A 54,711-nucleotide genomic window follows, 5' to 3' on the forward strand; every position below is an offset into this window, starting at 1 on the left:
ATGTCGCTTTTCACATCCACCGCCAGTTCGCACCAAGTTTGATGAACGCGTGGATCGGTGAAACGCGATCCACCCTACGGATCGAGGCCAAACCGCAGCCCGTTGGGTGGATGTTGCTTCCACATCCACCGCCAAGTTGCACCAAGTTTGATAAACGCGTGGATCGGTGAAGCGCGATCCACCCTCCGGCTCGGAGCAAGACCGCGGCTCGTAGGGTGGATGTCGCTTTTTACATCCACCACCGGTTCGCACGGAGCTCAATGAACGCGTAGATCGGTGAAGCGCGATCCGCCTTACGGCTTCAGCGCGGCCATCAACGTATCGAGGTTGTGCTCGAACATGCCGAGGTAGGTGCTGGCCGGGCCCTCGCTGGCCAGGGCATCCGAATACAGGGTGCCGCCTACGGTGGCGCCGGCTTCGTCAGCGATCTGCTCGATCAGCCGCGGATCACGGATATTCTCCACGAACACGGCCCGCACGCCTTCGCTGCGTATCTGCCGGATCAGGCTGGCGACGTCAGCCGCCGAAGGCTCGTCATGGGTGGACAGTCCCTGCGGCGCGATGAATTCCAGCTGCCAAGCCTGCCCCAGGTAGCCGAACGCATCATGGCTGGTCACCACCTTGCGCTGACTTGGCGTCAAGCTCGCAATCTGAGCATCGGCTTTCTTGAGCAATGCGTGCAGACGGGTCAGGTACGCATCGCGGCGCTCGGCGTAAGCTTCGCGATTGGCGGGGTCCAGTTCACCGAGTGCGTTGGCGATGTTGCGCACGTAGATCTCGGCATTGGCCGGGCTCTGCCAGGCATGCGGATCCGGCACTCGCTCACCGTCCTCATCCAGCATCAACGGAACGACACCGGCACTGGCATTGATGCGTTTGCCGGTGGGCTCGCTGCTGGCAAGGACGCGCTCCAGCCAAGGTTCGAAGCCCAGGCCGTTGGCGATGATCAGGTCTGCGCGCAACAGAGCCTTGGCATCGTCCGGGCTGGGCTCGTAGAGATGAGCATCGGCATCAGCATCCACGAGATTGATCAGGTCGATGTGGTCGCCGCCGACTTCGCGGGTCAGATCAGCCAGGATGCTGAAGCTCGTCACCACATTCAGTTTTTCCACTGCTTGCAACGACAAAGGCAGCCACAAGGCCAGGGCAAAAAGCAGGTAACGCATGATGAGCACCTCAAACAGTCATGGGAAATGGAGACGAGCGCAGCAGACCGTGAACCGGGCCGGCTACCACCGAGAACAAATAGAAAACGCCGGCCAACAGCACGATGCACGGCCCGCTGGGCAGGCTGGCGTAGAAGGAAAGCAGCAGCCCCAGCCATACGCACACCGCACCGATCAGCGCAGCAAGCGGTAGCAGGACCAGCAATCTGCGGCTCCAGAAGCGCGCCGCGGCGGCAGGCAGCATCATCAGTCCCACCACCATCAGCGCGCCGATGGCCTGGAAGGCGATCACCAGATTGAGCACCACCAGCGTCAGGAAGGCGGCATGCGCCAATGGACCGAAGCGACTGATACTGCGCAGGAACAGCGGATCGAGGCTGTCCAGCGCCAGGGCGCGATAGCTCAGCGCGAGCACCACCAGACTGAACACCGCGGTGCCGAGCATGCCGTACAGCGTGGTCGTATCGACCGCCAGCGCCGAGCCGAATAGCAGGTGCAACAGATCCAGCTTGCGCCCGGCCAGCCCAAGCAGGAGCACGCCGCTGGCCAGTGAAATCGGATAAAGCGCAGCAAGGCTGGCATCCTCACGCAGCCCGGTGCGCCGCGTGACCCAGGCTGCTGCGCCCGCCATACCGAGGCCCGCCACCAGCCCGCCCGCGGTCAATGCTGGCAGGCTCAAGCCGAACAGCCAGAACGCCAATGCTGCACCGGGCAGGATGCCGTGGGCGATGGCATCACCGATCAGGCTCATTCGACGCAGGATCAGAAACACGCCCAGCGGCGCGGCACTGCAGGCCAGCGCCACGCCGCCGAAAAGCGCCCGGCGCATGAAGGCGAACTCATTGAAAGGCGCCCAGAGGATATCCGGCGTCACGCGACCTGACCGAGCCGTTGCCGCTCGGCCATGAACTGGCGGATCGGCGCCTTGATGCAACCGCTGCGCGCGATCAACAACCCCTCGCAGTTGTTTCGCTCCAGCCCGGCAAGGTTATGGCTGACCAGTAGCAGCGTCCTACCCTCCTGCTGCCAGCGCTCGACGTGCTGCCACAGCAGTTGCAGCCCCACGTCGTCCAATGCCGCCTCGGGCTCGTCGAGCAACAACACTTGGGCGTCGGTCAGGCTCAGACGCGCCAGCAAGGCACGCTGCAATTCGCCGCCGGACAGCGCATGCAAGCCCTGGGCTTGAAGGTCGAGCAGCCCCCAATCCATTAATGTTTGACGCAGCCGCGCCTGACGCTCGCTGCGCCCCAGTCGGCTACGCCAGAAACCGGCACTGACCAGTTCGGCAAGGCGGATGGGGAATTGCCGATCCACGTGCTGTTGTTGCGGCAGATAGGCCACGCCGCCCATGAGCGGAACACCGACATGGACTCGCCCCGCCAGTGGACGATCCAACCCAGCCAATACCTTGAGCAGGCTGCTCTTGCCCGAACCGTTGCTACCAATGACGGCAGTCAGGCTCCCCGCCATCAACCGCAGATCCAGCGGTGGCGTCAGCGCGCGTCTACCGGCGCCCCACTGCAGGCCATGGCATTCGATCATTGTTACCTCGGAAGTGAGTAGTTTAGGGCCGAACGATGTGCGCCCTCGCCAGCACCGATAGGTCTGTCCGAAAGGCGTACGAGGGGGCCAGCAAGATATATTAAAATCGTTATAACATAACATTATGCGTGTCGACCCCGGTTGGCGCAACCGAGTTGCATGATCTGGGGACGAAGAAGATGCGAGCGAGGGGTCGAGACCTGAAATTGTCAGAGCCGACCCGTCGAAGCGTCGGATCGAGCTGCGGCAGCGGTTCAGCAGCACCGCAAGGAAGGGAGAGTTCGCGAAGTGATACTTAAAGCCAGCAGCATGACGTGGTCATGGCTCGCAGCGGACACTGCTTGGCCGCTGACGCATTGCGCGCCAGCGCGAGCGGACTGAAGCCTAGCGAACCGGGCGAGGCTTTTTCTTCGCCAGGGCGAGATGCGAAAAGACGGCGTGCAGATCGTCCGATGCACTGTCTTCATCGAGGTTGAGCTTGCTGTCGATGTGATCCATGTGATGCATCATCAGGCTCACGGCCTTGTCACTGTCGCGCGCAGAGATGGCGTCGATCAGCTGGTTGTGCTCGTCATAAGAGCAATGCGAGCGATTGCCGCTTTCATACTGGGCAATGATCAGCGATGTCTGCGACACCAGGCTGCGCTGGAAACTCACCAGCGGCGCGTTCTTCGCTGCCTCGGCCAGCTTCAGGTGAAACTCGCCCGAAAGACGAATACCGGCACCGCGATCGCCGCGGGCGAAGCAATCCTGCTCGTCTTTCACCATCTGCCGTAGCTCGGCCAGCTGGTCGGCACCTGCATGCTGCACCGCCAGTTCGGTAATGGCCCGCTCGACCAGTCGCCGCGCAAAGAAAATTTGCCGGGCTTCGTCGACGCTGGGGCTGGCGACCACGGCGCCGCGGTTAGGGCGCAGCAATACAACTCCTTCATGCCCAAGCCGCGACAGCGCGCGACGGATGATGGTCCGGCTCACCCCGAATATTTCGCCCAGGGCTTCTTCACTGAGCTTGGTGCCTGGTGCCAGGCGCTGTTCGAGGATTGCATCGAAGATGTGTGCGTAAACGATGTCGTCCTGGGTCCCGGTACGGACCTTGCCGCTTTTCGTCGGCTTTTTCAGAGGCTGCAACTGTTCGTTCATGGTGACTCGCGTCGGAAGTGTCGGCAGAGCGAACTTTACTGCCTTTCAACGTCTGGCTGGCAGTGGCTGTGGAACAAACATCGAAATAAATCGGCTTTTATTGTGCACAATCAACATTCTGCCAATCTCGACACCTGAAGTCTCAGGTCCGGCATTCACAAGCAAAGAGCGTCTGCAACGCCGGAATCTATAGCCAACGAGACAAACTCAACAAATCGAGTTGCAATTTTTGTATACAAAAGCATAATCGCGACAAGCCTTCCTGACCTTTCGGTCAAAAAAATCGAACAGGATGAGCCCTCACCATCACCTGCCCTCGAGAGCACTGCTCTGGGTGATAGACAACAAGAACGATGAGGAACACCCTTGTGGAAAGCACCAAGCAGGAACAGGCGGCCCTAGGGCTGCAGCCGAAAAACCCCGGCTTGCTCGACCGATTCTTCAAACTCAGCGCCCACCGAACCACTATCAAGACCGAGCTGCTTGCTGGCCTGACGACCTTCGTCACCATGGCCTATATCATCTTCGTCAATCCCAACATCATGGCTGACGCCGGCATCGATCACGGTGCAGCCTTCGTTGCGACCTGCATCGGGGCAGCGCTCGGTTGCCTGCTGATGGGCCTGTACGCCAATTGGCCGGTAGGGCTGGCGCCGGGCATGGGCCTCAACGCATTCTTCACCTACACGGTCGTCGGCGAGATCGGCTACAGCTGGCAGATCGCGCTAGGCGCAGTGTTCATCTCCGGCATCCTGTTCATGATCATGAGCCTGTCTCGCCTGCGCGAATGGCTGCTCAACAGCATCCCGATGAGCCTGCGCTTCGCCATGGGCGCTGGTGTGGGGTTGTTTCTCGGATTGATCGGCCTTAAGACCGCCGGCATCGTCGTTGACAGCCCCGCCACACTGATAACCATGGGTTCGTTCGGCGAACCTACTGCCCTGCTCGCCGCCATCTGCTTTCTGATGATCGCCGTACTCAGCCACCGCAACGTCTTCGGCGCAATTTTGGTGAGCATGCTGGTGGTGACGGGCATCGGCTGGGCGATGGGGCTGGTCGAGTACAACGGCCTGGTTTCAATGCCGCCTAGCCTGGCGCCGACCTGGTTGGCCATGGATATCGCCGGCGCGTTGAATGTGGCGATGGTGAGCGTGATCCTGGCGTTCCTCTTCGTGAACATGTTCGACACGGCCGGCACGCTCATGGGCGTCGCTCACCGCGCCAACCTCGTCGACGACGACGGCAAGATCCAGAATCTCTCGCGGGCCCTTAAAGCCGACAGTACGTCTAGCGTCGCAGGGGCCTTCGTCGGTTGTCCGCCAGTCACCAGCTACGTCGAAAGCGCTGCGGGCGTGGCAGCGGGCGGTCGCACCGGGCTGACTGCAGTCACCGTCGGGGCGCTGTTCCTCGTCGCGATGTTTTTCGCTCCCCTGGCCGGCATGATCCCTGCGTATGCCACAGCCGGAGCGCTGATCTATGTCGCCATGCTGATGATGAGCGGCCTGGCTAACATCGACTGGAAGGACCATACCGATACCATTCCGGCTATTGTCACGGTTGTGATGATGCCCCTGACGTTCTCCATCGCCAACGGCATTGCGCTGGGCTTTCTGACGTACGCGACGCTGAAGCTGCTGACCGGGCAACGGGAAAAGGTCTCGATCAGCCTGTATGTGTTGTGTGTGATCTTTATTGCCAAGTTCGCCTTTCTGTAAGCCGGGCTGACCGATCGGCCTCACTGCTTCGGCGGTGGGGCTTTTTGACGTTTGGGATGGGTGCGGGGTGCGCTTGATGGGTATCGCTTCGCTCAACACCATCCGACGGTCGAGGCGTAGCGTAGCTTCAGGGCCACCGCAGCGCCGGGTCAGATAGCCGAACATACTTTTATCGAGGAGCATCGAAATGAGTCTGGAAACCTGGTTGTTGTTCGCGAGCGCGGCGCTGGTGGTCATCTTGATCCCCGGCCCGTTGTCGCTGCTGATGATCAGCAACAGCCTCAATTATGGGCTGAGGCGCTCCTGGCCGGCCTTCGTCGGGGGCGTCAGTGCGTCGATCTGCCTGCTCAGCGCCTCGGCATTGGGATTGGGCGCGTTGCTGCTGGCGTCGGAGCAGGTATTCAGCCTGTTGAAGATTGTCGGTGCGCTCTATCTGTTCTACCTCGCCTGGCAGAGCTGGCAGGAATCCCGTCACCCGGCCAGCGGGCCCAGCGTGGCGACTGCTGAGGTCAGCCCGCGCTTTCGTCAGCTGTTCTGGCGCGCCTTTGGACTGGGCGCAAGCAACCCCAAGGACATTCTCTTTTTTGCAGCCTTCCTGCCGCAGTTTCTCAGCGCTGATCGCCCGTTCATGCCGCAACTGCTGGTGATGATCCTGACCTGGGCGGTTCTGGATCTCTGCTGCAAGTTGGCCTACGGGCTTGGTGCGCATGGGGCGGCGCGCTACCTGCGCACTGGCAAGGGGCAGGTCTGGTTCAACCGGATCAGTGCTGCGCTGTTTGGGGGCGCGGGGGCGGTTTCGTTGGTGAGTCGCTGAGGATGGTCGCATCGTCGTAGGAGCGAGCTTGCTCGAGTAATTTGTGACCGTCCGCGGTATGGCCGATTGGCGGAATAGGCTGGAACATTGGTCCACCCAGCAGGGCGAAACCAATGCTTCGTCCAGCGCCGCAAAATACGGAGCACCCCACGAAGCGAAACGCGATACCCATCAGCGGCACCGATGGGTATCGCAGGCTCAACCCATCCTGCGGACGCAACGCCTTGCCACCGACACCACCCGTAGTATGGCGTTGAGCGAAGCGATACCCATCAAAACCGAGCCCTATCTCAAAAAAAACCCGCCTTCAAAGGCGGGTCGGGACTCAGGGGAGTCAAGGTCTCACGCATGGGAACGGTCACTGCCGCGTCGCTGCAAACGCGGCAGGCGCCATCAGCTACCCCGATAAGTCGAGTAGCTGTACGGCGAAATCAGAAGCGGCACATGGTAATGATCCTGCTCAGCGCTGATGCCGAAACGCAGCACCACCACATCAAGAAAGGCCGGCTCGGGAAGCGTCACGCCACGTGCGCGGTAGTAGTCGCCAGCCGCGAACTGCAGCTGATAGACACCGGAACGGTAGTTGTCGCCTTCCAGCAAGGGCGAATCGCAACGGCCTTCGGCGTTAGTCTGGCGAGAAGTGACCAGCTCGAGGCGTTCGCCTTCGACCCGATAGAGCTCTATTCGGATATTGCTGCCCGGGCAACCGTGGGCGGCATCCAGTACGTGAGTAGTCAAACGTCCCATAGATTCCAGCATCGCGGATCGCCCGCCGATGCTCGCCTCCTCTAGTGATCAATGGTGGAGTTGGGTCGAGCATAGCAGCTCGGATAAATAATTAAAGACAGTTTTTAAAGAAATTGTACACAGTTTAAATTCCCAGGATTTGGCCCGTTTTCTGCTCATGCATTCATGCGCAGGCTTCTAGCGCACATGAACTCAGGTATCCAAATGCGAAATGCCTGTATCCCCTATGGCGGGCCAACGAACAGTCATGAGATTTTTGATTTACAAAGTGCAAAACGTTTTGTATACAATTGAGCCATGAAGGTCGCCCAGTACCTCGCAGCGGCGACCCGCGGATCAGACAAGGAATAACAACAGTGAGCGCCGACTACCCTCGCGACCTCATCGGCTATGCCGAGAACCCACCCCATCCGCAGTGGCCGGGTGCTGCCCGTATCGCCCTGTCCTTCGTACTCAACTATGAAGAAGGTGGCGAGCGCTGTGTGCTGCATGGCGACAAGGAGTCCGAAGCCTTCCTGTCCGAAATGGTTTCAGCTCAGCCGTTGCAGGGCGTGCGCAACATGAGCATGGAGTCGCTCTACGAATACGGTAGCCGTGCCGGCGTCTGGCGTCTGCTCAAGTTGTTCCGCAAGCACGACATCCCGCTGACCATCTTTGCCGTAGCGATGGCCGCGCAGCGCCACCCGGATGTGATCAAGGCCATGGTCGCCGACGGTCACGAGATCTGCAGCCACGGCTATCGCTGGATCGACTATCAGTACATGGACGAGGCGCAAGAGCGTGAGCACATGCTCGAAGCCATCCGCATCCTCACCGACATCGCCGGCGAGCGTCCGCTGGGTTGGTACACCGGCCGTACCGGCCCCAACACCCGGCGTCTGGTCCGCGAAGAAGGCGGCTTTCTCTACGACTCCGACACCTACGACGACGACCTGCCCTACTGGGACCCGGAGTCGACGCCGGACAAGCCGCATCTGGTAATCCCCTACACGCTGGACACCAACGACATGCGCTTCACCCAGGTGCAGGGCTTCAACAAGGGTGACGACTTCTACGAATACCTGAAGGATGCGTTCGACGTGCTGTACGCCGAAGGCTGCGAGGGTGCGCCAAAGATGTTGTCCATTGGCATGCACTGCCGCCTGCTGGGCCGGCCTGCCCGCATGGCCGCGCTGCAGCGCTTCATCGAGTACGCCAAGGGTCACGAACAGGTGTGGTTTGCCCGCCGTGTCGACATCGCCCGCCACTGGCACTCGACTCATCCGCTTACTCAGGAACGCAGCCAATGACCCCATTCAAGACCATCAAGCCGTCCAAACTCGACCGCGACACCTTTATCTCGACTTTCGCTGATGTCTACGAGCATTCGCCGTGGGTGGCGGACACCGTATTCCAGTCCGGCGTGGACGAGACGCTCGATTACGTCGAGGTAATGCACACCCGCATGTCTGAGGCGATGCTGGCCGCCCACCACGACACCCAATTGGCGCTGATCAACTCTCACCCGGACCTTGCCGGCAAAGCTGCCGTTCGCGGCGAGCTGACCGCCTCAAGCACCGCAGAACAGGCCGGCGCCGGCATTCATGAATGCACCCCGGAAGAGTTCGCCCGCTTTACCGAACTGAACGATGCCTATAAAGCGAAGTTCGGCTTCATCTTCGTCATGGCCGTCAAAGGCAGTAACCGGCACCAGATCCTGGCGGCGTTCGAAGAGCGCATGCACAACTCGCAGGATCAGGAATTTGCACGCGCCCTGGCTGAGATCAACAAAATCGCACTGTTCCGTCTGCAGGCGATGTAAGCAAGAGACCCATCAGACGACACGAAGAGAAGAACAACGTATGAAGAGCTACGCCGTACCTTTCGAAAAATACGTCAACCTGGCTGACGCCCGTCTGGGCACCAAGGCCATTTCCGTCACGGACGATTGGTTTGCCGACGTCAACCGGCTGTTCCAGCCGACGCCGGCCGTATGGAAGGAGGGCGTGTTCGATGATAACGGCAAGTGGATGGATGGCTGGGAGTCGCGCCGTAAGCGCTTCGAAGGCTTCGACCAAGCGGTCATTCGCCTCGGCGTGCCCGGCTCGATCAAGGGCGTCGACATCGACACCAGCTTCTTCACCGGCAATTTCCCGCCGTCGGCCTCGCTGGAAGCCTGCTTCCTCGCTGAGGGTGATCCGGACGAAAACACTGTATGGACTGAAATCCTTCCCGCGGTAGAGCTACAAGGCAACAGCCACCACTACCACGAGATCGCGTTCGACAAGCCGTTTAGCCACCTGCGCTTCAACATCTATCCGGACGGTGGTGTAGCCCGCCTGCGCGTGCATGGCATACCGTTCCGCGACTGGAGCCGCGTGGGCGAAAACGAGCAGCTCGATCTCGCGTCAGCGCTCAATGGTGGTCGCGCACTGGCCTGCTCGGACGAGCATTTCGGTCGTATGAGCAACATCCTCAACCCGGGTCGCGGCATCAACATGGGCGACGGCTGGGAAACCGCCCGCCGCCGCACGCCGGGCAATGATTGGGTCATCGTCGCGCTGGGTCATCCGGGCGAGATTGAACGCATCGTCGTCGACACCCTGCACTTCAAGGGCAACTACCCGGACAGCTGCAGCATCCAGGCGGCCTACGTCAAAGGTGGCACCGACAGCCAGATCGAAACCCAGAGCCTGTTCTGGCGTGAACTGCTGCCGAGCCAGAAGCTGGAAATGCACGCCGAACACGAATTCAGCGAGCAGATCGCCAGACTCGGTCCGATCACCCACGTGCGCCTGAACATCTTCCCGGACGGCGGTGTGAGCCGGCTACGGTTGTTTGGCAAGGCAGCGCGCTAAGGTCGCAACTTGTAGGGTGGGCTTGCTACCTGACCGTCGGTGACTACACCGAGGTGGGCTGAAGCGGAGCGCCGCCCTACAGACGGCATCAGCGGCATCGACCAGATTCCGCCGCCGACATAGACACATAACCCTGTAGGAGCGAGCTTGCTCGCGGATGACGCAACCGAGGATCGCGAGCAAGCTCGCTCCTACATTTTTTTAGATAACGAGCACAGCATGCGCACACTCAAGATCGAACCGTTGACCAAGGAAGCCTTCGCCCCGTTCGGTGATGTGATCGAAACCGAAGGCAGCGAATACTTCATGATCAATAACGGTTCCACCCGCCGCTACCACAAGCTGGCGACGGTCGAGACCGCGCAGCCGGATGATCAGGCCATCATCAGCATTTTCACCGCCGACGCGCTGGATATGCCGCTGGTGATTCGCATGCTCGAAAGACACCCGCAGGGCAGCCAGGCTTTCATTCCGCTGCTCGGCAACCCTTTTCTGGTCGTGGTCGCGCCACTTGGCGATGCACCTGTACCGGGTAACGTCCGCGCCTTCTGCAGCAATGGAAGGCAGGGCGTCAACTACCACCGCGGCGTCTGGCACCACCCGGTGCTGACGATCGAAAAGCGGGATGAATTCCTGGTGGTCGATCGCAGCGGTTCTGGCAACAACTGCGACGAGCATTTTTTCACCGAGGACGAGCTGGTTCTCCTCGACCCCCACCGGGACTCCGAACAGGCCGCCGACTGATCAGCGAAGGGCATGACTGGCGACGCTGCCGTGCACAGCGACACCGGAACATGCGTGCTTCAGAAAAGCCGGAAACGTGCGACGAGTCGAATAAGAAGAAACAGCGGTTGGTACGCCGGCCGTGCAGGAGGTAATTATCGTGGAAGCACATCTGACCGAATGGCTGAACCTGAGTATTCGCTGGATTCACATGATCGTTGGCGTCGCGTGGATCGGCGCCTCGTTCTATTTTGTCTGGCTGGAAAACAACCTCAACCGCGCCAACCCTCGCGATGGCCTCTCCGGCGATCTCTGGGCGATCCATGGCGGCGGTATCTATCACCTGGAAAAGTACAAGCTGGCACCGCCGCAGATGCCAGAGAACCTGCACTGGTTCAAGTGGGAGGCCTACACCACCTGGCTCTCGGGCGTCGCACTGATGATGGTGGTCTACTACCTCAACCCGTCGCTTTACCTGATCGCACCCGGCAGCGAAATGGCGCCGGCCATGGCAATCGCCATTGGTTTCGGTTCGCTGATCGTTGGCTGGTTCGTCTATGACCTGCTGTGCGACTCGCCACTGGGCAAGAAGCCAGCGCTGCTCGGCCTGGTGCTGTTCGTACTGGTGATCTTTGCCGCATGGGCCTATTCGCAGGTCTTCAGCGGTCGCGCGGCGTACATCCACACCGGTGCACTGATAGGCACCATCATGGTGGGTAACGTGTTCCGCATCATCATGCCGGCCCAGCGGGCGCTGGTCGCTGCCATCGAGCAGAACCGCACGCCAGACCCGGTACTGCCAGCCAAAGGCCTGCTGCGCTCGCGGCACAACAACTACTTCACCCTGCCCGTGCTGTTCATCATGATCAGCAACCACTTCCCGAGCACCTACGGCAGCAAATACAACTGGCTGATCCTGGCGGGCATATCGGTACTGGCCGTGCTGGTACGTCACTACTTCAACACCCGCCACGACAGCAATCGCTTTGCCTGGGCGTTGCCAGCTGCCGCGGTAGGGATGATCTGCCTGGCATTCGTCACTGCGCCTAACCGCCAGCCTTCTGCGCCGAATCTGGCACCGACGTCGCCCGAGCAGGCCAGCATGAGCGAACAGCAGACCGGTACCTCGAATGCAACTGAAGCTGATGCTGATGCTGGGGAAGCTGATGCTGGCAATAGCGAGTTCGCCAAGGTCCGTAGCGTCATCGATGAGCGCTGCACCGTTTGCCACGCCGCACAGCCGAGCAGCCCGCTGTTCAGCGCGGCGCCTGCAGGCGTGATGTTCGATACGCCCGAGCAGATCCGCCAGCAAGCGGCGAAGATCCATGCGCAATCTGTGGCCAGCCAGATCATGCCACTGGGCAACATGACCAACATGACCCAGGACGAGCGCGACCTGCTCGGTGCCTGGATCGACAAAGGCGCCCCGATCGACTGATCTCCGCTGCATCTGCCGCGCCTCCGGGCGCGGCTTTTTTTCACCCTGACCTTACTCAGTCACACGCGAAAAGCGAGGACTCTGCACGCCCAAATTCAGCCCCAGCGGGTACGACCAAGCCAGAACCCGAGCACCCAAAAAACCTGGCTCCGCATGTTCAGCGGGGCCGCCGCGACCCTCCAATAACAAAAGCGTCCGAGGTGTTTTGCATGAACGATGTGACCGAGCGGGAAACCGCCCCAGCTACTGAAAAGCGTCTGCCCTTGCTGCAGATGCTGCTGGTGAGCTTTCAGCACGTACTGCTGATGTACGGCGGCGCAGTTGCCGTCCCGCTGATCGTGGGCCAGGCGGCCGGACTGTCGCGAGATGAGATCGCATTTCTGATCAACGCCGATCTGCTGGTGGCGGGCATCGCTACCCTCGTGCAGTCCATGGGCATCGGGCCGGTGGGCATTCGCATGCCGGTGATGATGGGCGCCAGCTTCGCCGCCGTCAGCAGCATGGTCGTGATGGCCGGCATGCCTGGCGTGGGCATGACCGGGATCTTTGGTGCGACCATTGCTGCGGGGTTCTTTGGCCTGCTGATCGCTCCGTTCGTCTGCAAGATCGTGCGACTGTTTCCGCCGCTGGTAACCGGCACGGTGATCACCGCCATCGGCCTTTCCCTGTTTCCGGTTGCGGTGAATTGGGCCGGCGGCGGCAGCGGCACCAGTCAGTTCGGCGCCTTGCCCTACCTCGGCGTAGCAGCGGCAGTCCTGGCCGTCATTCTGCTGATCAATCAGTTCATGCGCGGCTTTTGGGTCAACGTTTCGGTACTGATCGGTATGGCGCTGGGGTATGTGCTGGCCGGCAGCCTGGGCATGGTCGATTTGTCCGGCATCAGCGCCGCTCCGACATTCCAGGTGGTCACGCCAAATCATTTCGGCGCCCCGCAGTTCCTGCTCGCGCCGATCCTGTCGATGTGCCTGGTGGTGGTAATCATCTTTGTCGAATCTGCCGGGATGTTTCTCGCACTGGGCAAAATCACCGGCCAGGAGGTCGACCCCAAGCAACTGCGCCGCGGCCTGTTGTGTGATGCCGGCGCGACCTTCCTCGCCGGGTTCATGAACACCTTTACCCATTCGTCCTTTGCTCAGAACATCGGTTTGGTGCAGATGACGGGCGTACGCAGCCGCTATGTGACGGCCATTGCCGGTCTGTTCCTGATCAGCCTTAGCCTGCTGCCGAAGGCTGCGTTCATGGTCGCCTCGATTCCGGCAGCGGTTCTGGGCGGAGCGGGCATCGCCATGTTCGGCATGGTTGCGGCCACGGGAATCAAGATCCTGCAGGAAGCCGATATCGGTGATCGTCGCAATCAGCTACTGGTCGCGGTAAGCATCGGCCTGGGCATGGTGCCGGTGATGCGTCCCGAGTTCTTCGCGCAGTTGCCGCACTGGATGGAGCCCATCACCCACAGCGGCATTGCGGTTGCGACGATCAGTGCCGTGACGCTCAATCTGCTGTTCAACGTCCTTGGCGGGCCGGAACGCCATGCCTTGACCGGTGCGCATCACTGACGACCGCTCCGCTCACCCAGGCCCGCCTCGTGCGGGCTTGCTTTTTTCCGCAGCGGCCCGACACTCGACAAGCCGTGGGCCACCGTTAGAATGCCCCGCCTCCCTGACCGCCCGCTCCGACTGCTGAAGGACTGATCGATGATCGAAGCAACCTGGATCGCTTTCGCGTTCATCCTTGGCCTCGCCGCGCGTTCGGTCGGATTGCCCCCGCTGATCGGCTATCTGTGTGCGGGTTTTGCCTTGGCAGGCTTCGGCAACCACTTCGGCGTCGGCCCAACCGACAGCGTGATCCTGGAACACTTGGCACATCTGGGCGTTCTGCTGCTGCTCTTCACCGTCGGCCTCAAGCTCAAGCTGAGCAATCTGGTGCGACGGGAAGTCATCGGCGGTAGCCTGCTGCACTTCGGTATTTCGAGCCTGGTGGTGCTGCCCGCGATCCTGGTCTTTCTCGATACCAGCTTTCGCGAAGGTCTGTTGCTGGCGATTGCTCTGTCGTTTTCCAGCACCGTGCTGGCCGCCAAGGTGCTGGAAGGCAAGCGTGAACTGCGCGCCTTCCATGGCCGGGTGGCGATTGGCGTACTCATCATTCAGGATCTGATTGCCTTGGTGGTGATGAGCATTGCCAGCGGCAAGGTGCCATCGGCCTGGGCACTGCTGGTGTTCGGCTTGCCATTGTTGCGCCCCTTGTTGTTCCGCCTGCTCGATCACAGCGGCCACGAGGAGCTGATGGTGCTGCTGGGCCTGATGCTGGCGCTGGTAGCCGGCGGTTTGGGCTTCGAATACGTGGGCCTCAGTTCGGAACTGGGCGCCCTGGCCTTCGGTGCGATGCTGGCCAAGCACAAGCGGGCCACCGAGCTTTCCAATTCGCTGTGGGCGATCAAAGAAGTCTTTCTGGTGGGCTTCTTCCTGCAGATCGGCATCGGCGGATTGCCGGGCGTGGACGCCATGCTCTTTGCCGGCGCTGTGGCGCTTTTGCTGCCGCTCAAGGGCGCGCTGTTCTTCTTCCTATTCGTGCTCTTCCGCCTGCGCGCGCGTAGCGCATTTCTCAGCGCCGCGAGCCTGACCAACTACAGCGAGTTCGGCCTGATCGTTGCCAGCGTGGTGCTGCCGCAATGGCTCACGCCGCTCGCGATCACGGTGGCCTTGTCCTTCGTCATCTCAGCCCAGCTGAACCGCATTTCCCACCCCTTGTATGACCGGCTAGCCAGAAGGCTGATTCCACTGGAGCGCAATACCCGCCATCCCGATGAGCAGCCTGTTTCGCTGGGCGATGCCCAGATCCTGATCATGGGCATGGGCCGCACCGGGCGCGCCGCCTACGACCATCTGCAGCATCAGGGCTGGCGTCTGATCAGCCTCGACTCGGACCCGGTGACAGTTGAGAAAAGCGGCGCGAAAGGCCGCCACGTTCTGTTCGCCGACGCCGAGGATCAGATGTTCTGGGAGAGCCTGGAGATGAACAAGGTCGAGGCCGTGATCCTGGCGATGAACGATGCCGAGGCCAAGATCATCTCGACCCGCAAGTTGCGCGGCAAAGGCTTCGAGGGGCTGATCGTCTCGCACGCCATGTACGAAGACATCGCCCAGCAGATCGAAGAAGCCGGCGCGGACCGCACCTACCTGACCATGAGTGAAGCCGGTGCCGGCCTGGCCGAGCACGTAGCCCGGGAGCTGCGCTCCAGCTGACTGGATGCAGCAGACGTGACCGGCTGATGGCCCGGCGGCTCGCTCGTCATAATTGTGCACAATCCGTAAATTTATTGTTTCAACTGCTGTTCACAGGTTGTTATAGTCGAGCCAACCTGACCGATCGAACAGCTTTCGACGGCCAGTGAACGAGGTCCGTGCAGCCTCGAAAGCCCATGACCGAACAATAACGAATGGCAGGCTTGACTCATGACCGCAACCGAATCCAGGAGCGGTGACGCTCCCAATCAGGACCTGATCTATCAGCTCGAAGATCGTCCAGGTCCGCTCCCCGCTACCTTCGCCGCGATACAGCACGTGCTCGCGAGCTTCGTCGGCGTCATCACTCCAACCCTGATCATCGGCAGCGTGCTCGGCCTGGGCGATTACGTACCCTATCTCGTCAGCATGGCGCTATTCGTCTCGGGGATCGGCACCTTTATCCAGGCAAAGCGCATCGGTCCGATCGGGGCTGGAATGCTTTGCCTGCAGGGCACCAGCTTCGGCTTTCTCAGTGTGATCCTGGCGGCAGGCTTCATCGTCAAGGGACGCGGTGGCAGCCCCGAAGACATTCTCGCGACCCTGTTCGGTGTCAGTTTCTGCGCCGCTTTCGTCGAGATCGCCGTAAGCCGTTGCATCGACAAGCTGCGCCGGATCATCACGCCAGTGGTCACGGGCACCATCATCTGCTTGATGGGGTTGTCACTGATCAAGGTGTCGATGACCGACATCGCCGGCGGCTACGGTGCCGAAGACCCCGGCGCCTTGCCGAATCTGGCGCTGGCTGGCCTGGTACTCGGGACCATCATCGTCCTCAATCGCTTCGGCATCCCACTGCTGCGCTTGTCAGCCGTCATTGTCGCGCTGATGGTGGGTTACTTCGCCGCCTGGATGATGGGAATGGTGGACTTTTCCAGCCTCGCGACGCTGCCGGCCATCAGCGTGCCGCAGCCATTCAAGTTCGGTTTCGCGTTCGACTGGATGGCCTTCATCCCCATTGCGGTGATCTTCCTGATCACACCGCTTGAGACAGCAGGCGATCTGACTGCCAATTCGATGATTTCCCGCGAGCCCGTCAAGGGCCCGCTGTATATCAAGCGGATCAAAGGCGGCATCCTCGGTGACGGCTGCAGCTCGCTGCTGGCGGCCACCTTCAACAGCCTGCCGATGACGACTTTCAGCCAGAACAACGGGGTGATCCAGCTGACCGGCGTTGCCAGCCGCCATGTTGGGATTTATATCGCCGGCATTCTGGTCTTGCTGGCGCTGTTCCCCGTGGTGGGCGGCGTGCTCCAGCTAATGCCCAAACCAGTGCTCGGTGGCGCCACGCTGATCATGTTCGGCACGGTCGCCATCGCCGGGATCAAGATCCTCGCCGAAGCCGGCCTCAACCGCCGTAACATGCTGATCGTCGCGATTTCGCTGGGTCTGGGCCTGGGCGTCGCGGCGGTGCCGGACGTGCTCAACCACCTGCCCGAGGTGCTGAAGAACATCTTCGGTTCGCCGATCACAATCGGCGCGTTCAGTGCGATCCTGCTCAACTTCTTCCTGCCACGCGAGCCGGAGGAACTCGACGACTACGACCCGGACAACCTGATCGAGGATTCCGTTGGCACCAACACCCTGGCGGTAAACATCCCCGACTATTCCAAGGTTCATCCGAAAGCGACCACCAGTGATCCGTCCTCGCAGCTGACGCCTACAGGCTGACCAGCCCAAGCACCCGGCGTATCGCGCGCCGGGTGCAGCTCGTATTCACAACAACAAAACCAAAGGGTATCGACATGACCTTCAAGCGCGCACCACTTTCGCTGGCGCTGGCCGGCTGCCTGCTGTCCGCCCCGGCCTTCGCCGATGGGATGCTGCACTGGCAGAACAACAGCCTGACCTATCTCTATGGCAAGGATTACAAGATAAACCCGCCGATTCAGCAAACGCTGACCTTCGAGCACGCCAGCGGATGGGACTGGGGCGATATGTTCCTGTTCGTCGACAATATCTTCTACAACGGCGAGAGCGGCAGCGACGGGCATACCTATTACGGTGAGTTCAGCCCTCGCCTCTCGCTGGGCAAACTCAGCGGCCAGGACATGAGTTTCGGCCCGATCAAGGACGTGCTGCTCGCAGCAACCTACGAGCGTGGTGAGAGCACCAATGGTGTACCGAATCAGAACTATTTGCTCGGCCCCGCCGTTGACCTGGATGTACCCGGCTTCGACCGTCTGGCGATCAACGTCTATTACCGCAAACCCGACGGCACCACCGGCAAGCCAGGCGGCCAATGGCAGGTCACGCCAACCTGGGCCATGACCTTCCCGGTGGGCAAATCGGACATTCTGTTCGACGGCTTCATCGACTGGGTGGTCAACGACGCAGGTTCCGAACGACGCGGGGATTTCATCTCGAAGAACCTGCACATAAATCCGCAGATCAAGTACGACTTGGGCAAAGCGCTGGATGGTGAGCCGGGCAAGCTGTATGTCGGCATCGAGTATGACTACTGGTCGGACAAGTACGGCATCGAGGACGGCGGTTTCGTCAGCGATCTGGTCGGCGGCACTAACCAGAACACTGCCAGCCTGTTGGTCAAAGCGCACTTCTGACCCATACCCGAAGCATGAAAAAGCAGCCAGAGTGGCTGCTTTTTCGTTTCTAACTAGAGCCCGTGCTACTTGTCCGTGAGCCAATGGTCACGACCGGACCGTTAGACAAATCCCTCAACGGGTCAGAGCTTGAAGCTGCCCATCTGCCGGCTGAGGTCGTCTGCCAGACGGCTCAGCGCATGGCAGTCTTCGCGACAGCCCTGCACGTCGCTCGCCGTGGCCTGAGCCAGATCGGCGATGCCCTGAACATTGTGCGTGATCTCCTCGGTGACGCTGCTCTGCTCTTCGGTCGCGGCAGCCACCTGGGTGTTCATGTCACTGATCGACTCGACCTGCTCGGTGATGGCACTGAGCGACAAACCCGTACGCTGGCTCGCCTGCACACCCGTACCCGTGGCGGCCTGGCCGGCGCGCATGGAATTGACCGCGTTCTGGGCGCCGCTCTTGAGGCCCTGAATCATCTGCTGGATCTCATCGGTCGACGCCTGAGTCCGGCTGGCAAGGGTCCGCACCTCATCCGCCACAACGGCAAAACCGCGTCCCATCTCGCCGGCGCGCGCCGCCTCGATGGCCGCGTTGAGCGCCAGCAGATTGGTTTGTTCGGAAATGCTGCGGATCACGGCCAGGACCTTGTCTATGGACGCAACCTGCTCCGCCAGATCAGTGACCGACTCCGCGGCATGCCCGATTTCACCGGACATCGTCTCGATATGTGAAATCGAATCGCTGACGACCTTGCGCGCCTCCATCGCCTCACTGCGGGCACCTTGCGAGGCTTGGGCGGCGTTGCTCGCATTGCGGGCAATCTCTTGCACGGTCAGTCCCATCTCATGGACGGCGGTGGCGACCATGTCGGTCATTTCATGCTGGCGACCGGCACGAGTGGCGGTGTTATCGACCACCTGAGCGACCTGCGCCACTGCGGTGCGCAGCTGCTGACTGGTACTCAGGGCATCGCCAATCAACTCGCGCAAACTACCGATGAAGCGGTTGAAACCTCGGGCAAGATCACCCAGTTCGTCGGCACGACTTTCGTCCAGACGACGGGTGAGATCACCGCCACCGCCGCCGATTTCCACCAGCGCATTGGTGACCTGACGGATCGGTTTGACGAGTCCGCGCGCCAGCAACACCACCAGGCCGAGGAAGAACAGCGCGATACAGGCGCCGATCAGGCTGATGGTCCACAGCGTGCGACGCGCCTCGGCGAAGATTTCCGCTTCCGGCACTTCACTGACCAGCACCCAGCCGAGGCTTTCCAGCGGCTGTGCAATGGCCAGGAAGGCTACGCCCTCCCGCTCGAACCGCACGGCGCCCTGGGTGCCTTTCAGCAGTTGCTGCGCGGCATCAGTGCCCGTCAGCGCACTGAGTTCGGTGCGGTCGTTGTTATCGGTTTTCGGATGAACCTTGACGCGGCCGTCGCCGTTGATGAGGTAAACCTCACCACGCTCACCGAAGCGGAAATTGCTGATCAGTTCCGACATGCTCTTGAGGCTGAAGCCAAGACCGGCGACACCCAATGTCTTGCCGCCCGCTTCGATACGCTGGTTGATGAACAGGGTCGGTTGATGGGAGGCCTTATCGATATCTATCTCGAAGCGCCGCTCGGTGCCGCTGTCGACGAGGCTGTAGAACCAGCCGTCACCCGCCGCACTGCGATTGAGCGTGCGAGAGAGCCCGGCCTCGGAGTAATAGTTGCCGCTTCCAAGCACAGCGATTGAGGTTGTCAGTGCGCTCTGCTGCGCCTTGACACCGTTCAGATATGCACCGATCGCATCGGACGACCTCCCGGTTTCGCCGCTGCGCAGCCAGTCATGCACCAGCGTATTGCTGGCAATGCCTGCCGTGGCGGTGATCGGCGCCGCCAGGGTGCGCTCGATGTCGTTTCGGATCGCGGCAATGTTGGCAGGCAGGGCCTGACCGACCAGATAACGCTCAGCGAGCCGATTGACTGCGGATGAATAAACAAGAATGACGATGAGGGTGCTGGTTAGCAGTGCAGCCCCCATGCTGATGATCAATTGCCACTGGATACTGCGCTGCATGAAAGGCATTACGTCGACCTCGGCTATCGCGTTACGTACACAATATTATTTTTATCTGTATACAATTAATATAATCCTGACGCCAGAGATCTATCGGCCCGGCCATCATTGGCTTAAGACCGTTCGGCGGATCGCATGGAGAGGAACGCACGAAGGCTCCAGGTCGCAATGCATAAAGCCAGGGCAGGCCGAGCGAAGACGGTTTGTATACAAGCGGGTTAAGCATGCTTATGTAGCCCGTCACTTCCTTGAGACCGGCCGGATGCAGGTGCTAGGATTTCGGCCCGGCCAGACGGCCTCGCAGGCAGCGAATCGAACAGGCCCTATGTCCAGTATCCGCGAGCGAAACAAAGAACTGATCCTCCGCGCAGCCAGCGAGGAGTTTGCCGAGAAAGGCTTTGCCGCCAGTAAGACCAGCGATATCGCCGATCGCGCCGGACTGCCAAAGCCCAACGTTTACTATTACTTCAAGAGCAAGGAAAACCTCTATCGCGAGGTGCTCGACAGCATTGTGGAGCCCCTGCTGCACGCCTCCGAACCCTTCAATCAGCCGGGCCATCCAGCCGACGTCCTACGTGCTTACATCCGCACCAAGATCAGGATCTCCCGCGAGCACGCCTGTGCCTCGAAGGTATTCGCCAGTGAGATCATGCATGGCGCACCGCACCTTCCTCCTGAGCGAGCCGAGCAGCTCAACGCCCAGGCCAGCCACAACATTGCGTGCATTCGGGGCTGGATCGAACAAGGGCTCATGGCCGACGTAGACCCCCACCACCTGCTGTTCAGTATCTGGGCCGCGACCCAGACCTACGCTGATTTCGACTGGCAGATCTCGACCGTGACCGGCAAGCCGAAGCTCGATGACGCCGACTATGAAGCCGCGGCCGATACCATCATCCGCATGGTCATCAAAGGCTGCGAGGTCAAGGAATCGGCCTCCGTTGGCTGACGGACTTTTAAGTGTGCGCCCGTTCACGTCTGCAACGATGCTTCGATGCATACTGTAGGACGACCGAGCGCTGAGAGAGTCGAAGGTTTTGATAACTTTTTGCGTTATAAGCGCCACCCCATCTTTGACGCGTCTTCTATGACGACCAATACTTGCGCTGGGCACCGGCTCGGAAAAAGGAAATTCTTTTGACCGCATTGCGCAACAGCTTGTCGAGGAAACTGCTTCGCATCGTGCTGCTGTCAGCGTTGGCTGTTGGACTGGTATTAAGCTGCGCTCAGATCGTCTTCGACGCTTACAAGACTCGTCAATTGATCAACGCGGATGCACAGCGGATCCTGCGTATGACCCGCGATCCTTCCACCCAGGCCATCTACAGCCTTGATCGCGAAATGGGCGCCCAGGTCATGGAAGGGTTGTTCCAGCATGAATCGATCCGGAAGGCATCCATCGGCCACCCTGGCGACGACCCTCTGGCAGTTAAGTCGCGCCCATTGATGACGCAAAGTACACGCTGGCTGACCGACCCGATTCTGGGGCGCGACCAGGACTTTTCCATCGCCCTGATTGGCCGGCCCCCGTACAACGAATATTACGGCGATCTGAGCATCACCCTGGACACTGCTCCCTATGGCGAGGACTTCATCAGCGACTCGGTGGTGATCTTCGTTGTCGGCATACTGCGTGCCCTGGTGCTGGGTCTGTTGCTATATCTCATCTACGAGTGGCTGCTCACTCGCCCGCTGACCAAGCTGATCGAACATCTTTCCCGAATTAATCCGGGGCGCCCCGGCGAACACACGCTGCCAATGCCCAAAGGGCATGAGCGCAACGAGCTGGGGCTGTGGGTACAGACCGCGAACGGCCTGCTCGCCTCCATCGAGCACAACATGCAATTGCGCCACGCCGCCGAAAGCAATCTTCAACGAATGACGCAATACGATTCGCTTACCGGATTGCCCAATCGCGTGCAGCTGCAGCAGCAACTGGACAACATCCTCGGCGAGGCCGCGAGGGTTCAGCGCCGTGTTGCCGTGCTCTGCATCGGACTCGATGACTTCAAGGGCCTGAACGAGCAATTCAGCTACCAGAATGGCGACCGTCTGCTGGTGGCGCTTGCCGATCGCCTGCGCGCCCTGAGCGGACGTGTCGGCGCGCTGGCCCGCTTGGGCGGCGACCAGTTCGTGCTCGTGCTGTACGGCTTCGAGCAGCCCTATGAGGCAGCCGAACTGGCGCAGAAGGTCCTCGACGACCTGGAGCGGCCTGTGACGCTCGATGAGCAGAACATCCGACTGCGCGCCACCATCGGCATCACCCTGTATCCCGAAGACGGTGACAACACGGAAAAGCTGCTGCAGAAAGCCGAGCAGACCATGACGCTGGCAAAAAACCGATCGCGTAACCGCTACCAGTTTTACGTGGCCAGCATCGACAGCGAAATGCGGACGCGCCGGGAGCTGCAGAACGACCTGGCCGAAGCAGTCAAACGCGGTGAGTTCCATCTGGTCTACCAGCCGCAGATCGACTATCGGCTCAAGCGGATCACCGGTGTCGAGGCCCTGCTGCGCTGGTCCCACCCAAGCGGAAAAATGGTCCCGCCGGACATATTCATTCCCCTCGCCGAGCAGAACGGCAGCATCATCGTCATTGGCGAATGGGTGCTCGATCAGGCGTGCCGTCAACTCAGCGAGTGGCACCGCCAGGGCTTCGTCGATCTGCGGATGGCGGTCAACCTGTCTACGGTACAGCTTCACCATCCGGAGCTGCCAAAGATGATCGCCAACCTGCTCAGCGTTCATCGGCTGCCACCGGAAACACTCGAGCTGGAAGTAACCGAAACCGGGCTGATGGAAGACATTGCGGCGGCCACCCATAACCTGCACTGCCTTCGCCAATCGGGCGCGCTGATCGCCATCGATGACTTCGGCACCGGTTATTCATCGCTCAGTTACCTGAAGAGCCTGCCGCTGGACAAGATCAAGATCGACAAGAGCTTCGTCCGGGACATGGCGACCGACGAAGGCGATACCACCATCGTCCGAGCCATTATTCAGCTGGGTAAAAGCCTGGGCATGCTGGTGATCGCCGAAGGCGTGGAAACGGCTGAACAGGAACGCTACCTCATCGAAGAAGGCTGCAATGAAGGCCAGGGCTACTACTACAGCAAACCTGTTGCCGCCACCGAACTGACCACCCTGCTCAACCAGTCTCTGCGATTCGAGTCCAGGCTCAACTCAGAGCCGCTGTAGCCGAGCGCTGCTTGCCAGACGCCCTGATTCCCATCACGCCCGCCACGAGCTCCACCATGAAGCGTTTTGTACTGATCGATACCGCCGAGATTCCTGATAACGGCGGCGCCCTTTGCCTGTTCGAGTACGGCGAAGACTTCGTCATCAAGATCAAGGGCGGCAACGGCAACCAGCTGATGAATACCCGTATGCATGGCTCCGAGGACGCACTGGCGGAAATACCCTGCAGGAAGATCGCCCAGCGACCCCAGCCGCGCGTGCTCATCGGGGGTCTGGGGATGGGTTTCACCCTGGCTTCGGCGCTCAAGCATCTGGGAGCAGACGCCGAAGTTCAGGTCGCTGAACTGGTGCCCGGGGTGATCGAATGGAACCGCGGCCCTATGGGCGCCAAAGCCGGTATGCCGATCAACGATCCCCGTACCAGCATACTGCGCAGCGACGTCGCCGACATATTGAAAAGCGAACCGCAAGGCTTCGATGCCATCATGCTCGACGTGGACAACGGCCCAGAGGGGCTGACCCGCAAAAGCAACAGCTGGCTCTATTCGTCAGCGGGGCTTGATGCATGCGCCAGAGCACTGCGACCCAAGGGCCAGCTGGCGGTTTGGTCGGCCAGTGCCGATCAGGCCTACTCCCAGAAGCTCGCCAAAGCCGGTTTCAAGGCCGAGGAAGTCCAGGTGTTCGCCCACGGCAATCGCGGCACCCGCCACACCATCTGGATTGCCGAGAAACGCGGCTAAGTCCGATGCCCACGAGCAGAGCCCCGGCCGCGCAAGATGAGATCGGACGTTGCAGCCGGTCCGGGCTGCCAGCTGAGGCGGTTTGTACCTAAGGAGCGATCGACAGCCGCGGCCTGATTTTCAGCCCACCATCTGAGCCGCAAGCACCGTCGCCCCGACCAGACAGAGCACTGCGCCACCGGCGGCATGCCAGCGATAGCGGCGCGCGAGCACTTCCTCCCCGTGACTGGAAAGCACGAAGGGCAAGCCCTCCCCGGGCCGCATCAGGCGATGCTCAGCAGCTTCGGTACCGGCAAGGCGGTGACGATTCTGAGCCTCGAGACTGGCGGCGAGCCGCACGCGGCTCCACTCTGCCTGATCCAGCTGGCCGTCACGGTTGTTGTCGAAGCGCTGCAGCAGGCCGGCATAGTCTTCTTTCCACTCCCGCACCACCTCTCGCTGAGCGACGTGAACATCGAGTCCCTGCCGACCGCCACCGTTGGTACGGAAGTCACCGATGGCATACAACGGCTCATCGGCATGCAGCCGCTCTTCCACGTAGCGATACTTGCGATGCCCGGTCAGCCAGGCCAGCGCGCCGCGGTGCGGTACACCTCGGGGATGGCGAAGATCACCGGTCCAGCGGTCATACCGAGCAGGAAGCACCTCGGCGCCCCGCGGATCGACCAGACATTCGCCAGTCGAATCCGATAAGCGCAGCAGCCCGTCACTTGTGCCCTGTTCGATGATTCGCCAAGTACTGCGGTTGCCGCCGGCCCGATATTCCTCTATCCGATAGCGCCACCACAGACAGGCTTTGCCTGTCAGGGGCGCGAACAGGGGTGGGGCGTCGTCCCACTCGCGGAGCACACCGGCAAGCTCTACGTAGCCTTGCGCGGCCGATCTGATCCTTGAGGTTGGAGTGTCCAGCAAATGGCGCACCTTGGACCAGCGAGTGACCCATAGCCAACCGCCAAACAGGCACATCGCAACGCCCGCGCCGATAAGTAACATTCCGTTCTACAGCTCAACCAAACAACGGTTTCAGGTCGACATCCGCCTTGTCTGCCTCGCTGAACTGGAGCAACGGCGCCTCGCGGAAACCAAAGGCGCGCGCCAGCAGAACATCCGGAATTGTTCGATACGCACGTTGTTCAGATTCACCGATTCGTTGTACAGCTCGCGTCGGTCCGCGATTCCGCTCTCCAGCCCGCTGATGCGCTGCTGCAGATGACGGAAGCTTTCGTTTGCTCGCAGCTCCGGATAGTTCTCAGCCAGAGCGAACAATTGACCCAGACCGGCACGCAGGCCGGTTTCGGCTTTCCCCAGCGCACTGACATCACCCTTGTCACGCGCCGCGGCCACTGCATTGCGCGCCATGACGACCTGTTCCAGCGTACTGCGCTCGTGCTGCATGTACTGCTTGCAGGTCTCCACCAGTTTGGGCAGCTCTTCGTGGCGCTGGCGCAGCAGCACGTCGATGTTTGACCAGGCTTTGCTTACGCCATGCTTGAGGCGCACCAATCCGTTGTAGAGCACCACCGCAAAAGCGGCAGCGAGAAATAGCAGGACCAACACGACAGCGGCGCTCAGGCTCATCAAGACTTCTCCATTGGGATGTCCGGCACTTCGGAGCCAGCATTCTAACGGTAGTGCCAACGGCGGTACGCGACCTGCTGCACGCAATTTCTTTGCACAAAATGCAAATCTTTCGCATTATGCTCTGCATCCGTTTGTCGCACCCTACTGCGCAACACGTCATACACAACCCTGCAAGCAAAGGAACCCGCCATGCTACGCACTCCCGTCTGGGCCACCGCCAGCCTCCTGGCTGTCGCCATTTCACTCGCTGGTTGCGGCGAAGACAAAGCACCTGCCGAACAGGCTGCTGCCCCGCAAGCCACTACCCAGAGCGAACCCGCCGCGAGCGCACCTGCCACCGTAAACAGCGAAGCGGCCCAGGCTGTAGTCAAGCACTACGCCGACATGGCCCACGCAATTTTCAGTGACGCACACAGCACCGCGCTGAAGCTGCAGGAGGCGGTCGACGCTCTGCTCGCCAACCCGACCGATGAAACCCTGCAGGCTGCCAAGGACGCCTGGCTCGCCGCACGCGTTCCCTACATGCAGTCAGAAGTGTTCCGTTTCGGTAACCCGGTCGTGGACGACTGGGAAGGCCAGCTCAACGCCTGGCCGCTGGACGAAGGCATGATTGATTACGTTGAAGGCGACTATCAGCACGCGCTGGGCAACCCAGGCGCTACCGCTAACATCATCGCCAACAAGGAACTGCAGATTGGCGAAGACAAGATCGATGTCAGCGAAATCACTGGCGAAAAACTGGCCAGCCTGAACGAACTGGCAGGCTCGGAAGCCAACGTCGCGACTGGCTACCACGCCATCGAGTTTCTTCTCTGGGGCCAGGACCTGAACGGCACCAACCCTGGCGCTGGTGAGCGCCCTGTGAGCGACTTCATTGAAGGTGACGGCTGCACTGGCGGCAACTGCGATCGCCGCCGCACCTATCTGAAGGCTGCTACCGAACTGCTCGTCAGCGATCTCGAAGAAATGGTCGGCGAATGGAAGGCCGGTGGTTCCGACAACTATCGCGCCACGCTGGAAAGCGAATCGGCCGAAAATGGCCTGCGCAAAATGCTGTTCGGCATGGGCAGCCTCTCGCTGGGCGAACTGGCCGGTGAACGCATGAAGGTTGCGCTGGAAGCCAACTCGCCGGAAGACGAGCACGATTGCTTCAGCGACAACACTCATAACTCCCATTTCTACAATGCCAAGGGCATCCGTAACGTCTACCTCGGCGAGTACGAGCGTACCGACGGCAGCAAGGTTACCGGGCCAAGCCTGGCGTCCCTGGTGGAAGGCGCAGACCCAGAGGTCAACAGTACGTTGAAGGCCGATCTGGAAACCACCGAAGCCAAGCTGCAGGTACTGGTTGAGAGCGCCGAGAATGGCGAAGCCTTTGATCAGCTGATTGGCCCGGATAACAGTGAAGGCCAGGAGAAAGTCCGTGCTGCGATTGCTGCACTGGTACAGCAAACCGGCTCGATCGAAAAGGCCGCTGCCGCGCTGAACATCACCGATCTGAATCCGGAAACCGCTGACCACGAGTTCTGATTCAAGGCGCACCGGGGTGCGGCGCAATGCCGCCCCCTTCGCGCGCCACGCCTCTGGTGACCGCGTCCTGCGCTCGCTTGGCAAACCCCACCCGCACGCTAAATGCAAATTGCTATTATTCAGGCCCTCGTAGACTGCTACGATTGGCGCCCTGCTACAGGCCATGGACTACCGATGCACCCGCTCTTGCGCCCCGTCACCGTCATCCTGGTGGCCCTCACTCTGATTTCATGCGACGAGAAACAACCGCGCTTCGAGCAAGCCGAGCCGGGAGAAGCACTGTCCGGGGGCGATGCCACCGTCATGAAGTTCGACCACAATGCCTTCTCGATGCCTGCAGCCAATCTGGCCCCGGTGCGGCGTCTGGATTTCAGTGTCGGCAACAGTTTTTTCCGCAACCCCTGGGTGATTGCACCGTCGTCCACGACGGCACGCGACGGCCTCGGCCCGCTGTTCAATACGAACGCCTGTCAGAGTTGCCACATCAAGGACGGTCGTGGCCGGCCGGCTGAAGCCGAGCGCGGCAATGCGGTCTCGATGCTGGTACGCCTGTCGATCCCCGGAGGGGCCGAACACGCCGAGGTGCTGCACGAACGCGGCATCGCCCCGGAACCAACCTACGGCGGGCAGCTGCAGGACATGGCAGTACCCGGGGTCGCACCTGAGGGCAAGGTTCGCCTGACATACACCACCCACGTCGAGCGATTCACCGACGGTTATGAGGTCGAGCTGCGCTCGCCACAGCTGTCGATCACCAATCTAGGCTACGGCCCGATGCATCCCGATACGCAGTTTTCAGTACGCGTAGCTCCTCCGATGATCGGCCTCGGCCTGCTGGAGGCCATTCCGGAGTCGGCAATACTGGCCAACGCTGATCCGGATGACAGTAACGGTAATGGGATTTCCGGACGACCCAACCGGGTTTTCGATCAGGTAACTCGCGACACGTCACTTGGACGCTTCGGCTGGAAGGCCGGGCAACCGAACCTCAATCAGCAGAATGCCGATGCCTTCTTTAACGATATGGGGCTGAGTAGCACTCTGTTCAGCGGCCGCAGTTGCACCGAAGCGCAGACCGACTGCCTGGCGATGCCTCACGGCGGGGAGCCGGAAGTTAGCGACCATATCCTCGCGCAGGTCCTTTTCTATTCACGGAATCTGGGCGTACCGGCCCGGCGCAAGGTAAACGACCCCCAGGTGCTGGCAGGCAAAACGCTGTTCCATCGAGCCGGTTGTCAGAGTTGCCATATGCCTAAATTCACCACCGGCGAGGCCGACGAACCGGAATTGGCCAATCAGGTAATACGACCCTATACCGACCTGCTGCTGCATGACATGGGTGAAGGGCTCGCCGACAACCGCTCCGAGTTCGAGGCGAATGGGCGTGAATGGCGCACCCCTCCGCTTTGGGGTATCGGCCTCACCCAGACGGTCAGCGGCCATTCCCAGTTTCTGCATGACGGGCGCGCTCGTAACCTGCTCGAAGCCGTGATCTGGCATGGCGGCGAAGCGGAGCCCGCCAAACAGGCCGTACTCAAATTCGACAGCGCAGAGCGCAGCGCTCTGCTGGCCTTTCTTGAATCCCTCTAGTGCGTCTGCCGCACCCTTGCTTGCCCTGAGGAACACCATGTACCCAAATCGATTTCATCGTGCTGTGACCGTTACCGCGCTGGGCTTTCTCTTGGCGGCGTGCGCCCCTTCCGACCCCTACGCTGAAACCAGCGAAGCGCTGACCAACGATGCCCTGCTCCCCGCCTATACCGGTTGGGCAGAGGCCAATCGGCGCATGGCAGCCAGCAGCATCGCCTATTGCGCGGACAATGAAGAGCTTGACGATGCACGCCAGGCCTTTCTTCAAGCGCAGCTCGCCTGGGCCGGTTTGCAACCGCTGCTGGTCGGCCCGATGGGCGAAGGCAACCAGGCATGGCAAGTGCAGTTCTGGCCTGACAAGAAAAACCTCGTCGGTCGTCAGGTCACTGCACTGCTAAAGCGCAAACCCGATCTGACACAGGCGGATATCGAGAATGGCAGCGTTGTCCTGCAGGGACTTACCGCCTACGAATACGTGCTCTATGACAAAGCCGTCGACCTGACAGATAGCGACACCAAGGCGCGTTATTGCCCGTTGCTGGAAGCCATTGGTGAACATCAACAAAAACTTTCCGCAGATATTCTGCTGGAGTGGCAAGCAGAGGACGGCATGGCGGAGCAGCTGACCGAGTTCCCCAACGAACGCTATGCCGACTCTGAAGAAGCCATCGCCGATCTGCTTCGGGTGCAGGTCACCGCGCTGGACGGCCTGAAGAAGAAGCTGGGCGCACCATTGGGCAGGCAGAGCAAGGGCTTCCCGCAGCCATTCCAGGCTGAAGCCTGGCGCAGCGATGCGACGCTGGGGAGCATCGATGCAGCACTTGGAGGCGCTCAGCGCCTATGGCTGGGGCAGGACGATAATGGCCTGAAGAAGCTGGTCCCTGCTGATCAGGCGGATCTGATAAAGCGCATCGACGTAGCCTATGGAACAGCGCGCAAGCATCTGGAAGACATAATGCTTCCGTTCAGCGAGCTGATTGCCGATGAAGCCGGTCGGGCGCGCCTGGATGCTCTTTATAAGGACATCGATGCCTTGCATCGCCTGCATCAGAACGAGCTGTCCCGTGCGCTCGGTGTGCAAATCGGCTTTAACGCTCACGACGGGGATTGAATATGAAACGCCGCGCTTTTCTGGGCTTGGGCGGGGCGCTGGTGGCCGCCTCGGCGGTCGGCGGCTGGACGCTCGCGCACCACACCGAGCAGCCACTGCTGCTTTCAGCGCGTAACGATGCCGACGGCAGGCACTATGCCGTCGGCTACCGGCTCGATGGAACGCAGGTGTTCGCAACGCCAGTAAGCGAACGCTGCCATGACGTCTATGCACACCCACACCTGCCATTGGCCGTGTTCGTCGGCCGTCGGCCCAGCCGCGAGAGCTACCTGATCGACAGCCGCGACGGCACGCTGTTGCAAATACTGGCGTCGCCCCCGGACCGTCACTTTTACGGACATGGCATTTTTCATTCCAGTGGTGACCGGTTTTACACCACGGAAAACGACACGGCAGACGCAGGCCGCGGCGTGCTTGGCGTGTATCGCGTTGAAAAGCGGCGACTCGTGCGTACAGAGGAGCTTTCGACTCACGGCGTTGGGCCGCACCAATTACTGTGGATGCCGGATGGCGAAACCCTGGTGATTGCCAACGGCGGCATTCGCACCGAAGCCGACAGCCGGGACATGATGAACCTCGACGCCATGGAGCCGAGCCTGGTAATGGTGCGCCGCGACGGCACGTTACTCAGCAAGGAGCAGCTGCCCGAGCAGATGAACAGCGTCAGGCACCTGGCGGTCGCAGCCGACGGCACCGTGGTGTCAGGTCAACAGTACGAAGGCGACCCGATGGATCAGGCGCCACTACTGGCTATAAAACGCCCAGGAGCGGCCTTTCAGGCTTTCCCGTTGGGCGAGCCCCAGCGCCAGACCATGAACCAGTACACCGCGAGCCTGGCTATCAATGATGCGTTGCGCCTGTTGGCGGTAACGGCGCCACGCGGCAACAAGGTATTCATCTGGGACCTGGACAGCGCGGCACTGCGCGAGGAAATCCATCTGCCCGACTGCGCCGGCGTAGCGGCCCTCGAGCGGGGATTCGTCGTCAGTTCCGGACAGGGGCGTTGCAGGTTGATCGACTGCACGGCGAAGCGCTTCGTCAGTACCGCACTGGATTTACCGGCTGGCCTCTGGGACAACCACCTGCGACTCGTCTGAACGACCTCAAGTATCGAAACGGCAGGCCGAAAACGGGATGTACTGAGCGGTCATGGACCAGATCGCTCCACTCGATTTGCGGCTCCCGCAAGCGCATCCTTTCGATACGAGACCGCCCTGATGTTCCTGAACAAATCTCTGCGTGCGCAGTTGTTGTCCCTGATAGGTGGCAGCTTGCTGCTGGTGATGGTCATCGCGCTGGCCAGCTTTTCATTTCTTTCCGACGGCATCTCTGCCTATCAGCAGCTGCTGAAAGGGCCGATCGAATCCTCACGCTTGATAAACGAGGCCAACCTGGAGTTCAAGGTTCAGGTCCAGGAATGGAAGAACGTGCTCTTGCGTGGCAAGTCTGCTGAAAACCTGAGCAAATTCTGGCAGAGCTTCGAAAACCAGGAGCGCAAGGTGCAGACGCTGCTCGGCACGCTCGTTCAGGCTAACCAGCACGACTCAGCACTGGCGAGCCAGATCCAGAAATTGAAGGACGAACACCAGGCGCTAGGCGTCGCCTATCGACGAGGCCGAGACGCCTTCGTCAGCGCCAGTGGCGACCCCTATGCAGGCGATGCCGCGGTGAAAGGTATTGACCGCGCCACTAGCGAGCAGCTCAGCACGCTGGTCAACCAGTTGCGTGATTCCGCTCAGGTCAGCTCCGGGAGCATCAGCCATGCGGCTGACCAGGCCATCATCGCCGGCACGCTGGTGATGATCGCAGCCGGTGTTCTGATCGGGCTGCTCAGCCTCTGGCTGGTCAATCGCAATCTGATCAATCCGATACGGCACCTGATCGATCACATCGCCAACCTCAGCCAGGGCAATTTCAAGGAGCGGGTGGATACCGGCCGCGCCGATGAACTGGGCCGCCTGGCCGTAGCCGCCAACGTATTGCGCGACTTCCTGGCCGACACCTTTACCCGACTGCAACGCAGCACCTCGGACCTCGACAGTGCCAGTGGCGAGCTCAACGCCATCGCCACCCTTATGGGTCAAGGCACTCGGGAACAGTTTTCGCGCACGGATCAGGTGGCAACCGCCATGCATGAGATGTCCGCAACCGCACAGGAGGTTGCCCGCCATGCTGCCGAAGCCGCGCGCGCCGCTGACGCAGCGGATCATTCGGCGCAGCAGGGCGAGACCATGATGCGCTCGACTATCCAGACGATCACTCACATGCGCGGCGAGATCAGTAACACTGCCGACGTCATCCGCCGTCTGGAAGCTGACAGTGGCCGCATCGGCAAAGTGCTGGAGGTCATCAGAGGCATCTCCGACCAGACCAACCTGCTCGCGCTCAACGCCGCCATCGAAGCCGCTCGCGCCGGCGAGGCGGGACGCGGTTTTGCGGTTGTGGCCGATGAGGTCCGTACGCTGGCCAAACGCACCGCTGACTCAACCTCCGAGATCCATCAGATCATCGACAGTGTGCAGACTGGCGCGGTGGACGCGGTGCGCGCGATCGAAGGCGGCCAGGCGCGCAGCGCCGAAGGCGTGGAGCAGGTCACCGAAGCAGGCAGCATGCTGCAACGCATCACCCAGGAGGTCGAGGCGATCCGCGACATGAACCGCCAGATCGCTACCGCGGCCGAGGAGCAGACGTCGGTTGCCGAAGATATTTCGCGCAACCTGACCGAGATCACCGCCATCGCCACGACCAATCAGGACAACGTCGAACGCACTGAAAAGGCCAGCCAGAACCTGCATGGTCTGTCGGCGCAACTCACTGAAGTGACCCACCGCCTGGCCGGTTGACCTCATCCACCCAGCACGCCCCGTCTCGGCGGGGCCTCGCTATCGCCATAGGCTGGTGGCGAAAGTTAGCCCTCGATGCACGCCCCTTGTCAGCACCAATAGCCGAAGACTGACTTCTCGCTTTACTTGCGCACGGTTCGCGACTAATTTCCTTGTCTTCCTGTCCCCGGGACAACAACCAAAGCCATGACCGGCGCATGTCTGTGCCAGTCACAGCTCGTGCATCCTGAACGGCTGCCTCGTTACTCGGCAGTGGCTAGCCGGCTCATCTCTCCAAGGAATACGGAAAATGTTGCGCCGCATGCTCATCATGCTCGGCGCGGTGATCGTCGTAGTACTGATCCTCGCCGCCATCAAGTTCAACTCCATTTACACACAGATCCAGCAATTCAAGGCACCGAAGCCGCCGATCAATGTCGAGGTAGTCGAAGCCAGCAGAGCCCCTTGGCAAAGTCGGCTTCCGGCCATAGGCACCCTCACTGCCTCGCAAGGCATCGATCTTTCGGTGGAGATCGCCGGCACCATCAGCGACGTCCAATTCACCTCGGGTGAAAAGGTGCGCAAGGGCCAGCCGATCGTGCTGCTCGACAGCGAAATCGAGCAAGCCACTCTGGCCGCTGCGGAGGCCGATCTTCACCTGGCCAAGGTCGAGTTCGAGCGCGCCCGGAGCCTGGTCGATCGCCAGGCCATCTCTCGTAGCGAGTTCGACCGGCTCAACGCCGAGTCGCAGAAAGCGAAGGCCAGCGTGGCTCAGCTGAAGGCCAGCCTGGCGAAGAAACGCATCCTGGCGCCCTTCTCCGGCACCATCGGCATCCGACAGGTCGATGTTGGTAACTTCGTCGCGGCAGGCACGCCCATTGCGACTCTGCAGGACTTGTCGACCCTCTTCGTCGATTTCTATCTGGCCGAGCAACAGGTGCCATTGCTGGCCATCGGTCAGCCCGTGCGAGTCCGTGTCGCGGCTTTCCCTGGTGAAGCGTTCGAGGGCAGGATCGTTGCGCTGAACCCGAAGGTGGAGATCACCACACGCAACGTGCAGATTCGTGCCGAGTTGGCCAACCCGGGCGAGCGCCTGTTGCCAGGCATGTTTGCCGACCTCCAGGTGCTGCTGCCAGGCGAGAAGCAGGAGGTCATCGTCCCGGAAACCGCGATCACCTATACCCTCTACGGCAACTCGGTTCTGGCGGTGAAGGAAGGTCAACCACCCGAGCCTGAAGACGGCGCTGAAGCGCCCCCACGCAGCGAACCCTATCTCGTGGTCGAACGGCGCTTCGTCAAAACCGGCGAGCGCCGCGAAGGGCAAGTGGTGATTCTGGAGGGGCTCGAGGCTGGCGAACAGGTCGTCATAGCCGGACAGCTCAAGCTGGACAGCGGCGCACACGTGGCGATCGCCGAGAAACGCACACTCGAACTCGAGCAAAACAGCCGGTCCGACGCACGCTGAAGCGTCGGCTATAGGGACATCGATCGTCATGGCTTTTACCGATCCATTCATCCGTCGTCCGGTGCTCGCCAGCGTGATCAGTCTGTTGGTCGTGCTGCTGGGATTCCAGGCTTTCAACAGCCTGGTGATCCGCCAGTACCCGCAGATGGAAAGCGCGCTGATCACCGTGACCACCGCGTATCCCGGCGCCAATGCCGAGACCATTCAGGGCTACATCACCCAGCCGCTGCAGCAGAGTCTGGCCAGCGCCGAAGGCGTGGACTACATGACCTCGGTCAGCCAGCAGAACGTCTCGATCATCTCGGTCTACGCCCGTATCGGCGCGGACACCGACCGGCTCTATACGGAACTGCTCAGCCAGGCCAACTCGGTGAAGAACCAGTTGCCGCAGAACGCCGAAGACCCTGTGCTGAACAAGCAGGCCGCAGACTCCACGGCGCTCATGTACATCAGTTTCTACAGCGAACAACTGAGCAACCCGCAGATCACCGATTACCTGTCGCGCGTGATCCAGCCAAAGCTGGCCACCCTGCCCGGCATGGCCGAAGCGGAGATTCTCGGCAATCAGGTCTTCGCCATGCGCCTCTGGCTGGATCCGGTGAAGCTGGCCGCTTATGGCCTGTCCGCCGGGGATGTGAACGAGGCCGTACGCAAGTACAACTTCCTCGCCGCCGCTGGCGAGGTTAAGGGCCAATACGTCGTCACCAGCATCAATGCCGATACCGAGCTGAAGACACCGGAAGCCTTCGCCGCCATTCCGCTGAAAACGCAGGGTGACAGCCGCGTGCTGCTCGGTGATGTGGCACGGGTTGAAATGGGTGCCGAGAGTTACAACGCCATCAGCTCGTTCGACGGCATTCCTTCGGTCTACATCGGCGTGAAAGGGACTCCCAGCGCCAACCCTCTGGACGTGATCAGCGAAGTGCGCGCCGTGATGCCGGAGATCGAGTCGCAGCTGCCGCCAGGGCTGAAGGTCACCATCGCCTACGACGCGACGCGCTTCATCCAGGCCTCGATCGACGAAGTGGTGAAAACTCTCGCTGAAGCAGTGGTGATCGTCATTGTGGTGGTGTTCCTGTTCCTTGGGTCGCTGCGCTCGGTATTGATCCCGGTTGTTACCATCCCACTGTCGATGATCGGCGTGATGTTCTTCATGCAGACGATGGGCTATTCGATCAACCTGCTGACGCTGTTGGCCATGGTATTGGCGATTGGCCTGGTGGTGGACGACGCCATTGTTGTGGTGGAGAACATCCATCGGCATATCGAGCAAGGCAAGACGCCATTTCAGGCGGCAATAGATGGCGCTCGCGAGATCGCCATGCCGGTGGTCACCATGACCATTACTCTGGCAGCGGTTTACGCACCCATCGGCTTTCTCCAGGGCCTTACCGGTGCCCTGTTCCAAGAGTTCGCGCTGACATTGGCCGGCGCGGTGCTGATCTCCGGCCTAGTGGCGCTGACGCTTTCGCCGATGATGTGCTCTCGCCTGCTGCGCCATGAAGAAAATCCCTCTGGGCTTGCACACCGGCTTGACCTGATCTTCGATCGGCTGAAGCTGCGCTACCAGCGCGCCCTGCACGGCACCCTGAACACACGCCCGGTGGTGCTGGTGTTCGCCGTGCTCGTGCTCGGCCTGATTCCCGTACTGCTCAAATTCACCGAGAGCGAGCTGGCACCCGAGGAGGATCAGGGCATTATTTTCATGATGGCCAGCGCGCCTCAGACCGCCAACCTCGATTACCTGAATGCCTACACGGATCAGTTTCTGGAGATCTTCCAGGCCTTCCCGGAGTACTACTCCTGGTTCCAGATCAATGGCTTCAACGGCGTGCAGAGCGGTATTGGCGGCTTTCTGATGACGCCGTGGGACGAGCGGGACCGCACTCAAATGGAGGTGCTGCCAGAGGTCCAGGCGCAGATCGACAAGATCCCGGGGCTACAGGTCTTCGGTTTCAACCTGCCGTCTCTGCCTGGCACCGGAGAAGGTCTGCCCTTCCAGTTCGTGATCAACACCGCGAGCGACTACGAGTCGCTGCTGCAGGTGACGGAGCGCATCAAGGAAAAAGCTCAGGCATCTGGCAAGTTTGCCTTTCTCGACGTCGATCTGGCCTTCGACAAACCGGAAGTCGTGGTCGATATCGACCGTGAAAAAGCCGCGCAGATGGGCGTCACCATGGAAGATCTCGGGCTGACGCTGGCTACACTGCTGGGCGAAAGCGAGATCAATCGATTCACCATCGAAGGCCGCAGCTATAAGGTGATCGCGCAGGTCGAGCAGGCCTACCGGGACAATCCCGGCTGGCTGAGCAACTACTATGTGAAGAATGGTCAGGGTGAGATGTTGCCCCTGTCCACGCTGATCAAGGTAAGTGACCGCGCGCGTCCGACGCAGCTGTCCCAGTTCCAGCAGCTCAACGCCGCAACCATCCAAGGCTTTCCGATCGTCAGCATGGGCGAGGCCATCGAAACGCTACGCGCCATCGCGCAGGAGGAAGCGCCACAGGGCTTCACCTACGATTATGCAGGCGCGTCGCGCCAGTACATTCAGGAAGGCACTGCGCTGTACACGACGTTCGCCCTTGCGCTGGCCATCATCTTTCTGGTGCTGGCCGCACAGTTCGAGAGCTTCCGAGACCCGCTGGTGATCCTGGTAACGGTGCCGCTATCGATCTGCGGTGCCCTGGTGCCGCTGTTTCTCGGGCTGTCGAGCATGAACATCTATACCCAGGTCGGGTTGGTCACCTTGATCGGCTTGATCAGCAAGCACGGGATCATGATCGTCGAGTTCGCCAATCAGCTGCGTCGGGAGCAGGGACTGAGTCGTCGGGAAGCTGTAGAAGAAGCGGCTGCGATTCGCCTGCGGCCGGTTCTGATGACAACAGCCGCGACCGTATTCGGCATGGTGCCGCTGATACTGGCGAGCGGTGCGGGCGCGGTGAGCCGCTTCGATATAGGAATGGTGATCGCCACAGGCATGACCGTCGGCACGCTGTTCACGCTGTTCGTATTGCCGGCGGTATATACGTTGATTGCAAGCCCTGACAGGGCTAAGGCGCCGGTGGCGTCTCATTAACCGTCGGCACCGCGACGGTGCCGGACCGATCCAACTGAGGGCTATGTGGAGATCGGTAGGTGCGCGGCTCAGCTGCGCCCTACAAGGCTCTGTGATAGGCCGTACATGAACAGCAGAAGGTCCTGATCGGGACGAGCATCCGAGAACGAAGCTCGGGCCACGCTTGGAACTGCGCAATGACTGCTGAGTTCGCTACGAGCGACAACCCTGGCATCTGGTTCACTCCAGGCGGCCGCACACAAGGATGCGACACCGAGCGAACCAACCAGAAACAATCCTCGAGCAATTTCAAGTTTCATCGCGCAAACCCTTGTTATTAGGTGAATCGAGTAGCTCACCATAGTCGACAATTTCGAGGGGTGCGCAAAAAAAAGACAGGTGGTTACTTATTGAGCAGAACTTGCTCGACTCAAACTGTCCGCCGCTCGGCGATTATCGCGCTCCAAGCGTCCTGACACTTTCTGAAAGACACAAAAAAGCCCCGCACTAGGCGGGGCTTTTATGACGCTAGGTGCCGGCTGGCTTACATCATGCCGCCCATGCCGCCCATGCCGCCCATGCCACCCATATCTGGCATGCCGCCGCCAGCTGCCTTGTCATCAGCCACTTCAGCAATCATCGCTTCAGTGGTGATCATCAGGCTGGCGATGGAAGCCGCGGCCTGCAGAGCAGAACGGGTTACCTTGGCCGGGTCGAGAATACCCATCTCGATCATGTCGCCGTACTCGTCGGTCGCAGCGTTGTAACCGTAGTTACCGCTGCCCTGCTTGACCTTGTCGACCACAACGCTTGGCTCGCCACCGGAGTTGGCAACGATCTGGCGCAGCGGCGCTTCGACAGCGCGACGAAGCAGCGTGATGCCCACGTCCTGATCGGCGTTTTCGCCCTTCAGCTCGGAGATGGCCTGCAGAGCACGGACCAGAGCGACACCGCCGCCAGGGACCACGCCCTCTTCAACGGCAGCACGGGTTGCGTGCAGCGCGTCTTCGACACGGGCCTTCTTCTCTTTCATTTCAACTTCGGTACCGGCACCGACCTTGATCACGGCAACACCGCCAGCCAGCTTGGCCAGACGCTCTTGCAGCTTCTCTTTGTCGTAGTCGGAAGTCGTGTCTTCAACCTGCTTGCGGATCTGCGCAACGCGGGCTTCGATGTCGACCTGCTGACCAGCACCATCGATGATGGTGGTGTTTTCCTTGTTCAGTACGACGCGCTTGGCGTTACCCAGGTGCTCCAGGGTAGCGGTTTCCAGGCTCAGGCCGACTTCTTCGGAAATCACGGTACCGCCAGTCAGGATTGCGAGATCCTGCAGCATGGCCTTGCGACGATCGCCGAAGCCAGGTGCCTTGACCGCAGCAACCTTGACGATGCCACGCATGTTGTTCACGACCAGAGTCGCCAGGGCTTCGCCCTCGACGTCTTCAGCAACGATCAGCAGCGGGCGACCGGCTTTGGCAACAGCTTCCAGCACCGGCAGCATTTCGCGGATGTTGGAGATCTTCTTGTCGACCAGCAGCAGCAGCGGGCTGTCCAGCTCGGCGACCATGGTGTCAGGCTTGTTGATGAAGTAAGGGGACAGGTAGCCACGATCGAACTGCATGCCTTCTACGACGGACAGTTCGTTTTCCAGGCCCGAGCCTTCTTCAACTGTGATCACGCCTTCTTTACCGACCTTCTCCATGGCTTCGGCGATGATGGCGCCGATGGAGCTGTCGGAGTTGGCGGAGATGGTGCCAACCTGAGCGATGGCTTTGAAATCAGCGCAAGGCTTGGACTGGTTTTTCAGCTCAGCAACGATGGCGATGGTCGCCTTGTCGATGCCGCGCTTGAGGTCCATCGGGTTCATGCCGGCAGCTACGGCTTTCAGGCCTTCGTTGACGATCGACTGAGCCAGCACGGTAGCGGTGGTAGTGCCGTCGCCCGCATCGTCGTTGGCACGGGAGGCAACGTCCTTGACCAGCTGCGCGCCCATGTTCTCGAAACGGTCCTTCAGCTCGATTTCCTTGGCAACGGAAACGCCATCCTTGGTGATGGTCGGAGCGCCAAAGCTCTTCTCGATGACGACGTTACGGCCTTTCGGGCCGAGGGTCGCTTTTACCGCGTCAGCCAGGACGTTTACGCCAACCAGCATCTTCTTGCGAGCGGAGTCGCCGAACTTAACTTCTTTAGCAGCCATGTTGATTCTTCCTCAAATCTGTTGATGGAACGCAGTTCGCTATAAGCGAGCGCTGATCAGGCTTCGACGACGGCGAGAATCTCGTTCTCGCTCATCACCAGCAGGTCTTCGCCGTCAACCTTGACGGTGTTGCTGCCGGAGTAAGGGCCGAATACAACCTGATCGCCAACCTTGACGGCCAGCTGACGGACTTCGCCGTTGTCCAGAACGCGGCCAGTGCCTACAGCGACGATTTCGCCACGGTTTGGCTTCTCGGCAGCGGAGCCCGGCAGCACGATGCCACCAGCGGTCTTGGTTTCTTCTTCGCTGCGACGAATCACGACGCGGTCATGCAGAGGACGAAGCTTCATTGTCGATCTCTCCTAGTACAGTGGTTTCCATGCCGATGTTGTTTCATCGACGGGTTGGCAAATCCGGCGGTGCCGGTTGCGGCCCGCTACGCGAGCCGCAGAAGACGGACTGTCAAAATGCGACAGCGACCTTGCGGTGACCGCTACATGCGGGCGTCAAAAATGATTTCAAGGGCTGAACGCGGATTTTTTGCATCCGTGACGATAAAAAAAGGCATGCGAGGCATGCCTTTTCATCAGGAGCAGAGGCTATTTATCGCGACGCTCCCATTCACCCTCGATGACGTTGGGCCGCTGCGGCCCCTCCCGATGCGCCTGCTGCTGGTGCAGGTCATCGGAGAATGCCCGGCGGCGCTGAGCCTGCGCCTCGACACGACGTCGGACAAAGCCGAGAAACAGTTTTCGCGACGGCGGAAACAGGACCAGCAACGCCACGATGTCGCTGAGAAATCCGGGGAGGAACAACAATCCGCCCGCTACGGCCATCATCAGGCCTTGAAGCATTTCCCGCTCCGGCAATTCACCCCGGGCAAGGCGCTCACGCGCGCGCCAGGCAGTGGCAAAACCGGCCAGACGCATCAGCAGAATGCCCGCCATGCCGCTGATGATCAGCAGCAGGATGGTCGGCAACACCCCGACAGAGCTGCCGACCTTGATCAGCAACGCCAGCTCGGCCAGCGGAAACAGGAGAAACAGCAGTAAGAAAATTCGCATCGATAGTCCTTGGCGGAAGAACGGCTTCCGAATTCGTGTAGATGACGGCAGGGCAGCGCAAATTCAACCCATCCGCGAAAGAGGCTGTAACTGGATTATTCTCCGGTGCGCTTACACGAGGCTTAATCAGCGCTTCGCCATTGCCACCAGCGCCTGCCGGACCGCGCCGGGACTGGTGCAACTTTCGGGGAATGCCAGCCAATGAATGGCATGACCGATACCGAGGTGGAAACCTTCGCTGTCGATGCCGACCATGCGGGCCTCCGGTATCGCGGGCAGGTCGGCTTGCCGGACGTAATGGGCGATCGCTGCAGCGTGATCCTGATTCATGTGATCGAGCATGTCGATCTCACCGCCCGCACCCGCAAAAGGGTTGGCCAGCGCAACATCGTCCAACCAGTGAATGGCGCCAAAGCCACCGATGTATCGCCAGCGCACCGGCTTCAACATCCAGAAATCGAAATCGTGAACGCGGTGATAGTCGCTGGATTCGGGAAAGTAGCGGTAATAGCGCCCGGCCGCCGCTCCCACAGCAGCGTCATCGATAATCCGCTGCGCCTCGGCCAGCAAAGTGAGGCGCCCAGTGGCCTGAACGTCCTCTGCGCCCCGCTCGGCTACCAGCAGCGAGCAGTGCGGATCGGCCTCCAGGTTCTTGGTGTGCTGGGCGATGCGGCTGATCAGAATCAGCGGCCAGCCTTCTTCGCTCAGGCAGTAAGGCACCGCTGAGCCAAATGGAAATCCCGGCATGGCTTTCGAGTGAGTGGAGAGCACAGCGCGGTATTCCTTGAGCAGGAGTTGTCGGGCATGCTTGGCGGCTTCGGCGCTCACAGGTGCTCCTCGAGGGCGGGATCATTTCGACGGAGCCCAAGCATAACGGTTTCATCAGCGAACGTCGTTTGGCGGCATTCGAAGGTAAGAGGAGTTGGGCATGCAATTGAAAGACAAGGTCATCATCATCACCGGCGGCGGTCAGGGACTAGGCCGTGCAATGGGTGAATACCTCGCAGGCAAGGGCGCCCGACTGGCGTTGGTCGACCTCAATCAGGATCGGCTGGACGACGCTGTAGCGGCGTGCAAAGCGGCCGGCGGGGATGCACGCGCCTACCTGTGCAACGTCGCCAATGAAGAGCAGGTCAGCCACATGGTGAATCAGGTCAGCGACGACTTCGGAGCCCTCGACGGCCTGGTCAACAACGCAGGCATTCTCCGTGATGGCCTGACCGTCAAGGTCAAGGACGGCGAGCTGTCGAAGATGAGCCTGGCGCAATGGCAGGCGGTGATTGACGTCAACCTCACCGGGGTTTTCCTTTGCACGCGGGAAGTCGCCGCAAAGATGATCGAGCTGAAACGCCAGGGCGCGATCGTCAACATCTCTTCGATTTCGCGTGCGGGCAACATGGGTCAGGCAAATTACTCAGCAGCCAAGGCCGGTGTAGCGGCCGACACCGTCGTATGGGCCAAGGAGCTGGCGCGCTACGGCATTCGTGTTGCGGGCGTTGCGCCCGGCTTCATCGAGACCGAAATGGTCGCCAGCATGAAACCTGACGCATTGGAAAAGATGACCGCGGGCATTCCGCTCAAGCGGCTCGGCAAGCCTTTGGAAATCGCCCACTCTGTGGCCTACATTTTTGAAAACGACTATTACACCGGTCGGATTCTGGAATTGGACGGCGGACTGCGCCTCTAAAAGGCCTAACGAAACCGGGCGCCTAAGGCGCCCGGTCAGTAACAAGGATCGTTGGCCGGCCTTTACCAGCCCACGCCAAAGCCCACGCTGTAACGCGTTTCGTCCATATCGCTTTCCGCGCCGCTGACGATGTCCTTTTCAGCCTTCAAGTTCAACGAGGCCCAGTCGGTGACTTTGTATCGCAGCCCTACTTCAGCATCCAGCTCGTAATCAGCTACGTTTTCAAGCGGCTTGCCGATCTCACCGTTGCTGAAAAGCTCGAAGGTCTTACCGACCAGATAGCGGTTGTAGTTCCACTTCATCGCTAGCGAATAAAAATCTTCTTTATTGCCGTTGGCAAACTCGTAATCACTGCGGTTGGCCAATGCAGCGAGTGAGAACGCACCCAGCTCGTTATCCCAGAACTGATAACCGGGACCGGTACCAAGGGTGCGCTGACGACGTACATCTTCGATCCTGTCGCGCTTGTACTCCAACCGCCCCTGCCAGAACCAATGCTCGTCGATGAATCGGTCAAGCGCGTATTCGGCGTCCCAGTTATCCGTCGAGGTGACATCGTTGCGGTATTCGCGGGTGTAATTGGCGGAGGCGTTATGTCGCCACAGGCCATGGCGCGCGGAGTTCTTGAAGGATATATCGTAGTCATCCGTATCCGTCTCGGCGCGCTTGTAATCCAGCGCAACGTCCACGTTGCCCTTCCAGGTCAGGTCGTGAACCAGCGGTTTTGGACGAATGATCTGCGAGATGCTGGCGAGTTTGACCGGATGCGCCGCGCCACCGTTGTTCAGAACAACCGTACCGTCGTCAGAAGCCTGCAGCGACTTGGCGACCTCACCGGTCACGTCATCCTGCTTGATCAGCAGCTCCTGATTGGACTCCAGAGTGGCCACCTGACTCCACTTCACCGGAATCGAGCCACCGTATTCGGTTTCGATGAGCAGTTTGCCGCCATCGAGAAGGCTGATCTTACCGGTCAGGCGGTCGCCGTTTTTCAACCATACGGTGTCGGCGAGCGATGGCAGGGCGATTACGGAAAGGGATATGCAAAGGAGCGTTCTGGAAAACATAGAGGGCTGGAAATCTGCGCAAGTGCGGTTAGAAAGGCGGCATTATCCCTATGCTTCTGTTCACAGCAAGCACAGACCGCTGAACGGGTTCCGAGTTCAGCGTCTTCGCCCATTCAAACCACCCGGAACAGCGGGGACACAGGAAAGCCATGACCGACCGATTGCCCTCACCTCCGCTAGCGGCCGACGCCGAATCTCGCCGGGCGGCAGTTTATCTGGTCATGGCGCAGATACCAGAAGGCAAGGTGGTGAGCTACGGCGAACTTGCTCGCCTGGCCGGGCTGGGCCGCGCTGCACGCTGGGTTGGGAGACTGATGTCACAATTACCGGATGGCACCCGTTTACCCTGGCACCGGGTCATCGCAGCAGGCGGACGGCTGAGCCTTCCAGCCGGTAGCGTCGCCGGACACGAACAGCGCATGCGTCTGCGAGCCGAGGGCGTAACCATCATCAACGACCGCGTCGACATACGTCGGCACGGCTGGCAATCGGCGGAGCACAGCGGGTAGAGTGCGCGCTTCATATCTATCGCCGTCCCGTCATATGTCCCGTGAAACCTGGCGCACCGCCCTCGCCGCCTATGCCAGCCCTGCCTCCATTACGCTGCTGATCCTCGGCTTCGCTGCTGGCCTGCCGGCGATACTGGTTTTTTCCACGCTATCTGTCTGGCTGCGTGAAGCCGGTGTCTCGCGCGAAACCATTGGTTTTGCCAGCTGGATCAGCCTGGCCTATGCGTTCAAATGGGTATGGTCGCCGATGCTCGACCAATGGCGACTGCCGTGGCTTGGCGCGCTGGGACGACGCCGATCCTGGTTAGTGCTGTCGCAGGTGGTGATTGCAATCGGATTGATCGGCATGGCGTTGTGCAATCCGCAGCACAACCTAACGATGCTGATCGCCCTTGCAGTAGCGGTGGCCTTCGCGTCTGCGACCCAGGACATTGCCATTGATGCCTATCGCCTGGAGATTGCCGAAGACAAGCTGCAGGCGACCCTGGCGGCGAGCTACATGACGGGCTACCGGATCGCCATGTTGCTGGCGAGCGCCGGCGCGCTGTTTCTTGCCGAGTGGCTGGGTTCGACAAATGTGGAGTACAGCCAGTCTGCCTGGGCGCTCACCTACGTCATCTTTGCGCTGCTGATCCTGCCGGGACTGGTGACCAGCCTGCTGATTCCCGAGCCTAAGGGCGCAGCGCCGCTGCCCAACGAGCCTTCCATATTCAGTTTCAACCATCAGCTTGCCGGGGTTGGCTTGCTGCTGGTCCTGCTGATTTCCGTCCCGGCGATGATCAACGCCTTGATCGCACAGGCCTGGCCACGTGCAATTCTTTATCTACTATTCATCATTGGTTCGCTATCACCCTGGGGCCGTACGCTGCTGACGCCAGTACGGCAGATGCTGCAACAGGCCGGTCAACGGCAACGCCCGTCACGATTCGACTTCGTTCATCAGGCGGTCTCGGTGATCGTACTGATCATTCTGATGGTCTCGATTACCGGCATGTTCCAGTCCTACTGGGGCGGCTACTGGCCGCGCGGAACCATGTACCTATTGATCTGCTGGGGTTGTCTGTGCGGCCCCGGTCGAATTCTGATGGGCCCGGTGCTGACCCCGATCACCGACTTCATCGTGCGCTATCGCTGGCAGGCACTGCTGCTGCTGGGGCTCATCGCTACTTACCGGATGTCGGACACGGTGATGGGCGTAATGGCGAACGTTTTTTATATCGACCAGGGTTTCAGCAAGGATCAGATCGCCAGCGTCAGCAAACTCTTCGGGCTGATCATGACGCTGCTGGGCGCTGCATTCGGAGGCCTGCTGATCGTGCGCTTCAGCATTCTGCCGATTCTGTTCATTGGCGGTGCGGCATCTGCGGCAACCAATCTCATGTTCATGTTGCTCGTCGAGATGGGCGCAAATCTGAACATGCTGATCGTGACCATTTCCTGCGACAACTTCAGCGGCGGGCTGGCCTCCACCGCCTTTGTCGCCTATCTCTCGAGCCTTACCAATCTCAAGTTCTCGGCCACTCAGTACGCCCTGCTCAGCTCGTTGATGCTGCTGTTGCCGCGCCTGCTGGGCGGTTATTCCGGTGTCATGGTCGAACGGCTTGGCTACAGTGACTTCTTTCTGGTAACCGCCTTGCTGGGCATACCGACGCTGGTGCTGATTGCCTGGCAATGGTCGCGTACCCGCAAGCAAGCCGACTCGTCAGACCCGCTGACAAGCACCGAACGAAGCTGATAAAAAGCCGGCATAGCCGGCTTTTTCGTATCTGGTGGCCGATCAGCGCTGAACCAGATGCACAACCCGTTGCGGAAACGGAATGCCAATACCCGCCTCGTCAAATCGCTCCTTTACCCTTTCGGTAAAGCCGAACGTCACCGGCCAGAAATCCCCAGTGGCCACCCATACCCGCAGTGAGAGGTTCACTGAACTATCAGCCAGCCCGACAACGTGGACTACCGGCTCGGGGTCGCGCAGGACGCGCTCGTCATCGGCAATCTCGAGCAGGATCTTGCGCGCCAGCTTGATATCGGCGCCGTAATCGATACCAATGTTGATATCGGCCCGACGACGCGGCTCTCGGGAGAAGTTGGTGATGTGGCTATTGGACAGGCTGCCGTTAGGCACCACGATGGTCTTGTTGTCGGCGGACTTGAGCACCGTATGAAATATCTGTATCGAATGCACCGTGCCTGATACGCCCTGCGCCTCGATCCACTCACCTACGCGAATGGGCCGGAAGACCAGGATCAGCACGCCACCGGCGAAGTTGGCCAGGCTACCCTGCAGCGCCAAGCCAATCGCCAGACCCGCCGCACCGATGACTGCGATGAAAGAGGTGGTTTCCACCCCGATCATCGAAGCCACGCTTATCAGCAGCAGCGCCTTGAGCACGATGCTCGAGAGACTTTCGATGAAGCCGTGTAACGATGGATCGACCTGGCGGCGCTTCAACAAGTTGCCGACCTTGGCAACAAACTTGTTGATCAACCACCAACCGAGTAGAAAGGTAAAGAGCGCAAGCGCGACCTGAGCGCCATACTGAATAACGATCGGCAACCAGGCTTCGGAAAGCTCAACCAGATAATCGACACTGAAATCCATTAGCGAGGAGACTCCTTGGAACACCGAGCGCACCTTTCCAGGCCAGTCGCTCGGTTAATGCGGGGAAGTACGCGCGGTTGCGCGGGCTAAGACTCAATCACGGAAGTTGTTGAACTGCAACGGCATGCCGAAATCCTTGGCACGAAGAAGTGCGATACCTTCTTGCAGATCATCGCGCTTCTTACCGGTGACGCGGACCTGCTCACCCTGGATGGCAGCCTGTACCTTGAGCTTGGCGTCCTTGATATGCGCGACGATCTTTTTCGCCAGCTCCTTGTCGATCCCTTCGCGCAGCATGACTTCCTGCTTGACCGATTTACCAGACGGGTAAGGATCCTTGAATTCGAGGCATTGGATATCGATCTTGCGCTTGACCAGGCTCAACTTGAGGATTTCCAGCATCTGCTCCAATTGGAAATCAGCATCGGCGGTCAGATTGACGGTCAGTTCCTTGAGTTCGAAACTGCCTTTGCCACGCAGGTCGTAACGCCGCTCAAGTTCCTTGGTGGCATTCTCGATGGCGTTGGTCACTTCGTGTTTGTCCAGTTCGGACACCACGTCGAACGAGGGCATGGGGCTTCCTCCTGATGGAAACGGCGCAAGGGTGTGACCCAGCGCGCTTAGCTTGACGGTTCAAATGGGCCATCATTATAACGGTTCAGGGCAATAAGACCCGACCACCCACCTTCAGGGTCACATCCCTCATCGAGTCCGTACATGCCCAACCCCCAACTCAGCATCCTGGTGGTCGACGACGCCAAGTTTTCCAGCGTGATGATAGGGCGCGCGCTGGCCAAGGCGGGATATGAAGATGTCCGCTTCGCCAACAGCGCCAGCGCGGCATTGGAGCTGATCGAACAACGCCCCACTAACGTGCTATTGGCCGACTGGCTGATGCCGGAGATGGACGGACTGGAACTGACCACCCAAGTCCGGCAACAGGACGAGATGTCCGATCATTACACCTACATCATCCTGCTTACCGGCCGTGACGGTCAGGATGTGCTGAGCAAGGCGTTCGATCACGGCGTGGACGACTTTATCGGCAAATCGGTCATGAACGACCAGCTGGTTCCACGGGTTTACGCAGCGGATCGGCTATGTGGCTCGCTGCAGCGCCTGATGCGGGAAAACCGGCTCCTGACCGAGAACATTGCAAGCCTTGAACAACGCAACCTGATCGACCCGGTGACTGGCATTGGCAATCGACGCTACCTTGAGCAGCGGCTCGGCGACAGCCTGCGCCAGATCGAAAGCCGTGGCGGCGCCCTTTGCTACCTGGTGATCGGGCTGCCCGAAATAACCAGCCAGCGGGAACGCTACGGCCTAGCGTTTCACCATGAGCTACTGCGAGGCGTAGCACGGCGCCTGCAACAACTGGTTCGTCCATTGGACGTCCTGACCCGTCTGGATGATCGGCATTTCGGTGTAGTCACCTTGATCGACGATCTTCGCGCGTGCTCGCCGAGCAGCTTCAAACGGCTTCATGAAGGGCTCAATCTCAAAGCATTCAAGACCAGCGAGGGATTTATCTCTATCAAGGCCGGTATTGGAATGGTCAGCCTCGACGCAAGCGTATTACCGGTCCACACAGTGATGATCATCGATCGCGCCGAGGCGCTGCTGCCGGACGCCTATGCCACGGGACGAATCGTGCCACTGCGCTACAAGCAGCCGGGCTGACGGTCGTGACCTGGCATGTACTCGGCGCCGGGAGCCTTGGCGGGCTCTGGGCGACCCGCTTGTTTCGAGCAGGCGTACCGCTGCGTCTGATCCTGCGCAGCCCACAACGACTGGAGGACTACCATAACGCGGGCGGTCTGGCGCTGAGCGAGACTGGTAAATCCTGTCGTTATCCTGTCCCCGCAGAGCTACCCGATACGAACACCCCAATTGAACGACTGCTTGTAGCCTGCAAGGCCTACGACGCCGAGGCAGCCGTGGCCGAGGTCGCATCACGACTGGCTGCTGGAGCGGAAATTCTTCTCTTGCAGAATGGCCTAGGCAGCCAGCAGGCGATCGCAGAGCGCTGGCCCGACAGCCGATGCATCTTCATATCCAGCACCGAAGGCGCCTATCGTCAGGACGACTTCGGTATCGTCCACGCCGGTCAAGGGCAGAATTGGCTGGGCGATCCCCTCAATCTTGAGCCAGCGCCGTGGCTCGCCGAGCTGGAACAGGCAGGGATTCCTCATGCCTGGACCGACGACATCATGAGCAAGTTGTGGCGCAAGCTTGCAATCAACTGTGCGATCAACCCGTTGAGCGTTCTTCATGATTGTCGCAACGGCGCCCTGCCGGCCCACCGCGAGCAGCTGAGTTCACTCTGCGACGAGCTCGGCGACCTGTTGCGGGCCTGCCAACAGGCCGATGCAGCCTTCGACCTCGAAGATGAAGTGTTGAAGGTCATCGAAGCGACTGCTAACAATTACTCATCGATGCACCAGGACGTACGGAACGGGCGCCGCACCGAAGTGAGTTTTCTGATTGGCCAGGCATGCCGCGTAGCGCAACAGCACGGAGTGGTAACACCCAGGCTCGCGACTCTTCTGGAACAGCTCCAGGCATTCCTTGAGCTGCGCGGATTGCCCGCGGACTGAGGCACCGCTACCCTGCTGCAACACCCTTCGTGCCCGTGGCTGCCATGACCCTGCGCCAGCGCCTTGAAAATCTTCCGGTCGGCCGCAAGCTGCTGATCGCCCTGCTCGTACTGCTCGCAGCGGTGCTGCTGGTGTCCAACCTCGCCTTCATTAGTGCGGCCTACTGGATTTCTCGCCAGAGCGTCGCGCCGCAAGCCATGCATACCCTGGGCGCCCTGCTCGCCACGCCCGAACTCAGTAATCGCGCCCTCGCGTCCGAATCAGCCGCTGACGAGCTGTTACAGAAGCTGCACGACTATGCGCCGCTGCGCGCAGCGGTGATCTACGACAACACGGGCAGGCGTCTGGCCCAGCTATTTCGCGGCGACGCACTGGACTTGCCAGAGCAGATCAACGCGTTGCCGGCGTGGCAAAAGAGCGAGATGCGCGCCAACCTGCTCGTTGAACTGCCGCAAACCGCAGGTCCGCCGGGCCATCTGCTGATCGTCGCCAGTAGCGAATTGCCTGGAGCCTTCTATACCGGCACCTTCACGGCAAGTCTGGCCATTCTGCTGGCCAGTGTGCTGCTATGGGCGCTGGTCGCACGGCAGATTCGAAGGCTGATCACCCGGCCGATCCGGGATCTCGAAGCGCTGTCCCGCCAGGTCACGCGGGAGGAAGACTATTCGCTGCGCGCGACCCCTAGAAACCGGGATGAGATTGGCAATCTGGCAGATGCGTTCAACACAATGCTGTCGCGTATGGAGGCCCGCGAGCAGCAGCTCAAACGCGCCCGTGACGACGCTCAGGAAGCCTTCGACCACGCCCAGGGGCTGGCAGAAGAAACCCGGCATTCCAACCGCAAGCTCGAGCTGGAGGTTCAGGTCCGCAGCAAGATCGAGAAGAAGCTCACCGGGTTCCAGAATTACCTCAACAGCATTATCGACTCCATGCCCTCGGTCCTTATCGCGCTGGACGAGCAGCTCTACGTGACCCAGTGGAATCAGCAGGCCAGCGCCCTGTCCGGAACATCCATCGACGATGCCCTGAACCAACCGGTATTCATCGCCTTCGAACCGCTACGGCCCTTCCTGACTCAGATCCGCCGGACATCCGAACACCATCAGGTCGAGAAGATCGAGCGCGTCACCTGGACCTTCAACGACGAACCCCGACATTACGCGCTGACGCTCTATCCGCTGATGGGCGGCGGCGGGCGTGGCGTGGTCATCCGCATCGACGACATCACCGATCGCATCAACATGGAAGAAATCATGGTGCAGTCGGAGAAGATGCTTTCGGTGGGCAGCCTCGCCGCCGGCATGGCCCATGAGATCAACAACCCGCTCGGCGCCATTTTGCACAATGCACAGAACATACGCCGACGGCTGTCGCCGGATCTGGAACGCAACCGCGAAGCCGCTGAGGAAACTGGGGTCTCGCTATCGGCGGTCAATCAGTACCTGCAACGACGGGAAATTCCTCAGCTGCTCGACGGCATTCAACAGGCAGGTTCGCGGGCCGCGAAAATCGTCAGTCACATGCTGAGCTTCAGCCGCCTGAGCAACCGGCAGCTGGCCGAGTGCCAGTTGCCGATACTCATCGATCAGGCGCTGGAGATCGCCGGCAACGACTTCGCATTGATGGACGGTTTCGATTTCCGTTCCATCGAGATCGTCCGTGACTTCGATCCGCAGGTCGATCGGGTGCCGTGCATTGGCAACGAACTGGAGCAGGTGCTGCTGAACCTCTTGAAAAACGCCGCACAGGCAATCCACCAGCATCCGGAACGAGGCCGCGGGCAGATCATTCTGCGTACCCGGCTGAACCCGCCATGGGCCGAGATCCAGGTCGAAGACAATGGCGGCGGCATTCCGGAGAACATCCGCAAACGGATTTTCGAGCCTTTCTTCACGACCAAAGAGGTGGGTCAGGGAACCGGGCTGGGCCTTTCCGTTTCGTATTTCATCATCACCAATAATCACAAGGGCCAGATGGAAGTGCAGAGCAGACCCGAGCAGGGAACGACGTTCACCCTGCGCCTGCCGCTGACATCGGCCTCAGATACTCCCACGAGCTGAACCAAGGAATTACAGATGGGCAACAGACTCTCGAAGATCTACACACGCACCGGTGATGCCGGCGAAACCGGCCTGGCCGACGGCCGACGCGTGCCAAAGGATCATCCGCGGATCGAGGCGATGGGTGAAATCGATACGCTCAACAGCCAGCTTGGGCTGCTATTGGCTGAGCTCGCCGAAGCCCAGACCCGCTGGCCGGCCCTCGCCGAGCTGATCGAAGTGCTCAGTCCTTGTCAGCATCGCCTCTTCGATCTGGGGGGCGAGCTGGCAATGCCGGAATATCAGGCACTGACAGATGCCGAGGTGGCTCGATTGGAGGCTGCCATCGATCACTGGAATCAGGAGCTCGGGCCGCTAGAGGATTTCATCATGCCCGGCGGAACACGCCTGATCGCCCTCGCCCACCTGTGCCGGAGCATGGCTCGTACCAGTGAACGCCGCTGTCAGCAGCTCAACGCCATCGAGCCGTTACGTGCGGTTGGACTGGCTTATCTCAATCGCCTGTCTGACCTGTTCTTCGTGGTGGCCAGGCTGATCGCGCGCCGTCAGGGCTGCGCCGAAATTCTCTGGCATGCCGCCAGCGCTCCTGCCAGCGCCGAAACCCAAACCAATGACTGAGCCGACTGCGGACCATCGCGAGCGCCTGCGTGACGGGCTGCACGCGGCGTGGGAAGTGTTCATCGTCCTGCTGGTCTGCATCAACTTGGGGCTGATCGTATTAGACAGCCTGTTCATCGTGCCGCCGATCAATCAGGCACTGGCTAACTGGCTGCCTGACCTTCATCAGCGATACGACGCCACCATTCATAGCAACTTCCAGCTCATCGATCTGGGCTTCGTATCGATCTTCGTCCTCGACGTACTGCTCGGCTGGACGATCGCACTGTTCGAGCGACGCTACGCTCGCTGGTATTACTACCCGTTCGCACACTGGTACGACGTGCTCGGCTGCATTCCGCTGACGGGCTTCCGCTGGCTACGCGTCTTGCGCGTCGGCAGCCTGTTGATTCGCCTGCAACGGCTAGGCCTGATCGACATGCGCCGCTGGGCAATTTTCGGCGTGGTCCATCGCTACTACTCACTGTTGCTCGAAGAGTTGTCGGACCGAGTCATGGTTCGGCTGTTCAGCCGCATGCAACAAGAGATCGGCGCCAGCGATGATCTTTCCCGCAGGCTGCTCGAAGAGGTGGTGAGGCCGCGCAAGGAACGCTTGCTCAATGATCTGTCCCGGCGCATGCAAAGCATGCTTGAGAGCGGTTATCGGGACAATCGGGGAGCCATCGAAGGCTACGTGGGCGGGCTTATTCACCAGGCGCTGCTTAACAATCCGGAAGTGACCAGCCTGCGGCGGCTGCCCATGGGCGGTCGCGTTGCCGATACGCTCGACGAAGCCCTGGCCGATATTGCCGCACGCCTGCTGCAAGGTGCGGCAGAAGGACTACAGAGCCCGCAATTCCAACGGCTGGCGCGCAGTCTGGCTGATGAATTCTTCGAAGCCTGGGTTTATCAGGACGAACACACCGATCTTGCGCTCGAAGAATTGCTGGTCGACGTGATCGAAGTGCTCAAGCAACAGGTGCTCGATCGACGCTGGAGCCGCTTCGTCGGCCCCATTCAGCCACCCGCCCCGCCGGGCTAGGAAATCCTGTTGGCTGCAGCCACGCCTTCCTGCTGATCCAGACGCGCGCCTACCACCATCTCGGTTGCCCATTTCACCAGGATATCGGTGTAGGCCTTCTGACAGCATTCGGTGCTCAACGCGTGATCCGCGCCGAGAATGATCCGGTGCGTCAGCGAGTGCGTCTGATGAAACGCAGCCCGGTAGCTCATGATAGTGCTGTGCGGAACCAGATGATCATGCTCGGACTCGACGATGAGCACGTCTCCACGAAACTCTGCACAGGCCGCCAACGCCCGGTTCTCCTCCGGCGTGACGCGGCGGCCCCGCAGCTGATTGAGAAAATCACGATTCAGCTGCCGTTTCGGCACTATCCAGTCATCGTCCGCATACAACGCCGGAACGCGCAGCGCGAGCCATTTCACTGGCCGCAACGTGGTCAACAATGCCGCAAGGTAGCCTCCGTAGCTGGTGCCAACCACGGCGATTGCGGACGGGTCGATATTGGGGTGCTGCGCCAGCAAGTCATAAGCGGCAAGCAGATCATTCAGATTGTGCTCGCGCGTGACCGTCTGCTGCTGCGCCAGGGTCAGGGCATGACCACGCAAGTCGAACGACAGGCAGATGCAGCCCAGGCCCGCAATACCACGCGCGCGCGACAGGTCGCGTTCCTGACTGCCACCCCAGCCGTGCACGAACAGCACGCCGGGCAGCTTGGTCGGCGGCGAGAGAAAGGTACCCGCGATATGTTCGTCGTCAACCAGGATGTCAACGCATTCACTTTGGGTTGCCATATGCCTCCACCGTTACGTATTTGGTGATGAAGCCGACTTCGGCGTCCTCGCCGCGGAACAGCACCGTAGCGCCGTCTGGAATCGTCTGCGCTTCTCCGTAGACCTCGACCGTGGACGCGCGGACGGCACCGGTCGTGCCCTGCCTGAACGCATCAAGTGCTGCTATCTCCGCGCCACTGGCCCCGCCGATTCGCCAGGATTGCTCAAGCACACCCGAACAGGCGCGGCCTCGACCATCGATTCCCTGAGCGATGTCGTAATTGCGACGTGAGGCGAAGAAGCCTCGAAAGCATGCCGAGGCCGCGTCGTCGTAGACTTGGGCCTGTGACACCGCCAGCCGTGCCTTTTCCGGGAGGTCGAGCGCCATTAATGCATCGAAATCGCCATTGGAAATCACCAGGTCGGAGCCGCCATAAACCGTCTCACCCGAGTTATCGGTCGTGAGCCGCTGGGTCCCGTAATAACTCAGCGTGCTCCCAGCAACCCGAACCTGCCCCACGCTGAAGGTAATTACATGCTCCAGGTTGGCTTCGAGCACGAGCCCGTACTGCGCCAGCTCTGTCTCATCGATGTGCTCCAGAGCTTGGTCCAGCGATTGCACAGTCGTGATCCGCTCTTGTCCCCGCCCGCCGGTGGCGCGTACCGGTTTGAGCCTCACCGCCCCTTCATGCAGCAGCCGGCGTCCGGCTTCGCGCGCATCGTTCAGCGAGAACACGCTGTACCCCGGTAGTACGCTGCCGATGACTCGACTGACGAAGTCGCGAGACCAGCCGATGGGTGCATCGGCATCCGGGCGAACCAGCGGATGAGTGATGGCCTTGGTCTGAACGAATGGCTGCGGCACTACACCGCCGAACAGGCCTTCTTCACCATCGAGACCCAGTTCGCGCGCTGCTTTGGTGCCAACGATAGTGCCGGATGGAACGAAGTACAGTGATTGCGAATATTCGACGTTGCTATCGTATTCGCCGAGGAAGGTCATGCCCTGAAGCGACGCGAGACGCCTGGCAAGTTGCTCGTGCACGGTTTTCTCGTGCAAGGGTTCGCTAGGCCGATTGGCCAAGGTCACTACAGCCCCTCGGGGCGTTTGCGGCGTATCCGCATTGATCATCGGTGGGCTTGCTCCATGGACTGCTGATACATGCGCGGCGAGCGGCTGATACCGCCCGTTTCGCTCGTTATCACCCGAGCCAAAGCGGTTCCGGTGTAAAGGAATAGACATTGGATGTCGTCTATCTATCCTTCTTTTTGCAATCCAGCACGACTACACGGCTCTGCAGACACAACGAAAAAGGGGGAGCAGATTGGATCTGCTCCCCCTTTTATCTTTACCGCTGCTATCAGTCTTCTACGGAGCTGCGGATCAGGTGGTCGAACGCGCTCAGCGAGGCCTTGGCGCCTTCACCGAT

Annotated in this window: 46 protein-coding genes and 1 pseudogene; 29 read left to right on the forward strand and 18 right to left on the reverse strand. The window is 60.3% G+C overall.

The genetic code is table 11. The features are described 5' to 3' along the window. Positions 1–293 precede the first annotated feature (293 nt). The 4 genes from NA619_RS21690 to NA619_RS21705 all read right to left on the reverse strand — a co-directional run bounded on the left by NA619_RS21690 (position 294) and on the right by NA619_RS21705 (position 3,848). Positions 294–1,166, reverse strand: coding sequence for a metal ABC transporter substrate-binding protein (locus NA619_RS21690; protein WP_255963874.1), 873 nt, complete (start codon positions 1,164–1,166; stop codon positions 294–296). Positions 1,167–1,176: 10 nt separating this feature from the next. Then, positions 1,177–1,995 carry a metal ABC transporter permease gene (locus NA619_RS21695; protein ID WP_255963875.1) on the reverse strand — a complete coding sequence of 273 codons (819 nt, stop codon included), beginning with the start codon at positions 1,993–1,995 and terminating at the stop codon, positions 1,177–1,179. Between the two features lie 41 nt (positions 1,996–2,036). Continuing rightward, positions 2,037–2,708: a metal ABC transporter ATP-binding protein gene (locus tag NA619_RS21700; RefSeq protein ID WP_255963876.1), complete on the reverse strand. Its 672-nt coding sequence runs from the start codon at positions 2,706–2,708 to the stop codon at positions 2,037–2,039. A 384-nt stretch (positions 2,709–3,092) separates the two neighbouring features. Then, entirely contained in the window at positions 3,093–3,848 is a 756-nt protein-coding gene (locus tag NA619_RS21705) for a GntR family transcriptional regulator (protein WP_255963877.1), read from the reverse strand. A 368-nt stretch (positions 3,849–4,216) separates the two neighbouring features. Here NA619_RS21705 and NA619_RS21710 point away from each other — a divergent pair, with 368 nt between their 5' ends. Both NA619_RS21710 and NA619_RS21715 read left to right on the forward strand, forming a co-directional pair. Further along, a complete protein-coding gene (locus NA619_RS21710; protein ID WP_255963878.1) occupies positions 4,217–5,563 on the forward strand; it encodes an NCS2 family permease in 1,347 nt (448 codons plus the stop codon). A 187-nt stretch (positions 5,564–5,750) separates the two neighbouring features. Beyond that, entirely contained in the window at positions 5,751–6,377 is a 627-nt protein-coding gene (locus NA619_RS21715) for a LysE family translocator (RefSeq protein ID WP_255963879.1), read from the forward strand. Between the two features lie 393 nt (positions 6,378–6,770). Here NA619_RS21715 and uraH read toward each other — a convergent pair whose 3' ends face one another. After that, the gene (uraH, locus tag NA619_RS21720) at positions 6,771–7,124 is read right to left on the reverse strand and encodes a hydroxyisourate hydrolase (protein WP_255963920.1); all 354 of its coding nucleotides are present in this window, start codon (positions 7,122–7,124) and stop codon (positions 6,771–6,773) included. Between the two features lie 356 nt (positions 7,125–7,480). Between uraH and puuE the strand changes: the two genes are divergently transcribed. The 9 genes from puuE (at position 7,481) to NA619_RS21765 (ending at position 17,967) form a co-directional block, all read left to right on the forward strand. Next, complete coding sequence (puuE, locus tag NA619_RS21725) at positions 7,481–8,413, forward strand: allantoinase PuuE (RefSeq protein WP_255963880.1); 933 nt, start codon at positions 7,481–7,483, stop codon at positions 8,411–8,413. Further along, positions 8,410–8,925, forward strand: coding sequence for a 2-oxo-4-hydroxy-4-carboxy-5-ureidoimidazoline decarboxylase (gene uraD, locus NA619_RS21730; protein ID WP_255963881.1), 516 nt, complete (start codon positions 8,410–8,412; stop codon positions 8,923–8,925). The genes puuE and uraD overlap by 4 nt, the downstream gene beginning before the upstream one ends. A gap of 40 nt (positions 8,926–8,965) precedes the next feature. Next, a complete protein-coding gene (gene alc / locus NA619_RS21735) occupies positions 8,966–9,961 on the forward strand; it encodes an allantoicase (RefSeq protein ID WP_255963882.1) in 996 nt (331 codons plus the stop codon). A 219-nt stretch (positions 9,962–10,180) separates the two neighbouring features. Further along, positions 10,181–10,705 carry an ureidoglycolate lyase gene (locus tag NA619_RS21740; RefSeq protein ID WP_255963883.1) on the forward strand — a complete coding sequence of 175 codons (525 nt, stop codon included), beginning with the start codon at positions 10,181–10,183 and terminating at the stop codon, positions 10,703–10,705. 139 nt (positions 10,706–10,844) lie between these two features. Next, on the forward strand, positions 10,845–12,122 hold the full coding sequence (locus tag NA619_RS21745) for a urate hydroxylase PuuD (protein WP_255963884.1): 1,278 nt from the start codon (positions 10,845–10,847) through the stop codon (positions 12,120–12,122). A 209-nt stretch (positions 12,123–12,331) separates the two neighbouring features. Next, the gene (locus tag NA619_RS21750) at positions 12,332–13,678 is read left to right on the forward strand and encodes a nucleobase:cation symporter-2 family protein (RefSeq protein WP_255963885.1); all 1,347 of its coding nucleotides are present in this window, start codon (positions 12,332–12,334) and stop codon (positions 13,676–13,678) included. A gap of 138 nt (positions 13,679–13,816) precedes the next feature. Further along, positions 13,817–15,364, forward strand: coding sequence for a cation:proton antiporter family protein (locus NA619_RS21755; RefSeq protein WP_255963886.1), 1,548 nt, complete (start codon positions 13,817–13,819; stop codon positions 15,362–15,364). A gap of 210 nt (positions 15,365–15,574) precedes the next feature. Further along, on the forward strand, positions 15,575–17,074 hold the full coding sequence (locus tag NA619_RS21760) for a nucleobase:cation symporter-2 family protein (RefSeq protein WP_255963887.1): 1,500 nt from the start codon (positions 15,575–15,577) through the stop codon (positions 17,072–17,074). Positions 17,075–17,148: 74 nt separating this feature from the next. After that, the gene (locus tag NA619_RS21765) at positions 17,149–17,967 is read left to right on the forward strand and encodes an outer membrane protein OmpK (RefSeq protein WP_255963888.1); all 819 of its coding nucleotides are present in this window, start codon (positions 17,149–17,151) and stop codon (positions 17,965–17,967) included. Positions 17,968–18,089: 122 nt separating this feature from the next. Here NA619_RS21765 and NA619_RS21770 read toward each other — a convergent pair whose 3' ends face one another. Next, entirely contained in the window at positions 18,090–20,021 is a 1,932-nt protein-coding gene (locus tag NA619_RS21770) for a methyl-accepting chemotaxis protein (RefSeq protein ID WP_255963889.1), read from the reverse strand. Positions 20,022–20,337: 316 nt separating this feature from the next. Here NA619_RS21770 and NA619_RS21775 point away from each other — a divergent pair, with 316 nt between their 5' ends. The 3 genes from NA619_RS21775 (at position 20,338) to NA619_RS21785 (ending at position 23,950) form a co-directional block, all read left to right on the forward strand. After that, positions 20,338–20,961 carry a TetR/AcrR family transcriptional regulator gene (locus tag NA619_RS21775; RefSeq protein ID WP_255963890.1) on the forward strand — a complete coding sequence of 208 codons (624 nt, stop codon included), beginning with the start codon at positions 20,338–20,340 and terminating at the stop codon, positions 20,959–20,961. Positions 20,962–21,149: 188 nt separating this feature from the next. Beyond that, a complete protein-coding gene (locus tag NA619_RS21780; protein WP_255963891.1) occupies positions 21,150–23,210 on the forward strand; it encodes a putative bifunctional diguanylate cyclase/phosphodiesterase in 2,061 nt (686 codons plus the stop codon). A gap of 56 nt (positions 23,211–23,266) precedes the next feature. Next, the gene (locus NA619_RS21785; RefSeq protein ID WP_255963892.1) at positions 23,267–23,950 is read left to right on the forward strand and encodes a hypothetical protein; all 684 of its coding nucleotides are present in this window, start codon (positions 23,267–23,269) and stop codon (positions 23,948–23,950) included. A gap of 120 nt (positions 23,951–24,070) precedes the next feature. Here the strand turns inward: NA619_RS21785 and NA619_RS21790 are convergent, their stop codons facing one another. Further along, entirely contained in the window at positions 24,071–24,943 is an 873-nt protein-coding gene (locus NA619_RS21790; RefSeq protein ID WP_255963893.1) for an E3 ubiquitin ligase family protein, read from the reverse strand. 13 nt (positions 24,944–24,956) lie between these two features. Then, positions 24,957–25,528, reverse strand: a pseudogene (locus NA619_RS21795) (LemA family protein). 192 nt (positions 25,529–25,720) lie between these two features. Here NA619_RS21795 and NA619_RS21800 point away from each other — a divergent pair. From NA619_RS21800 to NA619_RS21830, 7 genes are all read left to right on the forward strand, one after another. Further along, positions 25,721–27,061 (forward strand): imelysin family protein, encoded by a 1,341-nt coding sequence (locus tag NA619_RS21800; RefSeq protein ID WP_255963894.1) that lies wholly within the window; start codon positions 25,721–25,723, stop codon positions 27,059–27,061. Between the two features lie 174 nt (positions 27,062–27,235). Then, positions 27,236–28,651 carry a di-heme oxidoredictase family protein gene (locus NA619_RS21805; protein ID WP_255963895.1) on the forward strand — a complete coding sequence of 472 codons (1,416 nt, stop codon included), beginning with the start codon at positions 27,236–27,238 and terminating at the stop codon, positions 28,649–28,651. A gap of 37 nt (positions 28,652–28,688) precedes the next feature. Further along, positions 28,689–29,762, forward strand: a complete 1,074-nt coding sequence (locus tag NA619_RS21810; protein ID WP_255963896.1) for an imelysin family protein — start codon at positions 28,689–28,691, stop codon at positions 29,760–29,762. Positions 29,763–29,764: 2 nt separating this feature from the next. Further along, positions 29,765–30,859, forward strand: coding sequence for a DUF1513 domain-containing protein (locus NA619_RS21815; protein WP_255963897.1), 1,095 nt, complete (start codon positions 29,765–29,767; stop codon positions 30,857–30,859). A 120-nt stretch (positions 30,860–30,979) separates the two neighbouring features. Further along, positions 30,980–32,605, forward strand: coding sequence for a methyl-accepting chemotaxis protein (locus NA619_RS21820; protein WP_255963898.1), 1,626 nt, complete (start codon positions 30,980–30,982; stop codon positions 32,603–32,605). 289 nt (positions 32,606–32,894) lie between these two features. Then, on the forward strand, positions 32,895–34,049 hold the full coding sequence (locus tag NA619_RS21825; protein WP_255963899.1) for an efflux RND transporter periplasmic adaptor subunit: 1,155 nt from the start codon (positions 32,895–32,897) through the stop codon (positions 34,047–34,049). Between the two features lie 28 nt (positions 34,050–34,077). Further along, complete coding sequence (locus NA619_RS21830; RefSeq protein ID WP_255963900.1) at positions 34,078–37,125, forward strand: multidrug efflux RND transporter permease subunit; 3,048 nt, start codon at positions 34,078–34,080, stop codon at positions 37,123–37,125. 68 nt (positions 37,126–37,193) lie between these two features. Here the strand turns inward: NA619_RS21830 and NA619_RS21835 are convergent, their stop codons facing one another. From NA619_RS21835 to NA619_RS21855, 5 genes are all read right to left on the reverse strand, one after another. After that, complete coding sequence (locus NA619_RS21835; protein ID WP_255963901.1) at positions 37,194–37,424, reverse strand: hypothetical protein; 231 nt, start codon at positions 37,422–37,424, stop codon at positions 37,194–37,196. A gap of 224 nt (positions 37,425–37,648) precedes the next feature. Further along, positions 37,649–39,301 carry a chaperonin GroEL gene (gene groL, locus NA619_RS21840; protein ID WP_255963902.1) on the reverse strand — a complete coding sequence of 551 codons (1,653 nt, stop codon included), beginning with the start codon at positions 39,299–39,301 and terminating at the stop codon, positions 37,649–37,651. Positions 39,302–39,357: 56 nt separating this feature from the next. Then, a complete protein-coding gene (locus tag NA619_RS21845; protein WP_019340746.1) occupies positions 39,358–39,651 on the reverse strand; it encodes a co-chaperone GroES in 294 nt (97 codons plus the stop codon). A gap of 249 nt (positions 39,652–39,900) precedes the next feature. Continuing rightward, entirely contained in the window at positions 39,901–40,365 is a 465-nt protein-coding gene (locus NA619_RS21850) for an FxsA family protein (protein WP_255963903.1), read from the reverse strand. Between the two features lie 126 nt (positions 40,366–40,491). Continuing rightward, positions 40,492–41,193 carry a HugZ family protein gene (locus NA619_RS21855; protein ID WP_255963904.1) on the reverse strand — a complete coding sequence of 234 codons (702 nt, stop codon included), beginning with the start codon at positions 41,191–41,193 and terminating at the stop codon, positions 40,492–40,494. A 100-nt stretch (positions 41,194–41,293) separates the two neighbouring features. On the opposite strand from NA619_RS21855, the gene NA619_RS21860 reads away from it, so the two are divergent. Then, entirely contained in the window at positions 41,294–42,052 is a 759-nt protein-coding gene (locus tag NA619_RS21860; RefSeq protein ID WP_255963906.1) for an SDR family oxidoreductase, read from the forward strand. 62 nt (positions 42,053–42,114) lie between these two features. On the opposite strand, the gene NA619_RS21865 is transcribed toward NA619_RS21860, so the two are convergent. Next, on the reverse strand, positions 42,115–43,119 hold the full coding sequence (locus NA619_RS21865; RefSeq protein WP_255963907.1) for a DUF481 domain-containing protein: 1,005 nt from the start codon (positions 43,117–43,119) through the stop codon (positions 42,115–42,117). A 149-nt stretch (positions 43,120–43,268) separates the two neighbouring features. Between NA619_RS21865 and NA619_RS21870 the strand changes: the two genes are divergently transcribed. Beyond that, a complete protein-coding gene (locus NA619_RS21870; RefSeq protein WP_255963908.1) occupies positions 43,269–43,628 on the forward strand; it encodes an MGMT family protein in 360 nt (119 codons plus the stop codon). 34 nt (positions 43,629–43,662) lie between these two features. Next, a complete protein-coding gene (locus NA619_RS21875) occupies positions 43,663–45,363 on the forward strand; it encodes an AmpG family muropeptide MFS transporter (protein ID WP_255963909.1) in 1,701 nt (566 codons plus the stop codon). A gap of 42 nt (positions 45,364–45,405) precedes the next feature. Here NA619_RS21875 and NA619_RS21880 read toward each other — a convergent pair whose 3' ends face one another. Both NA619_RS21880 and NA619_RS21885 read right to left on the reverse strand, forming a co-directional pair. Next, a complete protein-coding gene (locus tag NA619_RS21880; protein ID WP_255963910.1) occupies positions 45,406–46,230 on the reverse strand; it encodes a mechanosensitive ion channel family protein in 825 nt (274 codons plus the stop codon). 93 nt (positions 46,231–46,323) lie between these two features. Continuing rightward, positions 46,324–46,803, reverse strand: coding sequence for a YajQ family cyclic di-GMP-binding protein (locus NA619_RS21885; RefSeq protein ID WP_255963911.1), 480 nt, complete (start codon positions 46,801–46,803; stop codon positions 46,324–46,326). Between the two features lie 144 nt (positions 46,804–46,947). Here NA619_RS21885 and NA619_RS21890 point away from each other — a divergent pair, with 144 nt between their 5' ends. From NA619_RS21890 to NA619_RS21910, 5 genes are read left to right on the forward strand one after another with little or no spacing between them, the layout of a single operon-like run. After that, positions 46,948–47,913, forward strand: a complete 966-nt coding sequence (locus tag NA619_RS21890; protein ID WP_255963912.1) for a response regulator — start codon at positions 46,948–46,950, stop codon at positions 47,911–47,913. Between the two features lie 5 nt (positions 47,914–47,918). Beyond that, the gene (locus tag NA619_RS21895; RefSeq protein ID WP_255963913.1) at positions 47,919–48,830 is read left to right on the forward strand and encodes a putative 2-dehydropantoate 2-reductase; all 912 of its coding nucleotides are present in this window, start codon (positions 47,919–47,921) and stop codon (positions 48,828–48,830) included. A gap of 44 nt (positions 48,831–48,874) precedes the next feature. Then, on the forward strand, positions 48,875–50,890 hold the full coding sequence (locus tag NA619_RS21900; protein ID WP_255963915.1) for a sensor histidine kinase: 2,016 nt from the start codon (positions 48,875–48,877) through the stop codon (positions 50,888–50,890). Between the two features lie 15 nt (positions 50,891–50,905). Further along, entirely contained in the window at positions 50,906–51,508 is a 603-nt protein-coding gene (locus NA619_RS21905; RefSeq protein WP_255963916.1) for a cob(I)yrinic acid a,c-diamide adenosyltransferase, read from the forward strand. Beyond that, complete coding sequence (locus NA619_RS21910) at positions 51,501–52,529, forward strand: ion transporter (RefSeq protein ID WP_255963917.1); 1,029 nt, start codon at positions 51,501–51,503, stop codon at positions 52,527–52,529. The genes NA619_RS21905 and NA619_RS21910 overlap by 8 nt, the downstream gene beginning before the upstream one ends. Here NA619_RS21910 and NA619_RS21915 read toward each other — a convergent pair. Both NA619_RS21915 and NA619_RS21920 read right to left on the reverse strand, forming a co-directional pair. Next, positions 52,526–53,302 carry an alpha/beta hydrolase family protein gene (locus NA619_RS21915; RefSeq protein ID WP_255963918.1) on the reverse strand — a complete coding sequence of 259 codons (777 nt, stop codon included), beginning with the start codon at positions 53,300–53,302 and terminating at the stop codon, positions 52,526–52,528. The genes NA619_RS21910 and NA619_RS21915 overlap by 4 nt on opposite strands. Next, entirely contained in the window at positions 53,286–54,413 is a 1,128-nt protein-coding gene (locus NA619_RS21920; protein WP_255963919.1) for a DUF3182 family protein, read from the reverse strand. Before NA619_RS21920 ends, NA619_RS21915 begins: the two co-directional genes overlap by 17 nt. Between the last annotated feature and the right edge of the window lie 298 nt (positions 54,414–54,711).

This window comes from Stutzerimonas stutzeri (genome assembly GCF_024448895.1).
GTDB classification, from domain to species: Bacteria; Pseudomonadota; Gammaproteobacteria; order Pseudomonadales; family Pseudomonadaceae; genus Stutzerimonas; species Stutzerimonas stutzeri_Q.

Coding starts and splice junctions, on each gene's coding strand:
- NA619_RS21690 (WP_255963874.1), bottom strand. CDS start 1,166: ATGCGTTACCTGCTTTTTGCCCTGGCCTTGTGGCTGCCTTTGTCGTTG.
- NA619_RS21695 (WP_255963875.1), bottom strand. CDS start 1,995: ATGCGCCGGGCGCTTTTCGGCGGCGTGGCGCTGGCCTGCAGTGCCGCG.
- NA619_RS21700 (WP_255963876.1), bottom strand. CDS start 2,708: ATGATCGAATGCCATGGCCTGCAGTGGGGCGCCGGTAGACGCGCGCTG.
- NA619_RS21705 (WP_255963877.1), bottom strand. CDS start 3,848: ATGAACGAACAGTTGCAGCCTCTGAAAAAGCCGACGAAAAGCGGCAAG.
- NA619_RS21715 (WP_255963879.1), top strand. CDS start 5,751: ATGAGTCTGGAAACCTGGTTGTTGTTCGCGAGCGCGGCGCTGGTGGTC.
- uraH (WP_255963920.1), bottom strand. CDS start 7,124: ATGGGACGTTTGACTACTCACGTACTGGATGCCGCCCACGGTTGCCCG.
- uraD (WP_255963881.1), top strand. CDS start 8,410: ATGACCCCATTCAAGACCATCAAGCCGTCCAAACTCGACCGCGACACC.
- alc (WP_255963882.1), top strand. CDS start 8,966: ATGAAGAGCTACGCCGTACCTTTCGAAAAATACGTCAACCTGGCTGAC.
- NA619_RS21740 (WP_255963883.1), top strand. CDS start 10,181: ATGCGCACACTCAAGATCGAACCGTTGACCAAGGAAGCCTTCGCCCCG.
- NA619_RS21750 (WP_255963885.1), top strand. CDS start 12,332: ATGAACGATGTGACCGAGCGGGAAACCGCCCCAGCTACTGAAAAGCGT.
- NA619_RS21755 (WP_255963886.1), top strand. CDS start 13,817: ATGATCGAAGCAACCTGGATCGCTTTCGCGTTCATCCTTGGCCTCGCC.
- NA619_RS21760 (WP_255963887.1), top strand. CDS start 15,575: ATGACCGCAACCGAATCCAGGAGCGGTGACGCTCCCAATCAGGACCTG.
- NA619_RS21765 (WP_255963888.1), top strand. CDS start 17,149: ATGACCTTCAAGCGCGCACCACTTTCGCTGGCGCTGGCCGGCTGCCTG.
- NA619_RS21770 (WP_255963889.1), bottom strand. CDS start 20,021: ATGCCTTTCATGCAGCGCAGTATCCAGTGGCAATTGATCATCAGCATG.
- NA619_RS21775 (WP_255963890.1), top strand. CDS start 20,338: ATGTCCAGTATCCGCGAGCGAAACAAAGAACTGATCCTCCGCGCAGCC.
- NA619_RS21785 (WP_255963892.1), top strand. CDS start 23,267: ATGAAGCGTTTTGTACTGATCGATACCGCCGAGATTCCTGATAACGGC.
- NA619_RS21790 (WP_255963893.1), bottom strand. CDS start 24,943: ATGTTACTTATCGGCGCGGGCGTTGCGATGTGCCTGTTTGGCGGTTGG.
- NA619_RS21800 (WP_255963894.1), top strand. CDS start 25,721: ATGCTACGCACTCCCGTCTGGGCCACCGCCAGCCTCCTGGCTGTCGCC.
- NA619_RS21805 (WP_255963895.1), top strand. CDS start 27,236: ATGCACCCGCTCTTGCGCCCCGTCACCGTCATCCTGGTGGCCCTCACT.
- NA619_RS21810 (WP_255963896.1), top strand. CDS start 28,689: ATGTACCCAAATCGATTTCATCGTGCTGTGACCGTTACCGCGCTGGGC.
- NA619_RS21815 (WP_255963897.1), top strand. CDS start 29,765: ATGAAACGCCGCGCTTTTCTGGGCTTGGGCGGGGCGCTGGTGGCCGCC.
- NA619_RS21820 (WP_255963898.1), top strand. CDS start 30,980: ATGTTCCTGAACAAATCTCTGCGTGCGCAGTTGTTGTCCCTGATAGGT.
- NA619_RS21825 (WP_255963899.1), top strand. CDS start 32,895: ATGTTGCGCCGCATGCTCATCATGCTCGGCGCGGTGATCGTCGTAGTA.
- NA619_RS21830 (WP_255963900.1), top strand. CDS start 34,078: ATGGCTTTTACCGATCCATTCATCCGTCGTCCGGTGCTCGCCAGCGTG.
- NA619_RS21835 (WP_255963901.1), bottom strand. CDS start 37,424: ATGAAACTTGAAATTGCTCGAGGATTGTTTCTGGTTGGTTCGCTCGGT.
- groL (WP_255963902.1), bottom strand. CDS start 39,301: ATGGCTGCTAAAGAAGTTAAGTTCGGCGACTCCGCTCGCAAGAAGATG.
- NA619_RS21845 (WP_019340746.1), bottom strand. CDS start 39,651: ATGAAGCTTCGTCCTCTGCATGACCGCGTCGTGATTCGTCGCAGCGAA.
- NA619_RS21850 (WP_255963903.1), bottom strand. CDS start 40,365: ATGCGAATTTTCTTACTGCTGTTTCTCCTGTTTCCGCTGGCCGAGCTG.
- NA619_RS21860 (WP_255963906.1), top strand. CDS start 41,294: ATGCAATTGAAAGACAAGGTCATCATCATCACCGGCGGCGGTCAGGGA.
- NA619_RS21865 (WP_255963907.1), bottom strand. CDS start 43,119: ATGTTTTCCAGAACGCTCCTTTGCATATCCCTTTCCGTAATCGCCCTG.
- NA619_RS21870 (WP_255963908.1), top strand. CDS start 43,269: ATGACCGACCGATTGCCCTCACCTCCGCTAGCGGCCGACGCCGAATCT.
- NA619_RS21875 (WP_255963909.1), top strand. CDS start 43,663: ATGTCCCGTGAAACCTGGCGCACCGCCCTCGCCGCCTATGCCAGCCCT.
- NA619_RS21880 (WP_255963910.1), bottom strand. CDS start 46,230: ATGGATTTCAGTGTCGATTATCTGGTTGAGCTTTCCGAAGCCTGGTTG.
- NA619_RS21885 (WP_255963911.1), bottom strand. CDS start 46,803: ATGCCCTCGTTCGACGTGGTGTCCGAACTGGACAAACACGAAGTGACC.
- NA619_RS21890 (WP_255963912.1), top strand. CDS start 46,948: ATGCCCAACCCCCAACTCAGCATCCTGGTGGTCGACGACGCCAAGTTT.
- NA619_RS21900 (WP_255963915.1), top strand. CDS start 48,875: ATGACCCTGCGCCAGCGCCTTGAAAATCTTCCGGTCGGCCGCAAGCTG.
- NA619_RS21905 (WP_255963916.1), top strand. CDS start 50,906: ATGGGCAACAGACTCTCGAAGATCTACACACGCACCGGTGATGCCGGC.
- NA619_RS21910 (WP_255963917.1), top strand. CDS start 51,501: ATGACTGAGCCGACTGCGGACCATCGCGAGCGCCTGCGTGACGGGCTG.
- NA619_RS21915 (WP_255963918.1), bottom strand. CDS start 53,302: ATGGCAACCCAAAGTGAATGCGTTGACATCCTGGTTGACGACGAACAT.
- NA619_RS21920 (WP_255963919.1), bottom strand. CDS start 54,413: ATGATCAATGCGGATACGCCGCAAACGCCCCGAGGGGCTGTAGTGACC.